The sequence below is a fragment of the Flavobacterium sp. genome (assembly GCF_004295795.1).
Taxonomy (GTDB): Bacteria; Bacteroidota; Bacteroidia; order Flavobacteriales; family Flavobacteriaceae; genus Flavobacterium.
Genome location: NZ_SEBR01000018.1, coordinates 1 through 57671 on the forward strand (window position 1 = coordinate 1; position 57671 = coordinate 57671).

At 46.7% G+C, this 57671-nt stretch carries 48 protein-coding genes and 1 tRNA gene (1 of these 49 running past the window's edge); 25 read left to right on the forward strand and 24 right to left on the reverse strand.

Annotation, left to right across the window (positions count from 1 at the left end; genetic code table 11):
• The coding region (locus tag EOO49_RS14205) for a hypothetical protein (protein WP_290846822.1) at positions 1–212 on the forward strand (212 nt) is incomplete at its 5' end.
• A gap of 235 nt (positions 213–447) precedes the next feature.
• On the forward strand, positions 448–1797 hold the full coding sequence (locus EOO49_RS14210) for a sigma-54 dependent transcriptional regulator (RefSeq protein ID WP_290846824.1): 1350 nt from the start codon (positions 448–450) through the stop codon (positions 1795–1797).
• On the opposite strand, the gene EOO49_RS14215 is transcribed toward EOO49_RS14210, so the two are convergent.
• The 3 genes from EOO49_RS14215 to EOO49_RS14225 all read right to left on the reverse strand — a co-directional run bounded on the left by EOO49_RS14215 (position 1798) and on the right by EOO49_RS14225 (position 6379).
• Positions 1798–4212 carry an ATP-binding protein gene (locus tag EOO49_RS14215; RefSeq protein ID WP_290846826.1) on the reverse strand — a complete coding sequence of 805 codons (2415 nt, stop codon included), beginning with the start codon at positions 4210–4212 and terminating at the stop codon, positions 1798–1800.
• 104 nt (positions 4213–4316) lie between these two features.
• On the reverse strand, positions 4317–5000 hold the full coding sequence (locus EOO49_RS14220) for a DUF4397 domain-containing protein (protein ID WP_290846828.1): 684 nt from the start codon (positions 4998–5000) through the stop codon (positions 4317–4319).
• Positions 5001–5236: 236 nt separating this feature from the next.
• Positions 5237–6379: an acyl-CoA dehydrogenase gene (locus EOO49_RS14225; protein ID WP_290846830.1), complete on the reverse strand. Its 1143-nt coding sequence runs from the start codon at positions 6377–6379 to the stop codon at positions 5237–5239.
• Positions 6380–6475: 96 nt separating this feature from the next.
• On the opposite strand from EOO49_RS14225, the gene EOO49_RS14230 reads away from it, so the two are divergent.
• The 7 genes from EOO49_RS14230 to EOO49_RS14260 all read left to right on the forward strand — a co-directional run bounded on the left by EOO49_RS14230 (position 6476) and on the right by EOO49_RS14260 (position 14122).
• A complete protein-coding gene (locus EOO49_RS14230; protein ID WP_290846832.1) occupies positions 6476–7543 on the forward strand; it encodes an anhydro-N-acetylmuramic acid kinase in 1068 nt (355 codons plus the stop codon).
• A 102-nt stretch (positions 7544–7645) separates the two neighbouring features.
• Positions 7646–8872: a Glu/Leu/Phe/Val dehydrogenase dimerization domain-containing protein gene (locus tag EOO49_RS14235; RefSeq protein WP_290846834.1), complete on the forward strand. Its 1227-nt coding sequence runs from the start codon at positions 7646–7648 to the stop codon at positions 8870–8872.
• A gap of 49 nt (positions 8873–8921) precedes the next feature.
• On the forward strand, positions 8922–9851 hold the full coding sequence (locus EOO49_RS14240) for an energy transducer TonB (RefSeq protein ID WP_290846836.1): 930 nt from the start codon (positions 8922–8924) through the stop codon (positions 9849–9851).
• A gap of 19 nt (positions 9852–9870) precedes the next feature.
• Positions 9871–11091 carry a folylpolyglutamate synthase/dihydrofolate synthase family protein gene (locus tag EOO49_RS14245; RefSeq protein ID WP_290846838.1) on the forward strand — a complete coding sequence of 407 codons (1221 nt, stop codon included), beginning with the start codon at positions 9871–9873 and terminating at the stop codon, positions 11089–11091.
• An 83-nt stretch (positions 11092–11174) separates the two neighbouring features.
• Positions 11175–11249: transfer RNA gene (locus tag EOO49_RS14250), tRNA-Val, on the forward strand.
• 798 nt (positions 11250–12047) lie between these two features.
• The gene (locus tag EOO49_RS14255) at positions 12048–13697 is read left to right on the forward strand and encodes a mechanosensitive ion channel family protein (RefSeq protein ID WP_290846840.1); all 1650 of its coding nucleotides are present in this window, start codon (positions 12048–12050) and stop codon (positions 13695–13697) included.
• Between the two features lie 197 nt (positions 13698–13894).
• Positions 13895–14122 (forward strand): hypothetical protein, encoded by a 228-nt coding sequence (locus EOO49_RS14260; protein WP_290846842.1) that lies wholly within the window; start codon positions 13895–13897, stop codon positions 14120–14122.
• 45 nt (positions 14123–14167) lie between these two features.
• On the opposite strand, the gene EOO49_RS14265 is transcribed toward EOO49_RS14260, so the two are convergent.
• Both EOO49_RS14265 and EOO49_RS14270 read right to left on the reverse strand, forming a co-directional pair.
• Positions 14168–14623 (reverse strand): response regulator, encoded by a 456-nt coding sequence (locus EOO49_RS14265; RefSeq protein WP_290846844.1) that lies wholly within the window; start codon positions 14621–14623, stop codon positions 14168–14170.
• Positions 14624–14687: 64 nt separating this feature from the next.
• Positions 14688–14825: a hypothetical protein gene (locus EOO49_RS14270; RefSeq protein ID WP_290846846.1), complete on the reverse strand. Its 138-nt coding sequence runs from the start codon at positions 14823–14825 to the stop codon at positions 14688–14690.
• 160 nt (positions 14826–14985) lie between these two features.
• Here EOO49_RS14270 and EOO49_RS14275 point away from each other — a divergent pair, with 160 nt between their 5' ends.
• Positions 14986–15498, forward strand: coding sequence for a hypothetical protein (locus EOO49_RS14275; protein WP_290846848.1), 513 nt, complete (start codon positions 14986–14988; stop codon positions 15496–15498).
• Positions 15499–15619: 121 nt separating this feature from the next.
• Here the strand turns inward: EOO49_RS14275 and EOO49_RS14280 are convergent, their stop codons facing one another.
• The 10 genes from EOO49_RS14280 to EOO49_RS14325 all read right to left on the reverse strand — a co-directional run bounded on the left by EOO49_RS14280 (position 15620) and on the right by EOO49_RS14325 (position 26879).
• Entirely contained in the window at positions 15620–15829 is a 210-nt protein-coding gene (locus EOO49_RS14280; protein ID WP_290846850.1) for a hypothetical protein, read from the reverse strand.
• 182 nt (positions 15830–16011) lie between these two features.
• Positions 16012–16620 carry a hypothetical protein gene (locus tag EOO49_RS14285; RefSeq protein WP_290846852.1) on the reverse strand — a complete coding sequence of 203 codons (609 nt, stop codon included), beginning with the start codon at positions 16618–16620 and terminating at the stop codon, positions 16012–16014.
• Positions 16620–17906 (reverse strand): MotA/TolQ/ExbB proton channel family protein, encoded by a 1287-nt coding sequence (locus EOO49_RS14290; protein WP_290846853.1) that lies wholly within the window; start codon positions 17904–17906, stop codon positions 16620–16622. The genes EOO49_RS14285 and EOO49_RS14290 overlap by 1 nt, the downstream gene beginning before the upstream one ends.
• Before the next feature lie 4 nt (positions 17907–17910).
• Entirely contained in the window at positions 17911–18333 is a 423-nt protein-coding gene (locus EOO49_RS14295) for a hypothetical protein (RefSeq protein WP_290846855.1), read from the reverse strand.
• A gap of 1 nt (position 18334) precedes the next feature.
• Complete coding sequence (locus tag EOO49_RS14300; RefSeq protein WP_290846857.1) at positions 18335–19483, reverse strand: hypothetical protein; 1149 nt, start codon at positions 19481–19483, stop codon at positions 18335–18337.
• The gene (locus EOO49_RS14305; protein ID WP_290846859.1) at positions 19480–22911 is read right to left on the reverse strand and encodes a hypothetical protein; all 3432 of its coding nucleotides are present in this window, start codon (positions 22909–22911) and stop codon (positions 19480–19482) included. Before EOO49_RS14305 ends, EOO49_RS14300 begins: the two co-directional genes overlap by 4 nt.
• Positions 22912–22917: 6 nt before the next feature.
• Positions 22918–24351, reverse strand: a complete 1434-nt coding sequence (locus EOO49_RS14310; RefSeq protein WP_290846861.1) for a hypothetical protein — start codon at positions 24349–24351, stop codon at positions 22918–22920.
• 11 nt (positions 24352–24362) lie between these two features.
• Positions 24363–24764 carry a hypothetical protein gene (locus tag EOO49_RS14315; protein WP_290846863.1) on the reverse strand — a complete coding sequence of 134 codons (402 nt, stop codon included), beginning with the start codon at positions 24762–24764 and terminating at the stop codon, positions 24363–24365.
• Between the two features lie 8 nt (positions 24765–24772).
• Complete coding sequence (locus EOO49_RS14320; RefSeq protein ID WP_290846865.1) at positions 24773–26230, reverse strand: hypothetical protein; 1458 nt, start codon at positions 26228–26230, stop codon at positions 24773–24775.
• 1 nt (position 26231) lies between these two features.
• Positions 26232–26879: a DUF805 domain-containing protein gene (locus tag EOO49_RS14325; RefSeq protein ID WP_290846866.1), complete on the reverse strand. Its 648-nt coding sequence runs from the start codon at positions 26877–26879 to the stop codon at positions 26232–26234.
• A 457-nt stretch (positions 26880–27336) separates the two neighbouring features.
• On the opposite strand from EOO49_RS14325, the gene EOO49_RS14330 reads away from it, so the two are divergent.
• From EOO49_RS14330 to EOO49_RS14380, 11 genes are all read left to right on the forward strand, one after another.
• The gene (locus EOO49_RS14330; RefSeq protein WP_290846868.1) at positions 27337–28929 is read left to right on the forward strand and encodes a hypothetical protein; all 1593 of its coding nucleotides are present in this window, start codon (positions 27337–27339) and stop codon (positions 28927–28929) included.
• Positions 28926–29567 (forward strand): hypothetical protein, encoded by a 642-nt coding sequence (locus tag EOO49_RS14335; protein ID WP_290846869.1) that lies wholly within the window; start codon positions 28926–28928, stop codon positions 29565–29567. Before EOO49_RS14330 ends, EOO49_RS14335 begins: the two co-directional genes overlap by 4 nt.
• A 23-nt stretch (positions 29568–29590) precedes the next feature.
• On the forward strand, positions 29591–30589 hold the full coding sequence (locus EOO49_RS14340) for a hypothetical protein (RefSeq protein WP_290846871.1): 999 nt from the start codon (positions 29591–29593) through the stop codon (positions 30587–30589).
• 24 nt (positions 30590–30613) lie between these two features.
• Positions 30614–33043 carry an ankyrin repeat domain-containing protein gene (locus EOO49_RS14345; RefSeq protein WP_290846873.1) on the forward strand — a complete coding sequence of 810 codons (2430 nt, stop codon included), beginning with the start codon at positions 30614–30616 and terminating at the stop codon, positions 33041–33043.
• A gap of 14 nt (positions 33044–33057) precedes the next feature.
• The gene (locus EOO49_RS14350) at positions 33058–34626 is read left to right on the forward strand and encodes a hypothetical protein (RefSeq protein ID WP_290846875.1); all 1569 of its coding nucleotides are present in this window, start codon (positions 33058–33060) and stop codon (positions 34624–34626) included.
• A 28-nt stretch (positions 34627–34654) separates the two neighbouring features.
• A complete protein-coding gene (locus tag EOO49_RS14355; RefSeq protein ID WP_290846877.1) occupies positions 34655–35089 on the forward strand; it encodes a hypothetical protein in 435 nt (144 codons plus the stop codon).
• Positions 35090–35110: 21 nt separating this feature from the next.
• Positions 35111–35521: a 5-fold beta-flower protein gene (locus EOO49_RS14360; protein WP_290846878.1), complete on the forward strand. Its 411-nt coding sequence runs from the start codon at positions 35111–35113 to the stop codon at positions 35519–35521.
• 23 nt (positions 35522–35544) lie between these two features.
• Positions 35545–36402, forward strand: a complete 858-nt coding sequence (locus tag EOO49_RS14365; protein ID WP_290846881.1) for a hypothetical protein — start codon at positions 35545–35547, stop codon at positions 36400–36402.
• A 20-nt stretch (positions 36403–36422) separates the two neighbouring features.
• Positions 36423–36755 (forward strand): hypothetical protein, encoded by a 333-nt coding sequence (locus tag EOO49_RS14370; protein ID WP_290846883.1) that lies wholly within the window; start codon positions 36423–36425, stop codon positions 36753–36755.
• A 42-nt stretch (positions 36756–36797) separates the two neighbouring features.
• Positions 36798–38300, forward strand: coding sequence for a histidine kinase (locus tag EOO49_RS14375; protein ID WP_290846885.1), 1503 nt, complete (start codon positions 36798–36800; stop codon positions 38298–38300).
• Between the two features lie 805 nt (positions 38301–39105).
• Positions 39106–39930 (forward strand): endonuclease/exonuclease/phosphatase family protein, encoded by an 825-nt coding sequence (locus EOO49_RS14380; protein ID WP_290846887.1) that lies wholly within the window; start codon positions 39106–39108, stop codon positions 39928–39930.
• Here the strand turns inward: EOO49_RS14380 and EOO49_RS14385 are convergent, their stop codons facing one another.
• Positions 39931–40908 (reverse strand): SIMPL domain-containing protein, encoded by a 978-nt coding sequence (locus EOO49_RS14385; protein WP_290846889.1) that lies wholly within the window; start codon positions 40906–40908, stop codon positions 39931–39933. It lies immediately after the preceding gene.
• Positions 40909–41061: 153 nt separating this feature from the next.
• Between EOO49_RS14385 and EOO49_RS14390 the strand changes: the two genes are divergently transcribed.
• From EOO49_RS14390 to EOO49_RS14400, 3 genes are all read left to right on the forward strand, one after another.
• On the forward strand, positions 41062–41946 hold the full coding sequence (locus EOO49_RS14390) for a hypothetical protein (RefSeq protein ID WP_290846891.1): 885 nt from the start codon (positions 41062–41064) through the stop codon (positions 41944–41946).
• Complete coding sequence (locus tag EOO49_RS14395; protein ID WP_290846893.1) at positions 41903–42466, forward strand: hypothetical protein; 564 nt, start codon at positions 41903–41905, stop codon at positions 42464–42466. Before EOO49_RS14390 ends, EOO49_RS14395 begins: the two co-directional genes overlap by 44 nt.
• Before the next feature lie 185 nt (positions 42467–42651).
• Positions 42652–43296, forward strand: a complete 645-nt coding sequence (locus EOO49_RS14400) for a TetR/AcrR family transcriptional regulator (protein ID WP_290846895.1) — start codon at positions 42652–42654, stop codon at positions 43294–43296.
• Between the two features lie 9 nt (positions 43297–43305).
• Here EOO49_RS14400 and EOO49_RS14405 read toward each other — a convergent pair whose 3' ends face one another.
• The 8 genes from EOO49_RS14405 to EOO49_RS14440 all read right to left on the reverse strand — a co-directional run bounded on the left by EOO49_RS14405 (position 43306) and on the right by EOO49_RS14440 (position 55984).
• The gene (locus EOO49_RS14405; protein WP_290846897.1) at positions 43306–44166 is read right to left on the reverse strand and encodes a DUF808 domain-containing protein; all 861 of its coding nucleotides are present in this window, start codon (positions 44164–44166) and stop codon (positions 43306–43308) included.
• 57 nt (positions 44167–44223) lie between these two features.
• Positions 44224–44685, reverse strand: coding sequence for a response regulator (locus tag EOO49_RS14410; protein ID WP_290846899.1), 462 nt, complete (start codon positions 44683–44685; stop codon positions 44224–44226).
• 209 nt (positions 44686–44894) lie between these two features.
• Positions 44895–45584 (reverse strand): hypothetical protein, encoded by a 690-nt coding sequence (locus EOO49_RS14415; RefSeq protein WP_290846901.1) that lies wholly within the window; start codon positions 45582–45584, stop codon positions 44895–44897.
• The gene (locus tag EOO49_RS14420) at positions 45581–48850 is read right to left on the reverse strand and encodes a carbohydrate-binding protein (protein ID WP_290846902.1); all 3270 of its coding nucleotides are present in this window, start codon (positions 48848–48850) and stop codon (positions 45581–45583) included. The genes EOO49_RS14415 and EOO49_RS14420 overlap by 4 nt, the downstream gene beginning before the upstream one ends.
• 32 nt (positions 48851–48882) lie before the next feature.
• Positions 48883–50304 carry a glycoside hydrolase family 30 protein gene (locus EOO49_RS14425; protein WP_290846904.1) on the reverse strand — a complete coding sequence of 474 codons (1422 nt, stop codon included), beginning with the start codon at positions 50302–50304 and terminating at the stop codon, positions 48883–48885.
• 131 nt (positions 50305–50435) lie between these two features.
• Positions 50436–51311, reverse strand: a complete 876-nt coding sequence (locus EOO49_RS14430; RefSeq protein WP_290846906.1) for a hypothetical protein — start codon at positions 51309–51311, stop codon at positions 50436–50438.
• Between the two features lie 17 nt (positions 51312–51328).
• Positions 51329–52870 (reverse strand): RagB/SusD family nutrient uptake outer membrane protein, encoded by a 1542-nt coding sequence (locus EOO49_RS14435; protein ID WP_290846908.1) that lies wholly within the window; start codon positions 52868–52870, stop codon positions 51329–51331.
• Positions 52871–52882: 12 nt separating this feature from the next.
• Complete coding sequence (locus tag EOO49_RS14440; RefSeq protein WP_290846910.1) at positions 52883–55984, reverse strand: TonB-dependent receptor; 3102 nt, start codon at positions 55982–55984, stop codon at positions 52883–52885.
• A 371-nt stretch (positions 55985–56355) separates the two neighbouring features.
• On the opposite strand from EOO49_RS14440, the gene EOO49_RS14445 reads away from it, so the two are divergent.
• On the forward strand, positions 56356–57671 hold the start of the coding sequence (locus tag EOO49_RS14445) for a triple tyrosine motif-containing protein (protein ID WP_290846912.1). 1471 nt of this gene lie beyond the right edge of the window; 1316 of the gene's 2787 nt are visible here — the first part of the coding sequence; it begins with the start codon at positions 56356–56358; its stop codon lies off the right edge, out of view.

The following is a 57671-nucleotide window of genomic DNA, read 5'->3' on the forward strand; positions in this document are numbered from 1 at the left end:
GTCGCCAAAATCGGTCGTGCCGCGAGCCTTTTTGTTACTTTTGCGGCGAGGCAAAAGTAAGCCCCGCTGGCAGGCGACGAATCAAAATCAAAGCAGGCGGCAGCGCAGCTGCCGAAAAACACCAAAAAAAGCGCAGCTTTTTTATTTACGCTTCTAGAGAGAGAAAAGGTTCCGGTTCCACAGGAATTATGGAGAAAAGGAAAATTGTTTAAGGGCGATTCTAGCCCGGATGACGGCAACTAGCCTTTTGCAGAAAAAACCGAATTTTTCTAAGCTTGAAACAGCGACCAACGGAAGCTCGTTTCAAGCCATAGAAAAACCGGTTTTTGCAAAAAAGCTAGTGCCAGTTAGCCGGAAAAAGCTCCAAAAAACTAATTATAACATTCGTTAACATTTCGGATAGCCTTTAAAGGTTAAATTTGCCAAAGCCGCTTCCACACTGTTACGATGACCCCAAAAATCCTTGTAATCGACGACGACACTTCCTTTTGCATCATGCTCAAGACTTTTTTACAGAAGAAAAGTTTTGAAGTCACGAATGCCTTCACTGCTATGGAAGCGAGCGATTTGATCCGCTCGTCTACTTTCGATGTGGTCTTGACCGACATCAGATTGCCCGACAGCGATGGCATCGCGATCCTGGAACTCGTCAAGCAGGTTTCCCCGAAAACACAGATCATTTTGATGACAGGTTACACTGAAATCAAAGCTGCGGTAAACGCCATGAAACTTGGCGCTTTCGACTATGTGGGGAAACCGATAAATCCTGACGAGATTCTGCACACGATCCAGCAATCACTTAGGAAATCGGCAGAAAAAGATGCCAAAGTCACAACTGATAAGCCTTCCCAGAAAGCGGTTTCTGCAAATCAGGTCGTGAGTTTCGTAAAAGGCATCAGCAACCATTCCAACAAACTTCATGAGTATATTTCGCTGGTCGCACCTACGAATATGTCTGTGTTGATTATGGGCGATTCGGGAACCGGAAAGGAATACATCGCGCATTCCATCCACGCCCAAAGCAAGCGCGCGAACAAGCCTTTTGTCGCAGTCGACTGTGGCGCGATCCCGAAAGATCTGGCCTCTAGCGAATTCTTCGGACACATAAAAGGTTCCTTTACGGGCGCGGTGAACGACAAAACCGGGCATTTCGAAGCCGCAAACGGCGGAACGATATTTTTGGATGAAGTAGGCAATTTGTCTTACGAAGTGCAGGTTCAGCTTTTGCGCGCGCTTCAGGAACGCAAGGTAAAACCCGTCGGGAGCAATACCGAAACCAAGGTTGACATCCGCGTGATTGCCGCGACGAATGAAGATTTGGCCGAAGCCGTGAGAAATGGCGATTTCCGCGAAGATCTTTTTCACCGACTCAACGAATTCTCGATCCAGGCGCCGCGTTTGTCTGAACGCAAGAACGACATCATGATTTTCGCCCACCATTTTCTGGCCGAAGCCAACCACGATCTCGAACGCGAAGTCGTCGGTTTCGATCAGGACGTAACCGAATTGTTCCTCAACTACGATTGGCCCGGAAATTTGCGAGAGATGAAAAACACGATCAAACGCTCGGTTTTGCTCACGCGTGCCGGTTTGATCGAGACATCGGTTTTGCCTCACGAAATGCTGAATCCTGCCGCAAGCGAAGAATCGGCGGCACTTTATAAGGAAGATGAGGAAACGGCGATCCGAAAAGCTTTGGACCAAACCAACTTCAACAAGAGCAAGGCCGCGCGTCTACTCGACATCGACCGCAAGACTTTGTACAACAAACTCAAGTTGTACAACATCGATCTTTAATTAGATTTTTTGCACCTGAAGCCTTAATTCGACGAACAATTCCTGCATTTTCCGGCAGATTTCATAAGTGTAATCGACGAGTTCGGAAGCCGACAATTCAATTTTTCTATCTTCGATAGGTTCGAGCATTTTCACGATGGAAAATACGTCCATTTGCCGCAACATCGGGATCATCTTATGCGCCATCGCCGACATTTTGTTCCAATCCTCATTCGCGGCCGCCTCGGTCAACGCCTGACAATTTTCTTTGGAACTATCGATGAATGTATTGATTATCAGACGAAAAGAATCAGGATCGTCTTGCGTGAACTGGTTCAATGTTTCAAGGTCGAAAAATTTTTGGCTGACCGCATTTTCAGTTTCCAGACTTTCTGCCGGAAGCTCGGAGTTTTCGAAAATCGCGCGCATCAAACCCAATAAAGTTTTCAGTTGCAAAGGTTTCGGATGCGAAGCCGTAAAGCCTTTCGAGGTAAAATCGTCGGCGGACAAATCGCGTTTTCCCGACAAGGCGACCACAGGAATATCCGAAATGATCTCGTTTTCACGGATGCGCCTCACGAGCTCGAATCCGTCGATATTCGGCATCTGGATATCGCTCAAGACCAAATCGAAATTCGAGTTTTCGAGCAACTCCTCGACTTTTCCCGAATCGGATTCGACTGCGACCTCAACCGGATAATTCGCGAAAATCTCCTTCATCAACGTGAGTTGCATGGCGTCGTCGTCCACGATCAGGATTTTTTTTCCGATGAGGAAATTCGTCTCGTAATCGCGCTGTTCTTTGGCGAACGATGGCGATTTCACTTCCGATTTTTCCTTCGGAACGCGAATCGTGAAAATCGAGCCTTGTCCTTCGCGGCTTTCGAGCGAGATATCGCCTCCTAATAATTGCAGCATCCGCTTGGCGATCGTAAGTCCCAAACCTGTTCCTCCGAACTTTTTCTCGATGCCGGCGTGCGCTTGCGTAAACTCGTCAAACACTTGCTGTTGTTGGTCTTCGGCGATTCCGATTCCCGTATCGATAACCGAAACGACGATGAAAGTAGCATCGATTGCGGCCGTGACCTGAACCGAACCTTGCTGCGTGAACTTGATCGCGTTCGAGATCAGATTCGTCAAAACCTGTCGGATTCGGTAAGGATCGGAAATGTAGTTGTCGTCGAGTTCTTCGGAAATGTCCCAGTTGAGCTCGATGTGTTTGTTGGTCGCATTCGGTTCAAGCGGACGACACGTATTCTCGATAAGGTCGCGAAAGTTGAACGAAACATGCTCGATCGAAATCTTGTTGTTTTCCAATTTTGAGAAATCGACGAGATCGTTGACCAATTTCACGATGTATTGGGACGAATGCTTTATGTTCTCGATGTATTGTTTTTGACGCAAACTCGGATCTGTCGACTGCAGCAAGTCGGTGAAACCAATTACGCTCCCGAGCGGCGTCTGTATGTCGTGAGTGACCGTCGCCATTAGCATCGTCTTGCTCCGCAACAGGTTTTCGTTTTCGGAATTCAGGATTTCCAACCGATTCCGATACCGTTGGTTGAGTTGCAGGTCACGGATGATTATCCAGGCGAAAATCACCAAAAGCAGGAATGTCGCCGCGCCAATCCATGCCATCGTGCCAACCGTATTGTCGATCGCGATTCTCGAGCGGTTGATCTTGGCATACGATTTTTCGAGGATTTCCTTTTCGAGAGACGACAGGATCACGCGCAAACGGTCTGAAACGACGCGGTTTTCGTCCTGAAGTTTTTGTTCTTTCCGAAACAAGTCGTATTTCATTTTGTTGTTCCGAACGATCACTTTGGTCAGCATTCGCTCGATGCTTGCGGTCAACTCGTCGTTCGAGACCGGAAGTTTGCTCAGCGAATCCATTTCCTTTTTGGGAAGCACGTTCCGCATGAACTGGTAAATCTGGTTGTTGTTGCGAAATTCGACCGGCTTGACACTTTCGTTCAACGAATCCTTCACTCTGGAAATCCTTGCCACGGCTTTGTCGAACGTGCTTTCGGCATTGTATTTCTTGCGGAAGCGGATGATTTCGGCAACACTGACTTTCTTGCGTTTGAGCAGGCTTTGTATCGTGTCGAATTTTCCCAACTGATTCGAATCGCTCGCCGTTTTGAGATCTTCGAGGCGCACGTTTACGCTGTCAAGCATCGTGTTGTAAGTGCGTAAATTTCTTTCGGAACCCGTCAGGATCGCGTTCCTTCCGACAGCTTCAGCCGAATATAAAGCCGCGATCGCCTCGCTGATCTTGATGATCTTCTGGTTGTCGCCGTTGTTGTCGGCCGCCGGATTCGCGATCTTGAGTATTTCGGTATAAATAAACCAAACCGACACGACGGCAATCGAAAACAGCATCAAATATCCAATCAGGACTTTACCGGTAAGTGCTTTGTGTTTTTGGCTCATACTTAAAGATAGAAATTTTACCCAAAGTCGCCGATGCGGAAAACCGCAATTTTTCCCACAAAAAAAGCCCCGCGAATGGCGAGGCTTCTTTCGAAAATAACCTTTTAATAATTGTAGATCGCTTCGGCTGTAAACGTGTCGTTGCTTCCGGTTTGAGGCGTCACGAAACCTTTTGTGTAGACCGTGTAGATTCTTCCCGATTGCAATTGGATGTTTTGTGTGTACAAAGCCGTGTCGTCAGCAGACAATCTGTAGTCGAAATTGTACGTTCCGGCGGGAAGTTCCAAAAACGGAGTCGCTTGCTTGAAAGTCAACCCTGTCGTGACATCTGTCGTATTGTCGACAACATCGATCGCGGTTGCATCTGGCGAAAGGTTGATGAAACGCACTCTGGCATTTCCTCCGGCCGGTTTGGCCAAGACGTCCTGATAAACCGCGAGTTCTACGCTATCGGCAGTGTTTACGGCGAAAGCAGTAAAAAAGTCGCCCACATTCAACGTGATTTCTTCGGTGTCGAGAACCGTTCCGCCTGCATTTCTAAGCGTGAGGCTTCGGTTGCCCGGAAAAAAGTTGTAGTAACCCGCGGCGGCTCCAAAGTTGAGTCCGTTCGCGTTTACCTGATTGTTGTCGGCGAAAAAGTAAAGGTCGCCTGAATTCGGACTGGCATTCCCGATCGTACCGTGAGCGGCCGTGTCGTTGTAATAATAACCTTCGTCGTCAACGCTACAAGATGCGGCAAATATAACCGCAAGTCCGAAGAACAAAGTTTTAATCAATCTGGATTTCATAACAATAAATTGGGTTAAAGTTCTTTTTTGCTCAGCATAATTCCCTGACTTTGGATAACTCGTCTGCAAAATTACGGCATCGCGTGAAATCGGAGCACATTTTCATCTGTATTTCCATCACCGATTTCAAGGCTTAGACGCAAAACTTGTCGTTTGGTTGCGCGGTTTTCCCTTAGAAAAATGTTAAAAAAAAGGCCGTCTTTTCAGACAGCCCGATTTGTTCGAATCCCAAGGGATTATTTGGTAAGTATGCTTCTCGAAATCACGATTTTCTGGATTTCAGACGTGCCTTCGTAAATTTGCGTGATTTTGGCGTCGCGCATCAGTCTTTCTACGTGATAGTCTTTTACGAAACCATTTCCACCGTGAATCTGTACGGCTTCGACCGTCGTATCCATCGCGACTTGTGAAGCGTAAAGTTTTGCCATCGCGCCACTCAAATCGTAGTTTTTGTGCTGGTCTTTGTCCCAAGCCGATTTCAGGACAAGGAAACGCGCAGCCTCGATTTCAGTCGCCATATCGGCCAATTTGAAAGCGATTGCCTGATGTTGCGAGATTTCTTTTCCGAAAGCTTTTCTTTCCTTGGAATATTTAAGTGCCAATTCGTAAGCGCCGGATGCGATTCCCAAAGCCTGAGAGGCAATTCCGATGCGTCCGCCGGCAAGCGTTTTCATCGCGAAAGTGAATCCGAAACCATCTTCGCCTATCCTGTTCTCTTTTGGAATTTTCACGTCGTTGAACATCAGGGAATGCGTGTCGCTTCCGCGGATGCCGAGCTTGTTCTCTTTTGGTCCGATCTCGAATCCAGGCATTCCTTTCTCGACGATCAAAGCGTTGATTCCCTTGTGTTTTTTATCGATGTCGGTTTGGGCGATCACGAGGTAAACCGATGCCGTGCTTCCGTTGGTAATCCAGTTTTTGGTGCCGTTCAAAAGGTAATGGTCGCCCATGTCTTTTGCCGTCGTACTTTGTGAAGTCGCGTCAGATCCGGCTTCTGGTTCTGACAGACAGAAAGCGCCAATCATTTCGCCAGTGGCAAGTTTGGTCAGGTATTTTTGTTTTTGTTCTTCTGTTCCGAAAGTCTGCAAACCCCAACAAACAAGCGAATTGTTCACCGACATCACGACCGAAGCCGAAGCGTCGACCTTTGAAATTTCTTCCATCGCCAAAGCGTAAGAGATCGTATCGAGTCCGGAACCGCCGTATTTCGGGTCGACCATCATGCCGAGAAATCCAAGTTCGCCCATTTTCTTGATCTGCTCGGTCGGAAATTCCTGTTTTTCGTCTCTTTCGATCACGCCAGGCAAAAGCTCGTTCTGGGCAAAGTCGCGAGCCGCTTGCTGAATCATCAAATGTTCTTCGGTTAGATTAAAATCCATAACAACTTCGATTGAAAATTAAGGTTTGTGTAAAAATTTGCCCAAAGATAAATTTTTTGTTGGCAAATTCTCAATTGCAATTCCTAATTTTGAGCCGTGCCAAAAAAATCCTACAACGTTATCGGAGTCATGTCGGGAACGTCTCTCGACGGTATCGATCTGGCTCGCGTCGTTTTTACTGTTTCCGATGGAAACTGGTCGTTCGAAATCTTCGAATGCGAAACCGTCGCCTACGATGAACACTGGCTTTCCCAACTCAAGATTGCCGTCGGATTCTCAAAATCGGAACTCGAAAAACTCAATTCCGACTATACTTTACTACTAGGGGAAATCACTCGCGATTTCATCGATCGGAACAAAATTGAAAATCTAGACGCGGTTTGCTCGCACGGACACACGATCTTGCATCAGCCACATAAAAAATTCACGCTTCAAATTGGCAATTTGCCCGAAATTTCGAAAATCGCAGGTCAAAAAGTCGTTTGTGATTTCCGCGTACAAGATGTCGAGCTCGGCGGACAAGGCGCTCCACTCGTGCCAATCGGCGACAGGATTTTGTTTCCCGAGTTCGATTATTGCCTGAATCTTGGCGGATTTTCGAATGTTTCGTTCGAAGACAACGAACTGCGTCTGGCATTCGACATTTCGCCCGTAAACACCGTCCTGAATTTTTATGCCGACAAACTCGGACACGCTTATGACGACAAAGGCCAAATCGCGAGATCGGGACAGATCGATTATGAACTTTTGGCCCAATTGAACGCGCTCGATTTTTACGAAAAACCGTATCCGAAGTCGCTTGGATTTGAATTCGTGCGCGAGACGATCCTTCCGTTGATCGAAGCTTTCGATATCCCGACGAAGGACAAATTGCGCACTTTCATCGAACATGTCGCGGTCCAGATCGCAACGGCACTTCCGAAGAAAAGCGGGAAACTGCTCGCGACCGGCGGCGGCGCCTACAACGATTTCCTGATGCACAAGATCCAGGAGCAGCTTCCGCAGCTCAAAATCGCGATTCCTGAAAAGAAGATTCTCGAGTTCAAGGAAGCGCTCATTTTTGCCTTGCTCGGCGTGCTCAAAATGCGGGACGAAATCAACGTCCTGGCCAGCGTCACAGGCTCGAAACACGACCACAGTTCAGGGAAAACCTACGAAAATTGACAACCGAAACACCTATATTTGCCCAACTTTTTCAACTACAACTAAAATGGTACGAACGCAGCGACTGCAGGAAACCATTCAAAAAACAAACATCGCTTACGAATGAAAGATTTACTTAAAAAATACGAGAACAAAACGCCTGAAATCGTCTTCAACTGGAAAGATCCCGAAACGGATGCCGAAGGTTGGACAGTCATAAACTCGCTTCGCGGAGGCGCGGCCGGCGGTGGAACGCGCATGAGAAAAGGCCTTGACCAGAACGAGGTTTTGTCGCTCGCGAAGACTATGGAAGTGAAATTCACGGTTTCCGGTCCGGCGATCGGCGGTGCGAAGTCGGGAATCAATTTCGATCCGAACGATCCCAGAAAAGACGAAGTTCTGCGCCGTTGGTACAAAGCCGTTTCCCCGCTTTTGAAAAGTTACTACGGAACCGGAGGCGATCTGAACGTAGACGAAATCCACGAAGTGATCCCGATGACCGAAGAATGTGGCGTCTGGCATCCGCAGGAAGGCGTTTTCAACGGCCACTTCAAACCGAGTGAAGCCGACAAGATCAACCGCATCGGACAATTGCGCCAAGGCGTCATCAAAGTGATCGAAAACCCGAGATTTTCTCCTGACGTAACCCGAAAATACACGGTGGCCGACATGATCACAGGTTACGGGGTTGCCGAAGGCGTGCGTCATTTCTACGATATTTACGGAGGCGAGATCAAAGGCAAGAAAGCCATCGTGCAAGGTTTTGGAAACGTAGGCTCGGCCGCTGCTTTTTACTTGGCCGAAATGGGAGTGAAAGTAGTCGGAATCATCGATCGCGACGGCGGACTTTTGAATGCGGAAGGATTTTCGTACGAAGAAATCAGAAACCTTTTCCTCAATAAAGACGGAAACAAATTGGTAGCCGAAAACATGATCCCGTTTGCCGAACTCGATTCGAAAGTTTGGGAAACCGGAGCCGAAATCTTCGCACCTTGCGCGGCTTCGCGCCTGGTCACCAAAGAACAGGTCGACAAAATGGTCGCGAACGGACTCGAAGTGATTTCGTGTGGCGCAAATGTACCGTTTGCCGATAAGGAAATCTTTTTTGGCCCGATTATGGAAGAAGTCGACTCGAAGGTAAGTCTTGTCCCGGATTTTATCTCGAACTGCGGAATGGCCCGCGTTTTCGCCTATTTCATGGAAAAACGCGTGCAAATGACAGACGAATCAATTTTCGCGGATATTTCACAGACCATCAAAAAAGCGCTTCAGAAAACGCACGAACTCAGCGATTCCAAAACGGGAATCAGCGCACGCGCGTTCGAGATCGCGCTTAAGCAACTTGTGTAAAAGGCAATTTATTTTCGCTATTTTCGTTATATCCAAAACGCTCAAAACCATGAACGTCCACAAAAATCCAAGCAAATCCGACCAGATCGCGAGCGACAACAAAAAAATTTCGCTGGGAATCACGACGGCTTTGTTCGTCCTGATTTTCCTGACGCTTTTCTTTATCCGATTTACCGATTCGATGATCCTGAATCCTGAATTGATGGAAGAAGGCGGCGGTGGCGGTGGCGACGTGGCGGTGAATTTCGGCGACAGCGACGTTGGAATGGGCGACAATTTCAAGAATATCGAACCCGTAAAAACGACGGCAAAAGCCACACCGCAACCAAAAGCATCGGCTAGCGAGATATTGGCCAGCGACAATGACGATGCGCCGGTCGTGGCCGAAACCCGAAAATCATCCGAAAAACCGAAGAAAACCGAAGAACCTTTGAAGCCAGTCGAAAAACCGGCTCCGAAACCTTCAAAATCGACCACGGACGCACTTTCCGACCTTTTGGGCGGATCGAATAAAGGCGGCGATGGTGACGACGGTAAAGCCGGCAACAAAGGCAGTCGCGACGGCGATCCTTATGCACGCGGCTACAACGGAGGCGGCGGATCTGGCGGTGGAAAAGGCGGCGGCAACGGAACGGGCGAAGGCATCGGTTCTGGTTCAGGCTATGGCGGTGGAAGCGGTGGCGGCCGTGGCACCGGCGTCGGAAACGGGAATTATTCCCTCGGAAACAGAAAACCGCTCAGCAAGCCAAAACCAAATTATACTTGTAACGAGGAAGGCCAGGTCGCAGTAAAGATTTGGGTGGACAGAAACGGAAAAGTGACTCGCGCCCAAGCTGGTGACCGAGGTACGACAAATGGTGCAAAATGTCTCGCAGACCAAGCCGAAAGAGCCGCACTTGACACCAAATGGGAAACAGACAGCGACGCTCCCGAAACCCAAGTAGGAAAAATCATTTACAGTTTCAGATTGACGGAGTAACATCCGTCTTTTTTTATTTATGACATACCAGGAAACGGTGAATTGGATGTTCAACCAATTGCCGATGTACCAGACACAGGGCGCGTCCGCGTTCCGAAAAGACCTAGACAACACTTATCTTTTGGCCGATTATCTCGAAAATCCCGAGAAGAAGCTCGTGTGCATCCACGTGGCCGGAACCAATGGAAAGGGCTCGACTTCTCACCTGCTCGCGTCTGTTTTTCAGCAAGCGGGCTACAAAACGGGCTTGTTCACCTCGCCTCACCTCAAGGATTACCGCGAGCGCATCAAGATTGACGGAGACGCGATTTCGGAGGATTACATCATCGGATTCATCCAAAAGCACAAATCGTTTTTCGAAGCCAACAACCTGAGTTTTTTCGAGATGTCCGTCGGATTGGCTTTTCAATACTTCGTCGAGGAAAACGTTGACATCGCCATTATAGAAACCGGATTGGGCGGACGTCTCGATTCGACGAACATCGTGACACCGCTGGTTTCGGTAGTCACGAATATCGGTTTCGACCACATGACGTTTCTCGGGACGACTTTGGATTCGATCGCATCTGAAAAAGCCGGAATCATCAAGCCGAATGTTCCGGTTGTGATTGGCGAAACGACTGCCGAAACCAAGAAAGTATTTCAGGCTAAGGCCGATGAGACGCGATCGCCGATTGTTTTCGCATCTGAAACCGTTTCTGAAAACTGGCCTTCCGACTTGCTCGGCGATTACCAGGTCGCCAATAAAAAAACGGCTTTGGCTGCTTTGCGTCAGATTCAGAAACAGCAAAAATTCGATATTTCGGATGAAAACATCAAATCAGGATTTCTCAACGTCGTCAAAAACACCGGATTGCTTGGCCGCTGGCAGCAAATCCAAGCCAATCCGACGGTAATTTGCGACACGGCACACAACCGCCACGGACTCGAAATCGTGATGCGACAGGTTCTGAAACAGGATTTCCACAAACTGCACATCGTTCTGGGCGTCGTGAACGACAAAGATTTGCTCGACATCCTTCCTGTTTTTCCAAAAAGCGCCACTTATTATTTCTGCAAACCAAATATCCCGCGAGGACTTGATCAGGACATTTTGAAAACCGAAGCCGAAGCTTTCGACCTTTACGGACAAGCATTCCGTTCTGTTTCAGAAGCTTATCGCACAGCACTCGAAAACGCCGACAGCCGCGACTTCATCTACGTTGGCGGCAGCACTTTTGTAGTTGCAGAAATTTTGTAATTTTTTTTCGATTTTGCTTGCAGTTCTAAAAAACTGGCCTATATTTGCACTCGCAATCAGGAACAATACTGAAAGCGAAAATAGGGCGATTAGCTCAGCTGGTTCAGAGCACCTCGTTTACACCGAGGGGGTCGGGGGTTCGAACCCCTCATCGCCCACAAGAAAAGCTTCACTTTTGTGAAGCTTTTTTTATTTGTAAAAATGGGAATCAAAAGCTTTTCGCTTTTGTAATTCCCATTTTTGCAAATAAAAAGAAAGCCGCCCTTTCAGGCGGCTTTTCTTGTGTAGGCTCCCCCCCGGGCATCACCGGAGCGAAGCGGAGGTAACCCCTCATCGCATTCAGAAACTTCCAACTCTTCTTCTGGCTTATCTTATGGAGGTTTCCACCTCTGCATCACCGGAGCGAAGCGGAGGTAACCCCTCATCGCATTCAGAAAGCTACTAACTCTTTTTTTGGCCTATTTCGAGGCTTCCACCTCTGCATCGCCGGACAACACCTCATGGCACAAAAAAATCCAACTCTTCATTCCAAGTTTCTCGTAAAAGCCTTCACCTGTGACAAACCCCCGTCACCAAACAAAGCAAGCAACTACTCAAAATCATACCACTTCCAAACGAAATCCGAAGAAACAAGTCCGAAAACAGTTCGTTGAAAAACCAACGAAGTCTCCGTAAACAAAAAATCGGAACAAAAGAACCATCCAACTGTTAGCCATCTTTTTTAAGAAGTTAAAATCAAAAAAAGTCTCCATCCACCAATGCATCAGAATAAAGATTAGCCAAAAAATAGATCTCAAAACCTCCGCTCCTTCCGATCCCAATTCTCCAACTGCAAAGCCCAATCGGCAAAAAATGCAAAACTTCCCAATCCAAACAAAAAACAAATTCCGATCATCTTCGTATCTTTCAAAAGCCTGATGCGCGCGATTTCGCCACCAATCCAAAAGCCACGAAGAATGCACAGAGTTTTGTCCTCCTCAAAAAATCAACTCCACATTGCCGTTTTCTTTTTTCTGCTGTTTTTGTCGACAATAGCAAATGCACAATCGCTTCTGCCAGGTGAAAGCGAGGAACAAAAGGTCGCGCCCACAGTCGCCGAAGATTCACTCGGAAGACAGACGCCACGCGGAGCAGTAAGCGGATTCTTCAAAGCGGTAGCTGACCAGAAGTACAGCCGGGCCAGCCAATACATGGAACTTTCCCGCGGACAAAGAAGCGAAAGGCAACGCACCAAACTCGTGAAATCGCTCCAAAGTCTGCTGGATCACGGAGGCGACATCATGCCCTATTCGTGGATAAGCAACACCGCGACCGGCCGCCTGGACGACGAACTCGATCCTGATGCAGACTTGGTTGGAAGCGTGACTTACAATGGAAAACTGATCAACCTGTTCGTGACAAACACAGGAAAGGACGACGCGCCGGTGTGGCGATTTTCGGCCGGGACGATCAACGAGATCGCCGGCATAAGAACTGCCGATCCTTTGCTGGTCGACCGCATCCTTCCCGAAGCACTGCGCGAAAGATTGGTTGGAGGCGTGCCTTTAGGACATTGGCTCGCGGTAATTATCCTGATCATCGTCGCCTATCTTTTCTCTTGGGCTTTGGTCGCTCTAATTTGTTTCCTGCTGCATGCCCTTTGGTCGCGAGCCAGAGTGGAACACGTCGACGCTGCCATAAAAGCGCTCAATCTTCCTGTTCGACTCTATCTGTCGGTTTGGGTTTTCGCTTTCCTTTCGCAACAGGCCGGCATTTCGATAATCATCCGGCAACGCTTGAGCACGCTCACGGTAATCATCGGCATTTTGGCAATCCTGATCCTGTTTTGGAGAGGAACCGATTATTTCGGCGATCTGGGAAAACAACGGTTTACGCGTCTCAATCGCGCATCGGCCGTATCGATCACGTTATTCCTGAGACGCACGATCAAAGGCGCCATTATCGTTTTTGGCGTCATCGCGATTCTGGGAACGTTCGGAGTCGACGTAAGAACGGGAATCGCGGCGCTTGGAATTGGCGGTTTGGCACTTGCCTTGGGCGCTCAAAAAACGATAGAGAATTTCGTGGGAAGCGTGACGCTGATTGCCGACCAACCGCTTCGCGTGGGCGATTTGTGCAAAGTTGGAGAACATTCGGGTACGGTCGAACAGATCGGGATGCGTTCCACCAAATTGCGCACTGGCGAGCGAACGGTCGTCACGATCCCGAATGGCGATCTCGCAGCCACCCGAATCGAAAACCTGCAACACCGCGACCGCTTTCACTTCCACCACATTTTCCAGTTGCGAACCGAAACGACGCCAGCGCAGTTGCGAACTGTATTGCGCGAACTCCGGGCGACGCTCGACACAAACAAAATGGTGTTTTCCGAGGGCAAAAAAGTGCGTTTTACGGGAATCGGGCAAGGCGGATACAAGGTCGAGGTCACGGCCTACGTTTCGGCACCGAATTTCGACACTTTCCAGGAAGTGCAGGAAGGCTTGTTGCTTTCGATGATGGACGTAATTGTCAAGAGCGGCACTTTTTTGGTGCTGTCGTCCCAAACCGTTTATCTGCAAAACGTCAGGAATTCCGCAGCTGACGAAAGTCCAAAATCCGAAAGTTGAACCGTTTACCCTAATTTCATCGGCACTCGTTGCAAGAAATCTGTTGCAATTTTTTTTGCCACATTTTTTTTGCAACAATTTTGAACTGTTCCCAAAAAGTCGGTACACGAGCAATACCGTAACATCGGGCAAAAATCCTTATCAATTCCTTAAACCGCGGCAGCGCCCGAATTTGTTCATTTGCGAACAAAAAATTCATGGTTTACCCCTACGCTTCCATACTCGAATTCCTTAAGGCCGAATTTGTCCTCGACGGACAGACGATCGAAAATCCGGAAGCTTTCTTTCGCGAAAATGCCGACCTTTTTCTCGAGTCCTTTCCGTCAGAAACTCAATACGGATTCGCCCAGCAACACTTTAGCGACTACGCCCGCACGCACAAACTGCTCATCCAAAACAAGGAAATTTCGCTGGAACTGATTTAGTTTATACCGATTTCCAACCGATAAAATTCTCGAAAATCCACAAATTCAAGGCGTAAGCAAATACTGTTTCTTGCCTATCGGGAATCGCGGTTCGGTTTTGGAAATGGCCACCAACTTGAGCATCAATTCCCTGATTTGTTCGGGATCGGACGGTTTTATCGCGTAATAATGCGCGCCCATCGCGTAGCAGTAATCGATCATTTCCTTGTTGGAATTCGTCGAAAGGATCACCAACCGCGAGAAATCTTTCACGTGCGGAATGATCTTCACGTGCTTCAGGCAGCCAAGACCGTCGACTACCGGCATGTTGAGATCGATCAGGATCAGTTTTGGAACGTCGCTCGCGTTGAGTTTCCGTATGAGTGCCAGACTCGAACCGAATTGTTCCAATTTGACTTCCGGTGCGACCTCAGAAATGATATCGGAATAAACCGCCAGATCGTCCTGGTCGTCGTCAACGTGAAACCAGTGATTGGCAGCGTAAATGTTGGGGAAATTCATAATATGATCTGATTTGGCTTGGGCGTTGACGGATGCCATTTTGCAGTGGCAACCTAACTCAAAGCTAGCACACGATGGCGATTTGCGGCTTATAGGTTTTCACCGATTCGGTTGTATGATTTGTGATTCCGACGCCTTTTTTGTTCCAAATCTGGGTGGCATCCGCTTGACGGATATTGATGAAATCCCGACGAATATTCATCAGCAAAAAAATTTCTGATGGATTTCAGTAAGTTTGGATCGCGTTATGGCAAACAAAAAAATCCGACGCAAGCCAAAAATCGAATTGCCATATCCAAAATTCGATGCTATGTTTGCCGCGGCACAATCTATTGTCCTTTCAACCCAATAAACACCAAAAAATGGAACAAGACGAAATCATCATTACACTGGAACCGGGCGATTCCACAACGGCATTGCTGAAATTATCGAACGATCTGAAAAACAAGCTCGCTGCGCGTTTCGGAAACCAATACGAAGTCAGCTCGGGCGACTTCACCAAACCCGAAAAAGATTGGTCGCATGAGATCAAGATCAGGAAAGGCAGTAAAGTTGGAGCTTCGGTCGATCTCAAATGGGAAAAATCGAAACGCGAAATCGTGAAAGTCGACGTGGACGAATCTACGAAACTCGGTACGATGATCACGCTTGGCGTATTGGTTCCGCTACTTTTGATAGGCGCTTACATGGGCTATAACAACATCGCGCCGCTGGACTTTTTGCCGGGCAGAAAAATTGCCGGCGGATTGGGCGGATTAATCGCGTTGATTCCCGGATTGATCATCGTGTTTGTACTGAAATCGGCGTTGCTCAAGGGCGAGAAAGCCGAAAATGCCCAGTTGGTCGCGAGCGTGAAAGAGGCCGTTAAAGCTTGATGTGAAAGACATCGGCAAAAAATCCACTTAGAATATCGCATTTTTCAGGAAGTCGGTTTGCGCAATTTTGCCATGCCGACTTTTTTGTTGCGAACGCTCAGACGACGGGATTCGCATCGGCTCAAAAATCATCGTTGAGCGCGTCTTTGCCATCGTTTGGATCTCCGAAAAACTTCAGCGAGCACGCGACAGAAACACCGTTCCCAACCAACATATGCGACACGGACGAAATTTCCCAATCGAGATTTTGCCGCAAATAAGCGTCGATCAGGTTCGAAACTTCCTCTGGATTTTCTCCCGAAAAAAAGCGCACGGCGGTCGTTGGGTTCATGATTTTGATTTTTGTTATTGGCTAAGGTGGTGAAATTATTGCGGCTGACACGCGTTGAAGTCGGCTAAGATCGATTGTTGTAAAGATGAAAAACTGCTTGATACTAATTTTCGATTTTCGAAAACAGGATTTGGCACTCGATAATCCGATAGCGAAATCGAAGCGCTACCAAATTGCGCTTCTCATTCTATGTTCCCAATTTTGGGAATGACTTGCAAGATGATGCGTTGGTTTTTCCTGTCCTGTTTTTTAGGGTAACGCCCAACGCCCGCTGTTCCCGATCCAGAAACCTGTATTTCGCAAACTGCGGGATTTAGGTGGATTCCACGTTTGTCCCATAACTTTTTGACCGCAAGCGCCCGGAGATAACTGAGTTGGTCATTTTGTTTGTAAGCGTCGTTGGATGCCATTCCTTCTATCAGGACGAGGTAGCGGATATCTTGTCCGTTGTACTTTTTGCCCAGATTGTCGATCAGTTTTTTGATGGCTTTTCCTACTTCGGTCAAATAGACCTCATCTTCGGCTTTCTTGAAATTGTCGGTATTAATGAAGAACTCGACGTCACTTTTGAGCGAGAAGCGCTTGTAAATCGAGTCGTATGCAAAATATTTTTCGGGCAACTCTTTTACGGCTGTCTGTATTTCCCTGATTTTGGTCAGTTGTGCTTCTGTGGCTTGTTGCTGCCTTTTCATCATGGCGATGACCAATACGAACAGCACCAACATGATAAAGAAAAGGCTAGTCATGAGATCTGCGTAACTTGCCCAGAAGTAGTTGTTTTTCTTTGACATCAAAAAATGATTTTATAGAGCATCCAAAAGCAAAACCCTACACCGGCAATCGCTCCGGAACCTACAAATGCGTAGGCCGCATATTTGACAGGCAACGGAATCTGGAGATCAGGCTTACCATTGCTTTTTACGGCTTCCGCAAGGTTTTCCACAAGGATGTTGAGTTGATCCAAACGTTCGCTTTGCGCCTTTGCTCCTGTTTCAACACTGCTTTTGAGTTCCCCGATTTTTTTGAGTTCGTTCAGGTTGCCCCGATCTTCCTTGAGTAATTTTTCAAGCAGGTCTTCTTCCTTGATCGTGATGTCTTTTATAGCTTTGATTTGCGCTTCGATATGCCTCTTGAGCTCTTCGAAACTCTTGGTCAGCGCATTGTCTACGTCTATTACGGCTTCGGTCACGATTTGCTTTCGGCTGCTGACTTCCCTGAGTTCCGACTTCAAAACGGCAATGAGTTCAGTATTGACCGAGATGTTAGATCCTATGCTGCTCGCGATTTGTTCGATGGCATAAGTTCGATCCAACTGCCCGTTGATATTGTGGTTGAGTTTTTGGGCATTGTCGACAAAAGAGTTCAGCTGCGTGAGGAATATGTTGAATTTTTCGAATTCCTTTGTGCTGGTGCGCAACTCCTGAAGCACGTTGATGTTCAGTTTGGCCAGTTGGGCGACGTCGACTTCCTTGAGCTCATTCATCAGGTTTACCTGACTGTCAAACGAGTTCAGGATTCTGGTCATCAGTCCGTTGAAACTCGAAATATTGGTCGAAAACGTATCGTTGAAGTGCAAAAGATTGGCTTGGAGCGAATAAATGCTTGACGATATATTTTGGGACAGCACCGGCAATAGCTGTGTTTGTATCCACGTAAAGTAATCGTTTTTCCGACTTTCGGCCTCCAATTTTGCTCCCTTGTACGTCCAACCCGAAAGAATCACCGTAAAGAGAAGTCCTACAAAGCTGGCAATCATAGCGACCTTTACGCCTCCTATCAACATGTCGATGGCGTTTTCGAAATTGGCATCGCTGATACTTGGCATGGAGAACAATCCAATGACGATTCCAATCATCGTGCCCATCAATCCCAGATAAAGCGGAATCGGGATCAAGGCGTTGATTTCCTCGTCCACGGCATCCGTATTGCGTTCCACGACGTCTTTGATAAGGTTGAAATCGCTCACCGCGCCCTTGTTTCGCAAAAGATAGGTATTGACCGACGAAAGTATCTTGTCAAGCACTTCATTGGAATGACCGGATTTTACCAGCGTGACCTCTATATATTTTCTTTCCATAGTTTCAGATTTTCGTCCATCCCAAAGTTTCATATTCGGTAAGTTCTTCTCGCGTAATTTTTCGTTCCTCGTTTTTTTTCGCAATCCATATAAACGGAAGATCTTCGCTGTCATCGTCAAAGAATGCAGTGTCTTGCGCCTCGTGATAATCGTCGACGAAATCTTCGTCATTGTCAGATTCCTGTTCGATCGCTATAACTTCCTGGAATGAAACAGGATTTCCGAACTTGTTCAGATTGTTGAGGATGAAATCTACACTGACGTCCTTTATCTGGTCTTCGGGAATGTAAACTTTCACGGTTTCGAACGCATCGCCAAACGGAAATATTTCCTTGAAAAGCGCAATTTTTTTGACGGCCGTGTAAAGCACCGAGAGCTGGACGGCAACTATTACCAATATCACAAAAGCGATTAAAAATGTGTGCATGTTATTCGTATTTGATTTGGGCTTTGGTAATGACTATCCATTTGTCGTTCCTTTTTTCGGCCGATCCTGCAAGAACCGTCGTGATTCGTTTGGCATTTTGGTTCAGTGCGTTTTGAGGCTCGCAAACGGGATCGATGTAAATGTGTGGCGAATTGACGCTATCCCTGATTCCGGTATCGTCTGACTGAAACACGAAACTGGCTTTTTCCTCGCCTGTGAGCGTGAATTTGTATAGCGATTGTGTGGCCCGGAATTGATCTGATTTGGCACTTACGTCGAAACTTTTTTCACCGCTGGGCGTGGCCATAAAAAAAACGGTTTCTGCGGGTTTCGGCGGCAATTTGAAATCTACCTCAACAGGTCTTTCTTCCTGTTTTACCGGTTGTGCAACCGAAACGGACGGTTTTAGATCGCGTAACTGGTTTTTGAGAGCGCTGATTTCCTGTTCGAGTCTGTCGAATTTCGAGTTGTCGGCTCTTGGATTGTCGCCGGAACTTGACGGCTGGACGACGAGCGCTTTTTGATCCGACTGTTTTTTTTGCTTGCCGTGGACTTTCGTTACTTTGCTGTTCAAAAAATAAAGCAATACGAAAATTACAAGTAGTAAGAACGACAGTATCAGTTCAAAAAAATGGGCACCAAAAAAATCGGGCTGCGTATCGGGAAGTTCCATATTGGTTGTTTTTTTCGGTTCTTGGATTTCTTTTTGCGATTCGACAGATGAATCTTTTGGATGCACTTGCTCTTTCGCTTCCGGAGGCGATTCGTAAAAGTGAGCTTCAATTTTTTCTCTTATCACATCCAGTCTTCCGTCCTTTCTCCGTTTTTCTGCAAAATCATAGATCTTCGCATATTTGGCCTTGATTGAAAATATGGTTCCCGATAAAAAGTCGATTGCATCTTTTCCACGCTTCGGATTTTCCTTTTTCAATTTTTGGAATTCGTCGAACAATGCCAGCGTTTGAGAAAATTCACTTAAATCTTTCCGATCGAATGTGCCGGAATCGCAGTCCTTTTGTTTTTCTTTCGGCAAAGCGTCGTTTACACAAAGGCAGGCCACATAATCGACATCGTCACTGAATGCGCCGCTTTGCGAATAAACCATCGGAAAAACCAAAAGAAGAGCACCTAAAAAAAGCCAGGCCTTCATATTTCCTGTGTGTTTAGTTCCGACTGGATTTTGTAGGCCAAATGGTTCAGCCCGCCAACCAGTGGATAGAAGAACAGCGTTTCTTCAAGATTTACGTCGAGATCGTTGTCGAGATCTTTTTGCTTGTCCTCGATTCCGGCCTTGAGGTCGTCCAGCGCATTTTCTGTCAAATAAGCTTTATACGTCTGCAAGTGAACAGGATTGATCCCGAAATTGTCTTTGAAACTGTACGATTTGTTCAATGAGAAAAACCAGTCGAGAAATGCCGTGTACTCCGTTTGTACGCTCGTTTCCATTTCCCTGTCGATATCGCGATAAGTGACCGCTTTTTCGGGAATGACGATTTCCTGAGTTGTCCCCAAAAGCACTGCTTTTATCGCATCGACATTTATCGATTGTCCTTGTGGGATATTCAAGGCGCCCTTACAGCTGATTTCCTTCGGATTCTCATCTTGGATCAGTTCGATTCTGGACATCTCGTCAGTATTGAAAATCTGCCTGAAAACGATTTGCGTGAGTTCTGTGAGTGCGCTCAGACGATCGCTTCCGTCGGCGACATTTATGATTTTCGAACCTGTTCCGCTAAACGTGATATACCTTGGCATGCTTACCGATCGCGCCTTGATCATCTTCGCCACGTGGTAAATGATCGCAGTGTAGAAAAGCAGGAAAACGATCTTGAAATCACTGTTGAGCATCAACTTTTTACTGAACGAAATCGGGATATTGTTGTCCTTTATTTTCTTGTTTTTTTCTATCGAAAAGAAAAAGGCCACGATGTCTTCTGACTTGCCGTTTTCTTTTATCTCGTCCAAAATTTTTATCAGATCGTGTTGTTTGTTCGTTTCCAGTAAAAACCGGATTCGGTCGACATACTTTTGGATAAAGCCATTGATTACACTCGATCGCCCGAATGCGTCACCAAAAATGGCGTTGGCCGCGAATCGGAAAGACGTCAATATTTCAGGACGATTGTTCGTGTATACGACGACGTCTGTGGTTCCTCCGCCAATGTCAATCGAAACCACCGAACTCGAAAGCGCATTTACGCCAAGTTGGGAATTGAAATAGTAGAACGGCGCAATCGACTCCGAAAGTTTGTCCGGCGCTTGGGTTGTGTTTATGAACTTCGCGAAAAGCCGGTTCCAAGTACTTTCGAGCATGTTGATCCTGTGTTTTGTCATACTTGAGGGATACAGCCATATCAACCTTACTTTTGTCAGGTCGCCTCCGTTCAATATCACCTTGTTGCGTATCAGGAACAGCAGATTTTCGAAATAGGCTTCAATTATCTTGATTTCATTGGGCTTGTTGGTGTAATCGGCCCATTTTAGATTGGTACGCGTCTTGGAGTTTGTCGGGATTGGATATTTTTCATACACAAAAGGAATGTTCAGATCGGCCAAAGCGTAAGTCTGGTGATTCATATCCAGTTTCTCATTTGACAATATCGCGGTTCGCAACGGAAACTGAAATTCGCTTTTGGCATTGACCATTTCCGGGATCAATTCCTGCGGAATCAGCTCAAGCAATCTATTGGCGCGAACGATACCGATCGATTTCAGCGTTTCAGGGTTCTTGATATCGTGTAAAGTCGCAATCTGGATGTCGTCTTCAGATATCTCGAAAGGTTTTGCCGTGCCTTTGTCTTTTCTGTACTCGATGTGCGTATTGGTCGTGCCGAAATCTACTGCGAAGGTAAATTGTGCAGTTCCGCTTGGCTGCATTTGAAATTTCGGAACTACAATTCCTTGTCCCCAATTGTTTTTTACCGTCACGTAGTCGAAACTGTCCTCAAGCACGTAATAATCTGACGAGATATAGTCGTTCTCTTTGTTGTTTCGCGATTTCACGGCTTTTTCAGTGACGGGGCTGTTCGCTTGGTTTTTGTAGAATCCGAGCGTAAAACGACTGTGCTTGGTGTGCTCCTGAATGTCGCGATCCACGAATGCGACGCGGTATTGGTTTTGTTGGTCTTCGGCCAATTTCAGAAACGGATAAACCGTGAGCCCAAACTGGTTTTCGATAATCGCACCGCGGTTTCTGGAAATTTCAGGTTCGGCAATCTGGTATTCGTTTGTCGACGGATAGTACATGCGCTCATAAGTGATGTAACCGCCGCTTTGGATCGGAATGCGAAGCGTCGCGCTGATTCCGCCAGATGTCATCTGTCTTAGTTCGAATACTTTTTTTCCATCCGAAGTCACGCCCTGAAGATCCTTAACGTCGAAATAATCGAAATACGCCGTCTTGATCGGCAACAGAAATCCTTTGGTGATTTCTCCCGATCCAACCGTCAGGTTCCCATCGAAGAATTTGCTGCTTTGTATCGGATAAACCGTCCGGATGATGTATGGCTCGAGGAAATCGCTTATCGTGAGATACGGATACTTGGTGCCGTCGAAAGGAAGCGTGCGTTCCTTGATCGGGCGATTGTCGGCATAGTCCGCTTTGTTGTTGCGGTTCCAGAAATCCGAAGTGTATTTTGTCTTTTCGGAAAAGTCATCCACCGGAAGCACCAAAGGCAAGTCTTTCCCGTCATATTTGCCCGAAGCGATCGCGAAACCGCTTTCCACCGATCCGCCTTCGGTCTTCTTTCGAAGCGGAAATCCCAAAACCTCGACGATGCTGCCGTCTCCGCCAGCCGAAAGCCGTTCGAATTCGAGGTCGAAATCATTTTTGGTGTAGTTTTTCAGGATTTCTTTTTCCTCATTCCGCAACTGCACGAAATTCAGGTCGATATAAGCATCGACAGCTTTGAAAACAGAGCTGAATCTTGGAAAAAATTTCTTGAGTCCGTAAATGAATTTGATATAATTGAACTCGCGCTTGTGCAACGGTTGATAACTTTTGTCGAAAACGCGGTCGTTGCCGAAAAGGATGTCGACATAGCTTAAATCGTTGGCCGAAGTAAAAAAAAGGCTCGCCGGCGAAGTGCCTCCCAAAATATTCATAGGATTCGGTCCGCCTTTGTAATTGAGCAGGAAAAGCCTTTCCGTGCCGTCAAAATTGTAGGCCGAAGCGTCCTGGCGCAAGTAAAGTTTGAGCGTTTCTCCCAAAAGCCTGTGTTTTGGATTTGCCGATTCGAGCAATGCATCGAGATCTTTGGTTTTGTCCCAGATCAGAATGTCGACCTTGTCGCGATGTTTGTCGATGTTGAACAAGATCTGCCCAACGTCCAAACAGTCGGAAACCATTTTATGAAATATCGTCGAGCCTTCAATCTGGCCGCTGTTGACCAAATTTTCGAAAGCGCTCTTGACCAGATCTATTCTTGCGAACGGACTTGGAATCGAGGTGATCTCGCGCCTGGCCGTCGCTCCTGCCGGATCCTGGATCGCTTCGATCGCCCTGGTTCCATAAGCCGTGGAAGTCTGCCAATCTTCGATACTGTCATTTCCCTGATGAAATCGGAATACTTTTGCCATGATGGATCAGAAATTATATTTGTCGGTTACCAGTTTTTGTGTCGTGTCGTGAAATAAATCCATAAATCGTTGTGCTATTGACGCGGTGTTCGGGTTGCCTTGCTGTGCTTTCGAAAGCAGATAATCGTATCGATTGTAGTTTTTCTGCTCCAAAAAGCCCGATTTGGGTTTCACGCCTTTTACCATCTCGAACAGGTTCGAATCGTCGGCAAGCAAGTTGAACGGGCTGAAACTTCTTGTGTTGTGTGCCATTTCGTGTAACCATTCGGTGAAGAATTGGTTGAAATTCCTGAGATGACTGCTGTAAAAAGGTTGGCTCATGAATGTTGACATACCCAATTCCTTCGTCCAGTTTTGATCGGCATTGGAGGCTATCCTATTGTTGAGATAAAGCGTGAACAATTGGTATTGCGTGAGATTTTTCCGGAGCGTGGTCTGAGTCGAGAAGCCGAGATTCGCAAAAATCAACGATTGGCTGTTTTCCTTGATGCCGAATTCCTTGTAAACGGGATTATCGGCTTTTCCTTCAACGTTGACAAGCTCTTTGGAAGGCATTTTCGCGAAATCAACAATAGACAATGCCGCAACGATCTCGAGAAAATGGGCATCGTTCTTTTGGGAAACCGATCCTTCGTGGTTGGGATAATCTTTTGTGATGTTGTCGCCCAAATAATAAAGGGCATTGAGCGATTTGTTTCCGCTTACGCTTTGCTCGTAATAGGACAACGCTGCCTTTGTCTTGGAGATGAAAGAAGATTTGTCGATTTTGCTTTCCTCGCTTGGAGAAACTCCAAAGTACGGAAGCATCGTAATCGCGCCCACCGGAGCATCCTGTAAATAACGCCAGGTGGAAATCCCGTGGTCGGCATCCCGTATGTTTTTGAGCAACAATGGGAATCCGGCCGCGCCCGTTCCTCCAAAAATGGAACTGATGATAAAGATTCTGTCGTCCTGGCAAAACGAGGACGCGAAATCCTTGAAATCCTGAGATTGCTTGAATTGGTTCAGCACGACGCTGCCAATGTTCGGATTGCCCTTGAATCCCACTTCCATATCGGCATTCAAATTATCTTCTGAAAACAACAGACTGATCAAGGCTTTATTGGCGTCATCCAGACTGCTGTATTCAATGTAATCCTTGAAGCGATCATTTTTCACGTCGCTTAGGTGTAACCTGAAGTTTTGCGTGACATTTGATATCCGCGTGCCGAAAAACTTGTTGCTGTTCGTATCGTCAAAACTCAAGGCATTCCTGATATGTTGATAGTTTTTGAGGATGTCTATCGTTCGGGTCACGTCTCCGTTCGCCTCGTCGGGATCGATGATGATCGGGACGATTTCGAACCCGTTGGCCTCGACGCCTGTTGCCAGAAGCATCGCCAGCGATTTGATTACCCTTGAACCGGTTCCGCCGATCCCGAATACGTATAATTTTGCCATAAGTGCTTATTTTAGAATGGTGTCCGCGACGCTTTGACGCTTTTGAATTTGAGTGCGATCGAGAACAGGAAACAAAAAATCATGGTCCAAAAAACGTTCACCATCGAAAACGTAAAACAATCCAACAAGGTCACATTTGGTTCAAGAGCCGAAAAACTGAAAAAGTAGGCCACGAAAAAGTTTATTACGGCAATGATGAGAATCCAAAAGAACCAAGGTTTCTTCCTGTAAAAATTTCCGTAGTTCGAGAGAAAATAATAGTAGGCAAGTTCCGCTACCAACGAGGTGATGATCATTATGATTCCTATTGGTACATAAGCCTCCGCAGCATACATTTCCTCTGAGAAACCCTGAATGTAAAACAGGTTCATAGGCGAAAAACCTTCGTATAACATTGCAAAAAAATCGTTCATGATTGCTTCTATTTATTGATTTTGATATTGATTTTGAAGTATTGGTTTGGAGCGTCGTCAGCGAGATAGGCTTCACTGATGCCTTCGATCAGATTCCCGAAACCGAATGTCTGGCCTTGGGACGATTTGACATCGAGATCGTCTTCCGTGTGCGTCTTGGCGACCCATTTTGGAGTTTGCCTTTTCAGGTTGAACTGCAAATCGGAATAAGTGCGTGAAGTCGCGAGAAACCTGATGCAGTGCGTGAATTTGCCTGCCGACTTCGATAGTTTTGATGCCGATGTCGGAGTCAGATTTGCCGCTCCGATTCTGGATATAGTCCCAATCGAGAAATTGCCCGCCTCAATTTCATAATTCTTCGGATTGGTGAGATAGCTTTCATCCAAAGGCAAAGCGGTCAAATCCATCGCTACGGAAAAACTGAACTTGTCCCCATTTCTGGAATCGGCAGTTATATCATTTATGCCCTTGACTGCGTTCTTACTCGAGAATTCCCTGGCGGGCTTGAACCTTCCGAAATCTTTTCTCGTGTTGACTACAGAGAAGTCGATTTCTGAAGAATAGTCGATTGCCGACAGCAACAGTTTGTTCTCAAAACCGTCCAATGTTTGAAGGTGCATTTTGGCGTTGAAGTCGTCGATTTTCGAAGCATCGCCCAGTACCGAATAGTAGTAAGGTCTCGAGACATTGGCGAGTTTGATTTTCGTGTTCTTTTTCGAGTAATAAGTTCCGGTGAAACTCGAATTCAGTTTCGCGATCAAAGCCGACTGATTTTTATTTCTACCGATGCTTGCCTGAAAGACCTGCCGTATCAAACTTTGCTGTATGGCCAACTTTTTCGCCGTGTCGTCGCCGGAAACCGAAAAAATACAGTCCGAAATCAGTATGGAAATCGTGTCGCGCCCTGCCGTTTCCAATACGTTCTCATAAATATCATTCAGGTCGCTGTGGCTAATATCTCCCACTGTTGTGTTTTTATCATCCATGTTTTTCGGATAGTCGGACAGATCTCTGGTTGCAACTTTGATCGGATAAACTTTCGAATTGATGAAATACAAACTGATTTTGTTGGGTTCATAATATCCGACCGCCCTTACAAGCAACTCGGTCATGGCATTCTTGAAATTGGAATCTTCACTTACGTAACCCGTCATACTTCCTGTGTTTTCCAGATAGATTTTTAGGAAAACGCGCTTTGGATCAATCACGGCCTTTGTGTAAAACTTATAGCCTTTTGTTCGCAGGTAAGACTTTAACGAAGATTCGTCCGTGACCTTATTCGCGATGAATTCCCTGTCGTTTCCGCTCGCAAGCACAAATTCCGTCAGTTCCTTCAGTTCGTCTTTATCGATTATTTCATCGCTTTGGGAATCGGTTTCTGCCCTTTCTTCGAACTCCGCGAAACGCGAGCAAGAGGCGCAAACGAATAAGGTCAAAAAGCACAAAATTGTAAACTTTCGCGTCATATCATTTAATTTTAATTTTCAACAATCCGTTGCTGACGCCAACCACCTCTATGCCATCTGAAATGGTGTAAAGATGCTCAAGCAAAGCCTGGCTCGTATTCTTGTGTCGGATAGCAATTTTCGCGGTTGTACCCAAAAACTCATACGACAGACTATGCGTCAATTCGAGCGCTCGCAGTTTTTTGAGCAAATCCTGTATTAAACTGAAATTCACGTTCTCGACTTCGAGCGTCGTATGCTGATCTTCGGGAATTTTAGCGACTTTGGATGGTGATTCAGAAATGGCCGACGCGGCAGCCTTTGCCGTCGAAAATCCCGATGGCGTCACAAAATCCGTCTGCAGAACAATACCTTTCGGACTCGCTCCGTACGAATTCGATCCATACGTGCCATCTTCAAAAATCAGCCATAGAACGTAAAAAGGAATCAACTGCATCCAGCCGCTGTTATTTACGTCGTGACATCGTTTCGCACCTTGCGCCAACACGAACCAGAACAGCGCCAAAAATGCCAGTCCTGCAAGTGCCCCAAGCGTGTCGTCTTGCGCAAAGGCTGCGATCACACAATACGAAATCACATAAATTACCAGGCTAAGACCGTATTCCGTTCTTGTGATACGTCCTGAAAAAGAAAAAGGTGCGTTGAACATTTCGCTTGTTTTTAGCTTCCTATTGGAATCGGTTAGTTGTCAATGGCGTAAAAGTATTGGGACGCATTGACGTGTTTTTACGGAAAACCGTAACTGGCATTTTTTTTCGAAAGAACACGATCCAGAAAATGAAGTAGCACCTGAAAACCAACGACTAAGCCGATTTTATATCCGCTAACTAATCGCCATTTTTATCGAAATACAATTTGTTGAATACCGTCGTTTCCGATTGGTGAGCGTCATTCGGCTCAAAAAACCTGATCGCATAATGTTGCAAATTCGCACCCATTCCTGACGCTTATCCCCAAAAACCGCTCAACTATCCGCCAAATCGCAACGCTCATACATCGGCTCAAAAAAGTAACGCGCATCACGTTATATTTGAAATGGGATGCGCCGGCCGGTTTTTTCTTACGGCAACTCCCTATATTGTGAACCGATTTAACCAAACAAACAAATGGCCACACAAATTTTTGACGTGCAGTGGAACGACGCGCCCGCGGGAAAACCAATTCTTTCAAAAGCTGAAATCGTCGCGTATTGCAGGCATTTCGGGCAAGACACCCAAGAACTTCACGACTTTTTGACGCGTTTCGATTTCGACGAATGGATCTGTATGGAACTTTTTGTCGATTATGTTTACGGCAAAGTCGATAAATCCGGAGAAGTTGGCAGCGACGCCGTGCAATACCTGAACATCGTTTCGGGCACATTTTTCAGCGACGAAGCCGAACTCGCACTCAAAAACTACCTCGGGTTCGACAAAAAGAAATTCGATTATCTGTACGAGGATTCTCCGCCTTTCGTGACTTTTCCAGACTGTCCGCTTTGGATCGTACAAGTCACCGGCAAACAAAAACAGCAATCGAGCGGCATCTTTTTCATGCCCGCGACTTTTTGGAAAGACGCCCGAATGACAAGCGAATCGTACGCCGACGAATATTTCGGAGTCAAGGAACGCTACAACAAATGGTACGGGGAACCTTTCGGCAAAAATCACGATCAAAGCCAGTACTGGCGCAATCGGATCGGGCATTTTTCACCCAATTTCATCCGTCGCGATAACGGGCTCGAAATCGCGTTCGACTACCACAACATCCACGTCGACAACTTCGCCAATCGGCTTTTCGTGCACGATTCCGAAAAGGACGAAATGGCTTTTTACGATTTAGCCGATGCGAGCAAAAAACTGGCCGCGCCCAATTTTCTCAAGGACAGCCGCAATGGTTTCATGCAGCTTTCATCCGACGGATACCGATTTTATTCCGACACAAAACTCGTCACGACCGACAAAGATTTCAACGTGATCTCTGAATCGGCCTCAAAAATCGTCAATTCATTCGAGGACGATTTCTGGAAAGTGATTATCGACAAGAAAGGCGTTTTGATGACCAAAAAGCAATCTGGAGAGGAAAAACGGCTCAAGTTCAGCGAACTCAAACTCACTTCTTTCTCGAAAGATCCTGACAGCGTCAAGATTTTCGCCAATGGAAACAACTCGGTCATCTTCTTCGAATACAAGGCTGCGATCGTCGACAGTTCGTTCAATGTGACGAATCTGGCTTTCGACTCGATTTTCAAGAAGGAAATCCAGCCCTATTTTTGCGGCTATTACCAAAAACGCGAGACACTTTCGGTTTCGCCAGACAGGCATTTGTTCTTTGGCAACGAAGGTGTTTTTGAGATCGGAAAGGATGAGAAACCAAAGATGTTCACCGAGAAACTTAGAGCCATCACGGGCGAAGGTTTGTTCTACAACGCTATAAAAGACGAGGCTTTACAAGGCATTTGGTTTCTTGCAGGTAACGACAGACTCGTCTTCACGGACGAAAATTTCGAAAAAGGCTACGTGTTCAATTTCACGCAGCAAGACCTTTCGCACGAGCATTACAATTCGTACCGATACAGCAATATCTTCTTCGACAAAGACCAAAATCTGTGGTACTCGCTTCTTGGCTCGACGCTCCACAAGATCACGAGAAGCGAACTCGAGTCGAAGCTGAAAACAGCGATTTCCTTTTCGGATCAAGCCAAATCCTTAGTGAAATGACAGCGAACAAAGACGAATGGTTTCTCAACGACCGCTGGGACGAAGCCGAAAAGGCCGTGTTTTACCTGAAACTGAAAAGAGCCCGATACAAAAAAGCGTTCATCATTCGGGCCAAAGCCAGCAATTTGTTGTTCTCGGGCGATTCCGGGAAAGTTCGGGACGCTTTGGAATTGTTCAAAATGGGAATCGAAGAATGCCCGGACTCTGATTTGCTTTCGAGCTTTTACCTGCAATCGGCTCTAGCGCACATTTTGCTTTCGAACAGGCCCGAAGCTTTGGAAATGTTCCGAAAAACGATCGAGGTCGAGAGCGACGCTACCAAATTTGTCCGGATCACGAACGCTTGGAGTCAATTTGCGCTTTACGTCGTCCGCGAAAATGCACAGGATCACTTTAACGAGATTTTGTCGGTAATCGACAATTCGAAAACTTTTCTCGTGAAAGAACTTTTTCTCAAGCACGCACTCAAGGCAATCATTTTCAAAAATCAGGAGAAGGAAGAAAATGCCACCTCCGAGAAAACTTTGGCACTCGAGTACTTGTCGCACGAAGATTCAGGCTTGGAAAATCGGCCCAGACTGGGTTTGGTAGACAAACAGGAATTGGCCGACATCATTGAAAAGCTCAACGCCGTTTAGGTGCGCGCACTAAATACAATTTTATGTTTTCATTTATAGAATCGTTCCTTTCGTTCTTCCGAAATAAATCGGACGAGCAAAATCCAGCCGCCGATCAAGTCGTCATTCCCCAAAAAATCTCCGCGCCCAAATGGGAAGCGGGTTTTGATCCTTCAGCACTCGAGGTTTTTCGTTCCGAACTCGAAAAGTACTTCGCCAAGAAAAAAGTGACTTTCTCGTTTTCGGGAAACAAGATATTTTTTGACGACGACCAAGAGCGTTACGAAGATCACAATATTGTCGATCTGACGCAGAAATGCCGGGAAACTTCTACCGAACATTATGGAAAATGCATCCGCAAATTCTACGACACGATGGCAAAAACCAATGCCGAAGTTTTGGCCTATCTCGAAAAAGCCGATGATTTCTTCGAAGCTCAGATAAAACTTGGAACCGGATTGTTCACAAACGAATTCGACGATTTTTTTGGAGAAAAAGGCGATCTCGTGACCAAGGAATTCGCACCCGGAATTTACGTCGTGCTGGTTTTCTATTTCAAGACCAAGGTTGTGGCCGTGCCGAGGGAAAAATTCGAGAAATGGAATGTTCCTATCGAAGAACTTTTCGAAACGGGAATCGAGAATACTTGGGGATCGTTTCCGACGCTCACGCAGCCTTTTCTGACAGATGGCGTCGAATACAAAATCATCCACGCCGATTTTTTTGCCCCGAACGAATTCCTGAGACGCGGCGGCTACCATTCCATTTTTGGAGAGAAAGGCGCGCTCGTGAGTTTGTTGAGCCAAAACAAAATCCTGTATTGTCCAATCGAAAATCCAGACATGACGGCCGAAATGCGAGTGATCGTTCCGGTGGTTTCCAAACTTTTCGACGAAGCCGCATCGCCCTTGAGCGACAAAATTTTCTGGACAAAAACGGGTGAAAAGTTGATCGAAGTTCCTTACTCGGTTGCCTTTGGGAAGCTCGATTTTACCTTGACGGAAGAAATCGTCCACTTTTTTTCGCAAGCCGAAAGCCAATAACTTAAACATCCAAAAACGATTATCATGGCGAAAATGACGCTTGACAAAGCGCGATCCGTACTGAAAAAACACAAAGTCGAGGCCAACGGCAAACACTTGTTCGACGCTTTCGGGAACCCCGAACTTTTCGAGGCGCTTTTGGTCGCTGGCGCAGATTCGAACCATTTCGACACTGAATTCAATGTCCCGATTTTGTCATTGGCTTACAGCCGACAGGAATATCCCGAGTTCGCGCTGTTGCTCCAGCATGGCGCGAATCCCGATGTGCCGTCGAGCACTGATGTCGCGCGCACGCCAATCCTTTTTGAGATCGTAAGTTCAGACCCGGACGGTTATTTGTCGCTCATGATCCAGGCTAATGCCGACCTGAACCAATTCCATCCGGAAACGGGAAATACCTTGATCATGCACGCGGCGACGCACTATTACGTTTCGCTGGAAATGCTGGAAGTCCTGATTAAAAATGGAGCCGATAGCAATTTGCCAAATCGAGACGGATTTACGATTTACGACCTAATCGACCAAGGAAAAGTCAGTTTTCACAAACCGAATCTGCTTTTTCTCAAGAAACATCAAACCGGATATTCAGAACGCATCGTCACAAAAGAAATCGTTCCGCCGGCTCAAACACCAGATTTGAGGACTCAGTTTTCCCATTCGATCGGATCGTTTCGCGGCATCAAGGTAATCGGCAAAACCGACGACACGCTTACCGTCAGAATGTATCGAACCAAGCGTTACGACAGCGATTTTCCGCGCACGCACACCGACGGTCTCAATATTATCTTCTCACTTTTGGAACATTCCGAAACGCTTTCGGATTGGAAAGACGTGGCTTCGACTTTCGATTTTCAAAAAAACCACGTTTCCGTGGCGCGTAAATTCATCGCTTCGACTATCGTATCTGATTTTGATCTGACGTTTCACGAAGCGCTTTGGCTCGAAAAAGGCTATTGCGATTTTGACGAGATTTCGGACGAAACCCGCGAAATGCTGCAGCAAGCCACGATGGCGATTACAGTGACCGATCCGACAATGCTCGAAACTATTTCTGTCGGCACATCCATAAAGATTTCGCAGTATAATGTCGCTCCAATTTGGTATCTCGAAAACAAGGCGAGCTCGTCCTATTTCGTCCTGTTTACGAGCGACGGCGGAAAATGCATGTCCAAACAAGGTGAAATTGGCCAGGACGCGAAGGCGAAACCCGTCGCCGGAATCAGCAAAGGCTATTACAAAGAGGAAAATCTTCGGGCCGAAGCTCATGCTTTTTCCAAATTCGGTGAAGGTTTCGAACTCGTCTACAAAAATTTCGACACGGCTTACAATCTCGAAGAAGGCATTGAAGAAGCGGCGAGACAGGCCAAAATCAACGAGAGCAAAGCCGATTATAGCGAAGATGCGCTCGAGGCCATCCAAAGTACGAACGTGGCGAAACTCAAATCGATTCTCGAAACCGGCGTGCATCCGGACACGCTCAAGGACAAATACGGAAATCTCGCGCTCGGTCAGGTTGCCGGTGCGTATTTTCCAGAATCGGCCCATCTTGAAATGCTCAAGTCTTTGCTCGAAAAAGGCGCGAATCCAAACCACGAAGCTTACCAGGACGAACCTTTGTTGCAAAAAGTCAGCCGACGTGCCAAAAACGAACTCGCCGATGAAATGGTTCGGACATTGCTTGACGCTGGAGCGGATATTTCGTCCAACGCATCTGAACTTTATCAAAAAACCTCAACCTTGCAGTCGGCCTGTCGCGGCGGAATGCTTTGGTTCGCAGACTATCTGATCGAAAAAGGAGCGAATTTGCACTACAAGGACGAAAACGGACTCGCGGCTTTGAATTATGCCGTCCAAGCCGAAAAAAACGGTGTCGAAATCATTGATTTGCTGCTGAAAAACGGAGCCGACAAAAACGATCTCAACACGTTTTCCTACAAAAGCAATGTGTTCCAATACGCCGGATCGATTGCCGTCATTGAGAAACTTGTCGCGCTTGGATTCGATATCGATAAGGTTGGCGATCAATATGTTTCGGCGATTTACACGGCGGCAGAACGCGGCTCGATTGAAACTTTCGAAGCTTATTTACGTCTCGGCGCCCAATTCGAACGCTACAGGATTTTGGGCAAAATAACCGACAATTTCCACAGAAACGACAAAGATTTCATCGCGCGTCAAATCGAGAAACTGAGAATCATCCACAAATTGGGACATTCGATCGTCCCGAGTTCAGATTCGACTGCGCTCGAAAAACTGCACGACCAATTCAGGAAACGCAAAAAGATCGCCAAATGGGAAGAAAATGCGTTGCTCGACCTTTGGGAAATGGACTGTAAACCGCAGCGTTTGCGAGATCTGGCCGAGTTCAACGACTATGTCACGAAAGTCAACAGCCAACCTTTGATGCAGAAATGCGCCCAAAGACTTTCCGAAATCCAAGCAGCTTTAAACTAAAAAACAAGCGAGAAATGACCCACTATTTTGCCAAAGCCATCGACCTTTCCGGAGCCGAAATCGATCTTCCCGTAAGCGAGGACGGAACCGTTCAAATATCGAGCGTGCTGAAAATAAAAGCGCTCAAAACCAACGCGCTCAAAGTCTTTTGCCGCAACAACGAACTTGAGATGCTCGAAGCTCCGGATGCTATTTCTGTCGGATGCAACAAAAACAAACTTACGTCTTTGCAACTCCAAAATGCCGAAAACGTGCATTGTGGCGAGAACAAATTGACTGAATTGATCGCCCCGAAAGTGACTGTCGTAAAATGTTTCCTCAACAAATTGACGCAGCTCAAACTCGAAAACGCGGTCGACATCGAATGTTACGGCAACAACGATCTGGTCTCGATAATCGCTCCGAAGTTGCGCAAGATCGAACCTGCTTTCGAGCCATTCGTCAAGAACGAGGATTTTGTGTTGCGAAAGGAAATCGAAATCGAGCTCAAAAACCAGTTCAACCGAAAAAATCCGGCGGGTTACAAAACCGAATCGCTCGATCTCAAAATCGCTTTGGATCTCGACAAACACAGGACTTTCGATGACATTTCGTTCGTGGTTTCGCTTTATGATCCGGCGGTGATGTTCGAGGTTTATCTGATGCAACTCAACGACAAGTTCTGCCAGCACGAAACTATCGTCAAGCAACTGGACAAGCTGCCGTTTTTGGCCGACAAACCAATGAGTTTCGAGGTTTCAATTCCGATTTTTTCCACGGAAACCGAAACCCGAAACCTACTCGATATCATCCGCGAAGCGCCAGAACGGGAACGGCTTTATTGTCCGACTTTCGACCTCGATGTTACGTTTTACCTGATGTCTGAAAACCAACAGGACAAGATTTTCATCAAGACGTTCTCGATCGACAATCCTTTCTACGGACGCTATCAGTGGGAAACCGGGCAGTTTACCGAACCCGGCGAAATCACGAGCGACGACAAAAATTTACCGAACGCACTGATCGATGTTTCGGACAAACTCGAAGTTGCGCTGCTCGAACTTTTCGAGGTCCACAAAACGGAAATCTCCGAAATTGCAGATGCGGTCGACGGAATTTCGTATGACATTTTGCCACACGAACGCTACGCCGCGGTTTCGTTCCGAACCAAATCAGATTACGACGAGCAGGAAATTCCTACTTATGGGAATCTCACAAAATACAGTCCGGCCGATTGGGAAAACTATAGTTTGCTTGAATATCGCGACTGCGAATCCGCGAAATTCAAGGCATTTTCGACCTGGCTTTTTCAGTTGTTTTTCGAGATTTATTCGAGTTCGGACGATTTCGAGGACAAAGAAGCGCGCATCAACGATTTGTTGTTTTTGGCTATTGCCGATGCGGTTTTGCGTCCGTCGATCGCGGCGAAATTACGCGGTTGCGGATTGACCGAAGCCCCGACTATCAGTGAAGAATTCTCTACTGAAATCGAGTACATCGTTTCTGCATCCGAATACGGAAAACACTTCAACTATTGCGAATTTTTGGTCGCGGAACGAAAAGTGAAACGGGCTGCGGCAAGTCTTCGCCTGGACAAATTTTAATAATCCACGAATAAAATCTCAACTCAAGATGGGAATCGAACTGCAAATTTTTAGCATTTACCGGTTTTCTGACGCAAGCCACGCCGTTTTGCGCACGCTTCGTCCGGAATTCAACAATGCTTCCCAAGTCGAGGAAAACGCGAGCCACGACCGAGAGTCGGCGCAACGCACACAGCTTTTGAAAGTTTCGGGCAAAGTCGAGAACGATTCCGATGCCGAACTTTTGGGCGAATTGCAAGGCTGCCCGATTGGCGAGATGCTGTATTCCGAATCTGGCAAGTCCAAAATCACGGTTTTTTATATGGAAACCGAATTCGGGAAACCTTGGGTCGTCATGGGAAGTGCAGCATCTGAGGCCGAATTTTTATCCGAATTGGAACAGGACGAAGACTTATCGGCACTGCATCCGATAGGAAAACCGATAAAAATCGAGGCATTGTTCCTCACCGAAAACGACATTTAATCCAAAATCATAACTATTTCCATGAAAAAAATCTTCACCCTTATCGTCGCTCTCGGCGCGTTCAGTTTCGCAAAAGCACAAACAATCGAATCGGGAAGCCGCAGCACGACCGGCTATATCAAGTCTGACGGAACGATCGAAAACAGCAGTCACGGCACAGTCGGATACATCAAAAGCGACGGGACGATCGAGAACAAAAGTCACTCGACAATCGGTTACATCAAAAGTGATGGCACGATCGAAAACAGCAGCCGCTCGACGGTCGGTTACGTAAAAAGCGACGGAACGGTCGAAAACAGCAGCCGCTCGACACTTGGTTACGTACGAAACGACGGAACGGTCGAAAGCAGCAGCCGCGCCACGATCGGTTACGCGAGAGGCGTTAAAAAAGAATGGGCCGCAGTCGCTTTTTTCTTCTTCAAATTCAACTAAAAATCAAAATCCCAAAATAAAATATGGCTTCATTGTACCAAGTCAAGGTCAAGGCGATCGACATCGAGAACAAATCTGTGTTGCTGACCATCGATTCGATTCATCCCGATGCGATGTATTTCACCGACAATCTCGCCTTCGCGCTGCGACTCCTACACGATTCGGCTACGGGCGATTCGCCTATTGCCAAAAGTTTCGATGCCCATTGTCTTTTCGACGACAATTGGCTTACACAAAACACGAAAGGCTACATTTCGAAAAGCGAACTGCGAGAGGTGAAAACGCCTGAAATCGAAACGATCAAAACCGATGGAAAAGAATCGTTTTGGTTTGGAGAAACCGACGAGGCAAGCGCCACGCTATTCGTGCAGTTCACAAGCAATTTGTGGCTGCGACATTTGAGCGCCGGTTCGAGCTGGAAAAGTACGGCGTATCCTTCTGAGGTTGACTTTCTTGATCGCGCGCCCATCGATCCTTCGACCGATACAAGTGCTTTTTCGGACGATTATGGCAACAGCGGCGGTTGGATTTCCGTAAAGTCACATACGCTAAAACCTTCTGAAAGCTCTTGGCCGGACGAGGTTTTCATTCCGATTTATACCGAAAAATCGTATAGACGAATAAGCAAGATTTCGGGTGCTGAACTCACCAAGGCCAAATTCGACGAACTGTTGTTCAAAACCGTTTTTGCACTGGATCGCAATGGCTTCAAATCTTTTGGGATTTTGGTTCCGAAAGACGGACGTTACGGCATTTTAGGGTTCTCGAAAGGCGGCTATTCCGGATCTTATTTCGATCCGGCCGACGTGCTTACCTTTGGAGCTGCCGAATTCAACGCGAACGACACTTCCAAAGCCGTGAAATTCGCGGTCGAAGCCTAATTTTTCATCCGATTTCTGTTATGTCCGATCGCATTTCCATCGCAAACCTCATCGCCGATTTCGAGCAGTTGAAGCAAGACGATACTTACCAAAAACACGTCCAGATCGTGAGTTTGTGTGATGTGTTAAGTGACGCTTCCGAGGATGCGCTTCGATCGGAACCGCTTTACAGCTTCACTTTGGACGTCATCGACGAACTCATGTCGTTGCGCGTGGAAATGGGATCGAATAAACTTTTCGACAATTGGGAACTGGACAATGCACTGCTTATCCGTCAGATAAACCTTATCAAAAAAGTAGTTCCTTCCGACGCAAAAATGCAAAATGTCGTCAATAGGATTTTCAAAGGATAACCAGATTTGTGTAAAATTGGAAGCAAACCGAAATTCGAAAACATGGCCGATTCCGCGAAAATAATGCTGTCGCTTTTGTTGCTGCTGCCGTTTTTTGGCGCGTTGGCCCAGCATCCGGAAACGGATATTTCGCGCTTGCAGTCGCTGAACGAATCGGCTGCGAAAAAGTGCACGAAACAACCTGACGAAGCGCTTGTTTTGCTCGAAGCATCCGAAGTGCTCGCGAATCGCATCGGCAACGACCGTGATAAAGCCGAAATTTATACAATACGCGGTTGTTCCTATCTTTTTAAAAATGATTTTCCGAAAGGCAAACGCTCGTATGAAAAGGCTTTGTCGCTTTACGAAAAACTCGAAGACGACGACCAGATCGCCAATACGCTCGACAATCTTGGGCTGATAGAAATCCATCTCAGGCAATTTCAGGCCGCGACGGATCATTTCGAAAAGGCGATCTGGAAACACATCGTGCTTGGCCGAAAATCAGATCTCGCTTACGATTATTTGCGAAAGGCCAACGCTTATCTGGGTTTGGGCGATTTTCGCGAAGCCTGGACGACGATCCGTTTGGCCGATGCGGTAATCGAAGACATTGTTCCGAACCGAAATCTCGAACACTACCGCAACGAGACAAAATCGGCAGCGACCGCCAAAACCGACAGCGTGTTTGCGGTTTACCAAACGATGTTGCCCGAGCGAAAACCGTCTGACAGCGCTTATGAGGAAGAGGCGCTTTCTATCGTGAACCGAATCAAAAGCCGCGTGCAGGACAAGACGAAACTCGCCGAATCTGAAAAACGCGAAAGTATGCTGCAATCGCAAAAGGACGTTTTTATCGTGATTTTCCTGCTGTTGGCGATTCTTTTGGTCGTACTGATTTTCACTTTCAGGCTGAGACGCGTCAAGATGCAGAATCGACAATTGCTCACCGAACAGAAACTGCTGCGCTCGCAGATGAATCCGCATTTTATCTTCAATTCGGTCTCGAACGTCCAAGGCCTGATTCGCGACGGACAATCTGATGAAGCGATCGACTACCTCACGCGTTTTTCGAAATTGACGCGACAGATTCTCGAAAGTTCGAACGAAAGCCACATCGCATTGGAAGAAGAAATCGAAATGCTGGAGAATTATTGTTCGGTGCAACGACTGCTTTACAACGGGAATTTTGAGTACGAAGTTTCGGCATCCGAAGACCTTGACACCGAATCGATTTTCATAGCGCCAATGTTGACGCAACCGTTCGTGGAAAACGCCATAAAGCACGGAATCGCCAACAGATCGCAAACCGGTTCGGTAAAAATCAGCTTCTTCCTAAAAAACGCGAAACTGTTTGTCGAAATAACAGACAACGGCAAAGGTTTCAACCAAAAAAACCTGCAATCCAAGCACAAATCCCTGTCAATTGCAATAACAAAAAACCGCCTGATCCACTTGGGAAAAGGCCGCCAATTAGCCTTCGAAGCCAAAAACCTAACCGACGAGACAGGCGCAATCAAAGGAGCAAAAGTCACCTTCGAAATCCCACACATAGTCGAAACCTAACCCAAAAATTCCCTACGAAGCAAAACAAAAAGTTCTCGCAACCCTAAAGCTTCCCACGAAGCAAACCCAAAAGTTCCCGCAACCCAAAGCTTCCCACGAAGCAAACCAAAAAGTTCCCGCAACCAAAAAACTTCCTACGAAGACACATTTTCCAAAGCGAAGCGGAGGAAAATGTCAATATATACTTCCGAATTGGTCGCGGCCTAAGCAAAAAACGCGGGCACCTGACGTCTTGAAATTCAGGAAAAAAAGAGGCGTCAACGGCACAGCGCATTGTTCGCCTCTTTTCTGAATTTCAAGGCTGTCAGGTCGCGTTTTTGGTTCGAGCCGCAAGGCATTTTTGCTTCTTTTGTTGCCAGACAAAAGAAGGCCCGCGGCAGGCGACGAAAGAAATTCAGAGCAAACGACGGCGCAGCCGGCGAAACCTCACGGCGAAGCCGGCGAAACCTCCCGGCGAAGCCGGCGAAACCTCCCGGCAAAGCCGACAAAACCTTTTGGCGAAGCCAGCAAAACCCCACGACAGCGCAGCTGTCAAAGAAAAAAAGCTAACTTTTCCGTACCTTTCCAAAACCAATAAAAAAAAATGCAAACCACCCTAATCTCGCTCTCAGCGCTAATCCTACTTTTCACAACCTTACCAATAATAAAAAACGAATACTGGGTTTTCAGAGTCTTCGATTACCCAAGACTACAAAAATTCACCGCGACACTTCTCTGCATAGGCCTGCTAACAATATTTTACGAAGCCAAAAACTGGATTTATCCAACGTTATTAGCTGCAATGATCCTAAACGCGCTATACCTATTGCGCCAAATCTTCCCGTTTACGCGCTTCGCCAAAGTACAAGTCAACGGCGTGTCGAAATCGTTTCCAGACCAAAGCATCAGCCTTATGGTAGCCAATGTCTATCAGGAAAACCGAAATTACAAAGGTTGTCTCAGCGAGATAGAACGCGCCAATCCAGACGTGGTCTTGCTTTTGGAAACCGACAATCTTTGGGACAAAAACACCTCTGAACTTTCAAAAAAATTCGCCTACGAAGTAAAAGTTCCGTTGGAAAACACTTACGGTATGTTGCTGTATTCGAAGTTGGAACTCAAAAACGCCTCGGTTAACTATCTAGTGGAAAACGACATTCCGTCGATTCAGGCCGAGGTGATTCTCAAAAACGGACAAGCCATAAAACTGTTCGCGGTGCATCCGACGCCACCTGTTCCTCAGGAAAATCCAAGATCGACCGAACGCGACAAGGAGTTGCTGTTGGTTGCCGACATGGCCAAAGCGACAAAACTTCCCGTAATCGTAATTGGCGATCTCAACGACGTGGCCTGGAGTTATACCACCGAATTGTTTCTCAAAATGAGCGGCTTGCTCGACCCGAGACGCGGTCGCGGCTTCTTCAACTCGTTTCATGCGCACTATCCGTTTTTGCGTTTTCCGCTTGATCACGCTTTCACTTCGACCGACATGAAACTCAAGAACATGCGCCGACTCCAAAACTTCGATTCGGACCACTTCCCTATTTTCATCAGTCTGCAACACGAACCCGCGGCAAAACTCGAGCACGAGGAAATGCAGCCGGACGCCGAAGACATCAAGATCGCCGAAGAGAAAAAAGAAGCGGTGTAATCAGTCCAGTTTCACCTTGCGAACCTCGCCGTTTGGCGTGATGATCTGATATTCGTTTTTGATTTCGGGAACTTTTCTCGCATAAACGATCTCGAATTGCATCACATATTGCAAACCGACGACCGGCGTATCGGCATTCAGCGTCTTGTCGAAAAAATCAGGTTTTTGTCCGTCGAAATAGAACGTGCTGCTTTTGCGCTGTTCTTTCCGCAACAGGCTTTTGTCCTGTCGGTAATATTCAGCTTCATATTGCACATCGGTACTTTCAAAAGCCTTGTACGTTTGGTATTGATCGCCGGGTTGCACAGCGTAAAATCGCACCGAAACCTGCGGATTTTTCTGCGTTTCGGGATCGCTGAGTTTCTCGTCCAACTTCTTTCTTTGCTCGAGCAATTTCTTGGCTTCGGCGAACATTTCGTCGTAAATCTTTTGGGTATCCGATTTGGTGTAGTCGATTTTCACCACATTGTGGATCTCGAATTCCGAAGCCGCGCTCACCAAAGCGTCGAACAGCGACAGATCGGCAAACTTCAATATCACGTTTTTCTTCATCTCGAATCCGACGGCTTTCTGCGTCGCCGAAACGACAGAACCTGAAACCTTCGAGTCGTAATCGTAAATTTTCGTCTGCGAAATAAAATCGACGAAAATCTCGGTTTCCCTGACACCCAATTTCGCGAGCGCCTTTTTGAACTCAAGAATTCTCACGTTGATTTTTGCGTTGCATTCCTTTGGCGTCAAACCTTCCTGATTCAGTCCGAAAGTCACGCGATAGGAATCGGCCACGACATTGTTCAGGATGTTGATTTTGTAAACCGATTGACTGATGTTGGCCGACGACTTGCTCTGGGCAATGTCATTTTGTGAAAAATAATTGTCCGATTTGTTGCGGTTGGTTCGGTAAACTTCATTTCCGGAATGTTGCGCCAAGCAAAAAACCGACGTAAAAAGTAGGGCGAAAGCGATCTTGTTTTTCATTTTCATCTAATTTGTGATTTGTTCGGCAAGATTAGTTGATGTACCAGAAAAGCCCGTGGCAAAAGGACTTTCGATTCACTGCAATCTTTTTCGCGCGGTTTACAGTACATTTACAGCGAGGCATTTTACACAAAATCTACCTTTGGAAAACCAATGAGCGAACTCGAACATTTTCAGCGGCTAAAACAGCTCGTGCTTTTGGAATACGGCAGGCATTTCCCGTATTTTCAGGGAAGCTGGAAGACGTTTGGCGCTCAGGACATCCAAAATCTGATTGTGCTTCTGGAGGAAAATGTACGCGAAAACGTAAGCGAAAAGTGGATTTATACGCATCTGAAACCCGAAGTCAACGAGAAGCTTCCGCGAAAGGACATGCTCGACATCATAGCGAAATTCGCCGGATTTTCGGGTTGGGATGAATTCGTTTTTACCGAAGTGGCGCATCCGAAGAAAGTAAAATCGAAAGCGAAATGGCTTGTTCCGATTGGGATTTTGCTCGTATTGGTTGGGATTTTTTGTGTTTTCCGATCCAGAACCGATGCGCCCGCGACAATCGAGATAAAGGACGAATTCACGCGAAAGCCGATCAAGTCGGAAGAAATCAAGGTCTACGAGGCTAGCGACAGTTCCAAAACACCAATCGAGATCAAGGACAACAAGATATCGGTAGCGAAAACAGACACCAAAATCGTCGTCGAAAGCCCGTTTTACAAACGCCGACAACTCACGGTCAAAGCCAAATCGGAGAAAGCGGAAATATTGTTGCAACCCAACGACAAAGCGCTCATGATCAAAGCCTTTTTGTTGGCCGACATAAAAGATTGGCAAACGAGAAAACGCCAGCTCGACGCGATTCTGTCAGACGATCTCGAGGTTTTGGTCGCGCTCGAAAACGACCTCGGAATTGAATCGCTCAACAAACAGGAATTCTCACAAAAGCTTGTCATACCGACGCCTTCGCTCAAAAAAATGAAAATAACCGAAATCAGGAACGATGAAAACGACAAGATCAGTTTTATCCGGATTAGCCAGAATTAGCTTTTTGGCCGTGGCGTTTTTGGCTTTCGGAAACGCTTTTTGCCAAAGTTCCGAAGCGAGAAATACATCGCTAAAAGGCAATTTTTCGATGGCTGCACTATCGGCCTGGCAAAATCATTCCATGGAAAAAGTGGCCGATTTTTACGCCTACCTGAATTTGCTTTCGGACGAAAATACGGGCAGCGAACTCAAAGTCGAGATCATAAAAAATATCGAGGACTTGTTCCAGTCGAAAAATGTGTCTGTGATCGACTTTTCGGGAATCTCGAAAAACAATAATCTTGAACAATTGCTCAAAATCGTATCGGCACAAAAAATCGGCTTCAAAATAAGCGACCAAATCAACTTTACCGAGGTTTCGGAAAATTCCTGGTCGGTCAACTATTTGGTTGAAGTCACGCAAAACGGTAAAAAATCGGTCGTGCATGTGAACCAAACGATTTGGCTTTCGCAATCTCAGAAAGCGTTTGGCGCAAAATCGAAAACGGTTTGGCGACAAGTTTTGGGAGAGATGAAATGATCGTTCGCCAACGAAATCCGGAATTCCCAAAAACGAGAAAACGGCTTAGATAAACCGTTTTCCGTCCAAAAATGCATTTCCAACCAATCTCGTTTTTTGATTGATGATTGCAAATATATCGAAAGTCACCGAATAGTGACACAAATCGCCGTATTTTTGTAGACGGCTGAAAACTTTAACATGCGATGGAAAATCAACTGCCGAAAAACACAGCGAAAAGCAAAGAGCTAAGCAAACAGAAATTTCTCGATGCGGTTGACAAACTCTTCAAGGAAAAGGGATTTTCAGCGTTGAAGGTCAACGACATCGCCCAAGAAGCCGGGCTAGACAAGAAATTGATTTACCGTTATTTTGGCGGAAAAGACGAACTCGTGGACGAGTACATCAAGTCGCTGGACTTTTGGAGCAACGTCAAAAAAGAAGCGCACACACCCGATTTCACTGACGGCGGACGCGAATTTTCCAAGCGAATGCTGTCGCTGCAATTCGATTATCTGAACGAGAACGAAAGTTTCAAGAAATTGCTGCTTTGGGGATTGTCCGAAGTACGCGAACCGTTGACCAAAATTGCCGATGAGCGCGAAATCAACGGAGAAATGCTGCTTTCGAACATTACCGATCCTTTCTTTGGAAAAGACGCCCAAACTTATCGCGCCACGATCGCGCTGCTTATTTCTGGCGGATACTACTTGAGCCTGTACGCGGGCGTAAACGGAAATACGTTCTGCGGAATCGACATCACGACTGACGAAGGGAAATCGCAAATCAAGGACGCAATGTCGAAAGTTGTCGACTTTTTGTACGACTCAAATCGCAGCGAAAACAAATAAACTCCGAACCTATTTTCTCTTCCTGAACACCAGTTTCACCAAACTCACGACTCCGACAACGACAACGCCAACCACCAAACCGATTCCGAATTCTTTGAGAATCGATGGCACATTCGGCAAAAAGTGGTGCAGGAAATCGAGGTTGTGTACGAATATTCCTCCCGAAACCATCAACAGTGCGATTGTTCCGACCACGGCCAAAAATTTGATGATTATCGGAAGTGATTTTACCAATACATTTCCGAGTCCGAACAAAAATCCTTTGCCGGAAGCGCGTTTGATCAGGTTGAAACCCGCGTCGTCCATTCTCACGATCAGCGCCACGATTCCGTAAACGCCAACTGTGGCAAGGATTGCGACGATGGAAACCGTCATGATCTGGATTGTCAGGCTTTTGTCGAGCACACTTCCCAAAGCGATTATCACGATTTCTACCGAAAGGATAAAATCTGTCGTGACCGCCGATTTGACCTTGGTTTTCTCGGCATCGCGATCGTCCTGGGATTCGGCGACGACTTCGTGACCCGCTTTTTTTCTGTGGAAAAGGAACTCGACGATTTTCTCGGCGCCTTCGTATGCGAGAAACAATCCGCCAAGGACGAGAATCACCTTGATGGCAACCGGGAAAAAGACGTTCAGCAAAAGCGCTATGGGAACGATTATCAGTTTGTTGAGGAACGAACCTTTTGTGATCGCCCAAAGTACTGGAAGTTCGCGGGAGGAAAGAAATCCTGTGGCTTTTTCGGCATTGACCGCCAAATCGTCTCCCAAAATTCCCGCTGTCTTGCGCGTCGCCACTTTTGCGGTTATGGCCACATCGTCCATCAATGCGGCTATATCATCTAAAATTGCGAAAAAACCTGATGCCATATTTTTGTTGTTGAGCGTGCAAAACTACGGTTTATGCAGGATTTATCGGTGTAAAATTTACGACTGTTTGTCGCTTTGGAAATCGGGCGGCAAATCGAACATCGACGAATTCTGGTAGACGAACGTTTTTTCCTCCGGAAGAAAATCTTTCCACTCGTGGCCTATCACATATTGGATGGACTTTTTCAATCCTTCGTAATCGGGATTTTTGGGCAAGTAATAGGTCGCGCCCAGGAAAAGGCTGCGTTTGATGACTTCCTCGCCCACCGAAGTGGTGAACATGATGACCGGAACTTTTTCCCAGTCGCCGTTTGCCCGAATCATTTCGAGAATCTGCAACCCGTTGTAACCCGGCATGTTGATGTCGAGAAAAATGAGACTTGGTTGAGGAGGCGGATTTTTCAGTCTTTCGATCAGCGAAATTCCGTCGGTGAATGTAGCGAGTTCCACTTCAAGTTCTTCGGAAAGCTCGCGGAAAATCTCCAAGTCGTCCTGGTCGTCGTCAGCGTAAAATATCATTGTTGCGAATTTTCCCGACAATTTACGATGCTCTTCAAAATTTTCAAAATCCGAAACCAAAATAGTGCAATCGTATAAAACGGATTCAGTGCACGATTGGGGTCGGTCAGCTAGCAATTTGCTGCAAAGTAGAGCGGACGTCGACGCAGACCACAAAAAAACTCCCGACCATAAAATCGGGAGTCCTTGATAAAACTAACTGAAACGAATTATTGTGCCTTGAACTGGAAGGTTTGGGAAGTCGAACTGTTTCCCTGCGCGTCTGTCGTGACGATTTTCCAGTAGTAAGTTGTTCCCGAAGTTACCGTGGCGTTTGCTTGCGTTTGGGTAACTGTCGTGAGCAAAGTTGTGGGATTTGCGGTTGTCCCGAAGTAGATTTTGTAGTCGACGATGTCGTTTTCTACGTCAGATCCTGTCCATTGCAAAACCACAGGCGAACCAAAGGTGGTGGAACTCATCGCCGGAGCGACCAATTCTGCAGGAAATGGAGCATAATTCGAGACCGCGTCTCCGGCATTGTAGAATTTCCAGGTTTGGCTCGGTGTCGAGTTTTGCCCATCGCCTCTTGCGCTGACATACCAGGAATACGGTGTTGCTTTGAGCAAGGTGACGTTGTAGGTCAAAGCTTCGCCGGCGTTGTATTGGGACGACGTGCCGGTAAGCAGGTTCTTTACGTAAAGGAAATATCCGGTTGCATTTTGTGCCGGATTCCACTCGAAAGTGACCGCGGTCTGAGCCGACGAAACCGGTGTTCCGGTAGTACATTCCGAATTGTTGATTGGCGCGATCAGCACTGATGCAGCCGCGTTTCCGCCACCGCCATTTCCGTCGCCACCGCTATCGCCACATGAAACGGCAATCGCGGCAAGAAGTCCGAATAAAATTTTTGGCCCTTTCATAGTTTGATGAATTTAGTGTTGTAAGTTCCTGTTTCAGAGATGACTTTTAGCGAATAGGTGCCCGAAGCCAGTCGCGTCGCGTCGAAAGCGACCGTTCTTTCTTCTGTGCTGAATTCCTGAGAAATCACTTTTTTTCCCAAAAGCGAAAATACTTCCAAAGAAACTTTTCCGCCTTTTACCATCGGCAATGCCACGTAAACCAATTCTTGTCTTACCGGATTCGGATAGATCACGATGTTGTCATCCATCACGATAGTTTCGCGATACGTGCCTTGGCATTCGGCTTCGGTTTTCACGACGAGGTCATTTTTTCCGGCGACAAGATCGAGTGTGATCGAGTTTTGGTCTGTCAGATATTGGACGCCGTTGAGCTGGATGCGGTAAGTCGCGCTTCCGTCAAGATCGATTTTTACCTTGTAATCGTCGTTTGAAACTCTCGAGAGCACGCTCAGATCCTGAGGCTCTGAAATCACGAGATTGTAGCACTGCTGAAAGTTTGGAGCAGTCGGGATCGTCACGCAAAGCTGATAGCTTCCGGCTGAAAGATTGGCAAAATTCGAGGTCGTCGTGAAGTTGTTTGTCTGGTTTACGCCAGTTCCTGTCAAGGTCGCGACGTAGTTCAGATTGGCTTGCGCCGTAATCGACACGCTTCCGTTGTTGGAACTTCTGCAGGTTTCGGAACTCGTCATCACCGAGAAATTGTTTGCGGCAAGGCTGAAAATCGTACATCCGTTAAAATCAACTACGTCGCCTGCCGGCGTGTTTGCGCATTGATCGATGTCGTTTGGGATGCCGTCGTTGTCATCGTCCGGTGCCTGGAACGTGAACTTTATCCAGTTCAGGTTGAAACCGCCGTTGATTACCGTAACGCGCATCAGGTAACGTCCCGCCGGAAGCGTGGCATTCGAGATCGTCGTTTGCCAGGTTTGCCAACCGCCCGTAGGCGCGAGGTTTACCGTTTGGATGTCTTGTGTCGTTTCCGAGATGAGTTGCAGTTTCACCGTTGCGGTCTGGCTCTCGCCTGCCGACCGATAGTCGATTCTGTAATTTCCGGTTTGCCCGACGTTCACCAGATAGTCGAGTGTGTCGTTTGGGTCGAGATAGCCAACGTTTTGTCCGCCGCCGACATCCGAAGTGTTCTCCGTTTGGGTTCCGACGGTCGCGATGTATTGTTCGGCTTGGACCGTTCCCGAAATACCGAGGATATTTCCGACGCGGTTTGTAACCGGTTTGTCCGTAAATGCCGGCAAAGCAGTCGCATCGAATGCAAGGACGTTCGTTCCAGCATAGGTCAAGGTCACGATTTGCCCCGGATTGATCGCCGTCGCCGGTGTAAAAACCAACTGGCTGTTATCTGTCGTAGAATAGGCAACGGTCGTGGCGACTGTCGCTCCGGCAACTTTAAGCGTGAAATTACTGGCCGAAAAGTTGATTCCGGTTTGCAGTTGTTTGTTGAAAACGACGTTCACTTTGTTGCCCAAAATAGAAGTTGATGCATCGACGACTTTGAAAGCCGCAGCTGTCGTGGCGTGAGGATTCTTGAGTTCGAACCAGTTGAAGTTGAAACCGCCAGTCTCGATGAAAATCTTGACTTTGTTGACGCCGGCGTTCAGGATCACATCGGTTACCGATACGGTCTGGAAGGTGTTGAAATTCGCCGTTGCCGGAAGATTGATGCTTTCTGAAATATGTCCGTCAGCGTCCTCGAAGTGGATTTTCCCGCTTCCGCTGTAGCGGATGTCGATATCGTAAGCCATCACCGAAGGCGCGGTCAGGGAATAAACCATGAACTCGCTGTCTTCTGTCCATCCGATCTGGAAGCCGTTGTTTACCGCATCGGAACAACCTTGGATGTCGACTCCGTCATTTCGCATCGCCCAACCGTTGTTCCAGTTCTCGAACGTTCCGGTATCGGTTCGGTAATTTGCGACCACTTTGTCGTAATAGGCTACGCCGTTGTGTCCCATGTCGAATTCCGTCGCAAAGACTTTTCCGGGAAGCGGATGGTTTTTGTATTTTTTCGTCTCGGCGCTCTGAACCTGTCGGAACATCGCATCGATGACGTCATACTGGATTTTTACATTCTCCAATTTGTAGTTTTCGGCCATCTGCATCAATGCGTTGAACGCGAAAGTCTGGCTTGGAGCCGTTCCGCCGTTTTGCCAGTAATTGAGCAGGGTTTGGTAATCTGCGGTTTTGGTTACCGATGCCGGACCTGCAATCGCGTCGATTTTTTTCATCGGCCACCACGCCCATCCGATTCCATTGGCTTCCACCAAAGAAATCGCGTCCTTGAACCAAACATTCGAATTTTCACCCGATTCCCCGAGCCAAACCGGCAAGTTGTAAGTCGAGCGAAGATTCAAAATGCCCTGGATCGAGCCTTGCGTGTTATAATTCCAGTATTTGTGGAAACTCAATGCCATGTTCGTATCCCAAGGCTGGTTTGTCGCCGAGAGCATGCCGTTGTAGTTGTTGCCCCAACAGTTGCCTTCGATGATGATCATGTGGTTGGTATCGACCTCGCGGATCGCGGTGGTGATTTGCATGTAAAGCTGACGCAAGGGCGCATTCGAGTTCTCGTCGCAACCGTTTTGGTTCGTGCCCGTAAAGGCCCAGTTTGGTTCGTTTATCAAATCGTAACCGCCAATCCACGGACTGTTTTTGTAGCGGTCGGCGAGTTTTCTCCAAAGTGCGATGAGCTTGGTCTTGTTGGCTTCACTTTCCCAAAGCGACGGTTTTGTGGCGTCGTAATCGGAAATATTGGCGTCCTTACCTTGTCCGCCCGGCGTGGCGTGCATGTCCAGAATCAGGTACATCTGGTTTTGGGCGCACCAGTCGAGAAGTGCATCGGTTCTTTCGAAACCTTCGTCCAGCCAAGTGTTTGCGCCGCCAACTTCCTGTTCGATCGGAAGCGTATACAGATTGTAGTGCATCGGAAGTCGGATCGAATTGAATCCCCAAGCTTTTAGCGAATCTATGTCGCGTTTGGTGATTCCGTTGTCGCGATACGCCTGGTAGAACGTTTCGGTGTTTGCAGGCCCGACGAGCTGGTTGATTTTCTCGCGGATCTTGTGTTGCGGACCGGCAAATGCATCGGTTTGGAGCATGTAGCCTTCCTGAACCATCCATCCGCCAAGGCCAAGGCCACGGAAAATGATGGGCTGACCGTTGTGGTCGATGACTTGCTGGCCGTTTCTGTGGACGAATTGCCCAAAGGACGCGACCGAAAGCAGCAGCAAAGCCAAATTGAAGATTTTTTTCATTGTCGTTGTTTTATTGATTTTTCAGATGGGATTCAATACACCAAAGTCTGGATGCCGTGCGCCGGAATCTCAACTACGGTTTTTGAGTTGCCGATGATGAGATTGTAGGTCACGTTAACATCGGTTTGGTTCATTACTATGGTTGCCATTTTTCCGTCGGTATTCACGAAAGTAGTTGACAAAAGCGCGCTTCGGCTAACTGCTGTGGAAACTCGTTTGGCGTTTGGACGCACGAATTTCGAAAAGTGTCCGATGTAATAGTACGACGGCGTGTAAATGATTTCGCCTTTTTTGGTGTCGACGTGGATTGGCGCGAAGCAGAAGTTTCCTACGTGGTTTGGTCCGCCTTTTTCGTCCAACAAAATATTCCAGTCTGTCCACCCGACCGTTCCTGCGTTGAAATCGTGGATCATTTGTGCGCCGTAACGCTCGCCGTTTGGCCAGAATTGGTATTTTGACGCGTCGAATTTCTCTACGCAGCCTTCGGTGAAAATGAGGTTTTTGTCCGGATAGGCTTCGGCCACTTTTTGGACGTTGTCGTACATTGGAGCAAAACCTGTCCAGGTTTCATACCAGTGAAAACCCATTCCCCATGCATACTTTGATGCTTCCGGATCGCCGAAAATCGTGTTGGCTCTTTGCACCATCAAGTCGCGGTTGTGATCCCAGACGATGATTTTTTTGTCGGCGAAAGCCTTCTTGACCGTCGGACCCAGGAAATTTTTGAGGAAATCGCGTTCTTCTTCGGCAGTGAAAACACAGGATTCCCAAGTTTGGGTCGCCATCGGCTCGTTCTGGACAGATAATCCCCAAACCGGAATGCCTTCTTTTTCCAAGGCCTGGATGTATTTCACGTAGTAATTCGCCCAAGGTTGCATGTATTCCGGAAGCAATTTGCCGCCTTTCAACATGTTCTTGCTGTCTTTCATAAACGCCGGCGGACTCCACGGACTCACGTATAAAGGCACGTTTCCGGCAGTTGCCAACGCTTTCTTGATGAGCGGCAAACGGAATTTCTTGTCGTGGTCGATCGAGAACGTCTTGAGTTCCTTGTCGCCTTCTTTGATGTAAGTGTAGCTTCCGCTGGAGAAATCGCAACTGTGAATATTGGTTCTGATGAGCGAATATCCGATTCCCTTGTCGATACTGTAATAGGCATCGACGAATTCTTTTTGTTTCGCCGGGGAAAGTGTGGCGAAAATCTCGGCACTTGCGTCAGTGATCGCGCCTCCTATTCCCAAAAGTGACTGGAAGGTTTTGGACGGATTCACGAAAACGCTGATTTCGGTCTCCAAAGGTTGTTTGGAAACGACAAAAGTGACCTCGCCCGATTTTGCCAGGCGCATACTTGTTTTTTCTGCCGTCGTGTATACCGTGGCCTTCTTTCCGTCGAGTTGGGAAAAGGCAATGAAAGGCAGTGCCGACAGCATCAGCATAAAAATTGGTTTCTTCATTTGTGGTAAATTTGATTGCCCAGCGCAGAAACGCCAGGGAAATATCCGATGAAAGCTCGGATGATGGATTTAAAAAATAGCCTGTAATCGCAATGAATACAGGCTATCTTAAAACTAACCCAAACAAAATCTTAATCGATGCGACGCATTTCTACGTTGTCGATCGTAATGGAGAATGGCGTGTTTGACGCCTGTCCGCTCGCTGAACGCAAAACGACATATACTGTTCCGCTTGTAGGGAATACTTTTTTCCCAAGTGAGGTATCGCCTCCGCAACCAACTTCCGAAAGCAGTCCTTCGAAAGGTCCTATGGCGCATCCTGCCCAAGTGTTGAGTGCGAGGATTTGTCCGCCTTCGTTGTAGTCGTTACCCGTTGGTGGATTGTAACCCGCGTACCATTCCATATAGGTTTCCATGGTATTTCCAAGACCTTTTACTTTCATATCGAATTTGTAGGTCTTTCCTGCCTCAACCTGTACCGCTTGATACAAGTGTTGGTGGTTCCAGTTGATGCTTCCTGTCATGGTCGCTTCACCGTTGGCGAATGTCCAGGCAGAACCTGCTATGGTTTGCGGAAACAACTGCCACTCGGCAATATCTTCGGGCGTTTCGAATTTTCCGCCTCTGATAAGGTTTCCTGCTACCGGATCTGAAGTAAGTACAACAAGTTCTTGAGAGGTTGTAAACTGCGCTCCACCGATACCTACTTTCGTGTGCGAGATGGTGTATGTTCCTGCATCCGGAAGGAAAATCTCTTTGGAAGTTTTCAATCCCGTACCTCCATTTCCTGAACCCGTGTTCCAGTAGTGCCCAATCGTATTGGCGTTGTCGCCAGTAGCCTGAAGCAAAAAGCGGTTCGGGTTTCCGTTGATCGGTGCGATGGTAAACGAAGCATCCAGCTCCGGAGAAACGACGCCGTTACCACCGGCATCATCATTTGGCGTACAAGCCGAAAAGCTCACCGCAAGCGCGGATAGAGCGGCATATGCTAAAACTTTTATTTTCATGTCTAGATTTTTTTTGATTAGTAACCGTCGTTCTGCTCGATCAAAGTGTTTTGACGTTCGCGAAGCGGGATTGGCAAGACTTCGTTCTTGTTTGCTTGGAATCCGCGGTCAGAAAGCACAGTAGCTGCTCTTCCTGTACGAACAAGGTCAAACCAACGCCATCCTTCTCCGGCAAGTTCCAAACGACGCTCGTTGAAGATGTTTTGTTCTGTAGCTGCAATCGAAGGCAAACCTACGCGGCCGCGAACTGCATCCAACAACGCTTGTGCACGTGATGCGTCTCCGCCTCCGTTAACCAACGCTTCGGCTTCCATAAGGTACGTATCGGCCAAACGAACGATGTAAGTGTCTTGCTGGAAGTTGAGTTCTGCTGTTCCTCCACCGTCTGTTCTCTGAGAGTTGAGTGGCATGAACTTGCGCAGGAAATAACCTGTATCCATGTAAGCCGGAGCATAAGTAGCCTGAGCTCCAAGAGCCGGCATGCTTAGGATTGTAGAAGCAGCACGCGGATCTGTGCCCATGGCAGCTACCAATGAAGGTGTTACCGGGTTAAATGCCCAACCTGACCAGAAATCCGGAGCGGTTGAACCTGCCGGGCGTCCGTAGCCACGTGGCCCCACCATTTGGTTAAGACTGTTTCCTTCATCTGAAGAACTTCCCCAGTTATCCCAACTTGAATTACTCTTATTGGTGTGGTAAACCTCGACAATCGACTCTGTATTGAATTTATTGGTAACAGACCACAAAGATGCATAATTGTCGACTAGTTTGTAGCCGTACATACTTGTACCGCCCGGCGTTCCGTTAACGTCTGCGAACTGTCCGGCTGCTTGTGTCCATTTTTTCTGATACAAATACACTCTTCCCAAAAGTGCTTTCACCGCACCTTGCGTCAAACGCCCGGCTTCCGGAGAAATAACCTCAGGCGAAGCTGGAGCAGGAAGCGTGACAGGAAGATCAGCAAGAGCTGCCAACATTTCGGTTTCGATGAACGCGTAAACTTCCTCTGGAGAGTTTTGAGGTACGTCGAAAAGATCGGCAGTCTCCAAACGAGTCGTGATCAATGGAATGTTCTTGAAAAGCGTAACCAACTGGAAAAAGTAGTAAGCACGCAACGCTCTGGCTTCTGCCGTGAAACGCGTTCTTGTTGCTTCGTTGTTACCGAAATCGGCTTCCGGCATTTTAAGCAAAAGGATGTTGGCGCGTGTTACACCTGAATAATAGTCGTTCCAGAAACTTCCGGGAATGGTTGCTTCGTCGATCGTGTAGTTTGAGAAAGACTGCATTCCTGTTCCGTCAGTTGCTCCTCCGCCACCAGCGTAGAAATCATCTGAACCGGCGTTCATCATGGCAATCATATTCTCAAAACCGTTGGATTGCTTGCGCAATACATCGTAAACAGAAACGAGAGAACGGTAACATTGCTCTTCGTTCTTGTAGTAATTGTCTTCGAAGAAAGTTCCCTTAGGAGACACTTCGACAAAATCCTCGCTACAACTAGTGGACAAGAACAGCGCAGCCGTCATCGCCATAGTCAACTTGATAATTTTTGTTTTCATAGTCGTAATTTTTTAGAATTGTAGATTAACTCCCATCATGAAGCTACGGGCCTGTGGATAGTATCCTCTGTCGATACCCAACACGTTTCCTCCAATCTCCGGATCGAATCCTGTGTACTTCGTGAACGTGAACAAATTCTCACTCATTACATAGATTCTTGCTCTATCGAGGCCTGCTTTTGAAATAATGTCTTTAGAAATCGAGTAACCGACCTGAACAGTCTTGATTCTGAAATAATCGCCATCTTCAAGATAGAATGTAGACGGGTTACTGAAGTTTCTGTTGTTATCTGTAGTCGAAACTCTTGGATATGAGTTTGACGTTCCCTCACCTACCCAACGGTTCATGGCATTCGACTGCCAGTTGGCGTTTGTAAGGTCAAGACGACGCAAACCATTGTAGATTTGGTTTCCTGCCACACCTTGTCCGAAGATACTCAAATCGAAGTTTTTGTATTCCAGGTTCAAAGTAACACCATAAGTGTAGTCTGGAAGCGGTTTTCCGATAACCTTGCGGTCGTCACCGTTGATCTGTCCGTCGTTGTTCAAATCTCTCCATCTGAAATCTCCCGGAACCGCACCTGGCTGGATTGCTGTTCCACCCGGACCTACGTAAGAATCGATTTCGGCTTGATTTTGGAAAATACCGTCGGTAACGAATCCGTAGAATGCTCCGAATGACTCGCCCACTTGGTTACGTGAAATTTGGTAAGTTGACGATTGTACGTTCGCAACATCGTAGAAGTCTACGTCTGGAGCGATCGAGTTGATCCTGTTTTTGATCCAGGAAATGTTTCCGTTGAAACCGACTTTGAAATCACCGAAACTCTTGCGGTAACCCACTTCCAATTCAACTCCTTTGTTTTCTACTTCACCAAGGTTTGCCAAAGGACTGCTCAATCCTACATAACCAGGAATTGGCAATTCTCTCAAGATACCCGTAGTTTTCTTGTTGAAAACGTCAACTGTCAAGTTAATGTTGCCCAAGACTGTGATATCGGCAGCAATGTTTCTGTTTGTGGTTTCTTCCCATTTCAAGTTAGGGTTTGCCGGACGCACGACAGTGTTTCCGATGGTAACCGCTCCACCTGGGCCGAATTGGTAGTTATAACCTCCGTTGACCAAAGAAGCGTAACCGAAATCACCTGTTCTGTCGTTACCCGCAACACCATAACTTCCACGGATTTTCAATTGCGTCACCCATTTGTTTTCTGGCCAAAAACTTTCTTTGGTTGGAACCCATCCAATAGAGATCGAAGGGAAATTACCGAATTTGTTGTTTTCTCCGAATTTACTTGAACCATCGCGACGTATCAAAGCGCTAAGCAAGTATTTCTCTTTGAAATCATAAGTCAAACGAGCGAACAATGAAGTCAATTTTACATCAGGACTTGTGTAAGCGAATGTCGTTTGATCTTCGATTGGCACCGGAAAGTTGAATGATGCATCTTGCCAGCTGTCGATCGGCAAATTGAAAAAAGTCGTTCCTTGACCTTGTTCACCTTCCCAAACATAAGATCCCTGACCCAATAGGACCGCGAAGTTATGATCCTTGATGCTCTTTGTATAGCTTAAAGTATTCTCGACGCTCCAATAGAAGTTTGATCGCTTGTCACGTGAAAAATTGTTCTCAGTCGCACTCAAGATTGATGTGAGGTAGTACTCAGGAGTAAACGATTGGCTACCATAATAGGCTTGTTTTCCTGAAGCAGTCGTACGGAATTTCAAACCTGTGATAGGCTCGATTTCGATGTAGGCGTTACCTGTGAAGTTGTCAGCCCACCCGAAGTTACCCAAACGCGTTCTTTCGTAAGCCAGTGGGTTGGAAATCTCGTTTGCTACATATGGAGAGATTCCGTAAAGAACTCCTTGATCGTTGCGAACTGCACGTGGATTCGAATAAAACGGATTCGATGGATCTGGATTTGGTTCCAGAACCGGAGTGATTGGATCCAAGTTGATCGCAGATGCCAACGGACCACCGAATTCACTGTTCGTGTTTCCGATACCGACGTTTTTCTCGTGTGTGTACGAAGCGGTTTGTCCGAAACGGATGTATTTCGTGACTTTGTGTTCAGAGTTCAAACGGAACGTTTTTCTCTGGTAACGAGAAATTCCCGGCAAAACGATACCTTCCTGATCGATCAAACTGAAAGAGGCATAGAATGTAGATTTGTCAGTTCCGCCGCTGATGCTCAAATCGTGAGATTCTCTCATGGCGTTCTGGAAAATCTGATCTTGCCAGTCTGTTCCTCTACCGTAAGATTGCGGATTCGCGAACGGAATTCCGGATGGTGTACCGCCTCCGTTGAGATAAGCTTCATTTCTTAGAGTTGCATACTGCGTAGCATTCAAAACACCGACGCGACGCGACTCTTCCTGAAAACCTGCAAAACCATTATAGTTCACAGACAATTTTCCAGACTTACCTTTTTTAGTTGTAATTACGATAACTCCACCTGCTGCACGAGTACCGTAAACCGAGGCAGATGCATCTTTCAGCACTTCCATCGACTCGATATCGTATTGGTTGATGTACTGCACTGAACTTGCATCGACAAGAATTCCATCGACAACGTACAATGGGTTATTGTCATTAAGTGTAGTGATACCACGTACACGAACTGTAGCCGCAGAACCTGGCTGACCAGCATTCGCAGCGACAACCACACCTGATGTACGACCTTGAAGCGATTGCTCCACGCGCGTAACCGGTTGGTTTTCCAAATCTTGGGCCCTCACCTTGGAAATTGCGCCAGTAACGACACTCTTCTTTTGCGTACCGTAACCTACGACGACCACTTCGTCAAGGTTTTCGGAAGCCGACTTGATGTTGGCATTCACTATCGCCTGACCGTTTATGGCAAGCTCCAATGTTGTGTATCCGATAAAAGAATACACCAATGTTCCGTTCGAAGGAGCGGAAATTTGATAATTACCATCGATGTCTGTCATCGTGGCCGTTTGCGTTCCTTTTACAGTAACGGTTGTGCCCGGAACCGGCAAACCCGTCTCGTCAGTAACTTTACCTTTCACGTCGATGTTTTGAGCGTGTCCGATAAAGGAAAACAGAAGAGCCGAAATACAAAAAAATAGTACTTTTTTAAATTTCATTTTTCTGATTTTTTGGTTAGTTAATTATTGATTTGATACAATATTACAGAATAATTTTATAATTTAACAACAAGAATCCCTACAAAAACACATCAAAAAAGATTTTCTACCACTACAAAACCTTATCATTTTTTTTACAAGTTATTGTTTTTCAGAATATTATTTTTATTTTTACCGTGTTACAGAAATGTTAACTTTAACAAAATACCCTTACAAATCAAACCTCGATGAGATACAACGTTGTAGTTATTAATCCGTTAAAAATCACCAAAATACTGTTAAGGTCACGAAAAGGTTTTCGTAAAAATCTATACAACGTTTTCGCAATTTTATTCGCAATTATCGCCTCGGCCCAAATAAAAAATACCGGATTGCCTGACATAACAAACTTCAAAAGGACCGATTATAAAGCGGGAACGCAAAATTGGAGTGTAGCCCAAGACAAAAACGGAACGATGTACTTCGCAAACAATGAAGGTTTGCTGCAATTTGACGGATCGTCCTGGAACATCTTCAGACTTCCGAATAATACCGCAATCCGAAGTCTTGAAATTGCCGATGAGAAAATATTCGTAGGCGGCTACAATGAATTCGGATATTTTAAGGCCGACGACAAAGGCCGACTGAAATATACGTCACTGGCCTTGCTTGTGAACGCCAATCACCGCGCACAGATTGATTTGATCTGGAAAATCCACGCGCTGGATGGAAAAATCATATTCCAGTCTTTCGAGAAAAATTACATTTTTGACGGAAAAGTCCTTAGGCAGGCCGAGGCTCCCAATCGCTTCCAATTTTCGTTCGAAGTGAATGGCAAACTCATTTATCAGGACGTGGCTTCGGGACTTTTGGAATATGACAATGGCAACTTCGTACCGATTCCAAATACAGCTTCACTCAACTCCACCGAAGTTTGGGGAATAATTCCATTGACGCACGACCGCTGGCTGATCGCCACGATAGATGAAGGTCTATATTTATACGAAAAAGGGCAACTGTCGCCGTGGATTACCGAAGCCGACGCTTTCATGAAACGCAACAGTTGCCTCGGAGGCGAACTTATCTACAAGAACTTCATCATCCTGAATTCGGTTTTGGATGGCATTATAATCTGCGACCTAAACGGCAAGATCGTCCAACACATCAATCGCAAAAAAGGTCTTCAGAACAACACGATACTTTCGTCTTTCGTAGATCGCAAGAACAATTTATGGCTGGGCATGGACAACGGAATAACGTTTGTTAACGAGAGCTCGCCATTCACTTATTTTTCTTCGAGTTTCGATTTGAGCACGGTCTATGCTTCTGCAATTTTTGATGGGAATCTATACGTAGCGACCAACCAGGGATTGTTTTATCACAGCTGGACCAAACCTTTCAAGGAAGATTCTTTCAAACTCGTGCCCGGAACGACCGGTCAGGCGTGGAATATCCAAGTCATAGAAGGACAACTTTTTTGTGGGCACAACCGTGGCATGTTGCAGATCGAGAACAATCAGGTGGCGAAAAACTTAAATCCAAATGGATATTGGGGAATGAAGCCGATCCCGAATTCGGACGATCACTATATCGGATCCAACTACCAAGGTTTTTCGATTTTCAAGAAAACCGGCAACAACTGGACATTCGTGAATTATGTGGACGGACTCAACAAATCTGCAAACACTTTTGAGGTCGACGGAAACAC

Bases quoted from the DNA above. Each gene is read 5' to 3' on its own strand.
- EOO49_RS14355 (WP_290846877.1), top strand. From the start codon at position 34,655: ATGGGAATCGAACTGCAAATTTTTAGCATTTACCGGTTTTCTGACGCA.
- EOO49_RS14325 (WP_290846866.1), bottom strand. From the start codon at position 26,879: ATGTTCAACGCACCTTTTTCTTTTTCAGGACGTATCACAAGAACGGAA.
- EOO49_RS14430 (WP_290846906.1), bottom strand. From the start codon at position 51,311: ATGAAAATAAAAGTTTTAGCATATGCCGCTCTATCCGCGCTTGCGGTG.
- EOO49_RS14315 (WP_290846863.1), bottom strand. From the start codon at position 24,764: ATGAACGATTTTTTTGCAATGTTATACGAAGGTTTTTCGCCTATGAAC.
- EOO49_RS14335 (WP_290846869.1), top strand. From the start codon at position 28,926: ATGACAGCGAACAAAGACGAATGGTTTCTCAACGACCGCTGGGACGAA.
- EOO49_RS14285 (WP_290846852.1), bottom strand. From the start codon at position 16,620: ATGTCAAAGAAAAACAACTACTTCTGGGCAAGTTACGCAGATCTCATG.
- EOO49_RS14395 (WP_290846893.1), top strand. From the start codon at position 41,903: ATGAAAACGACAAGATCAGTTTTATCCGGATTAGCCAGAATTAGCTTT.
- EOO49_RS14270 (WP_290846846.1), bottom strand. From the start codon at position 14,825: ATGAATATTCGTCGGGATTTCATCAATATCCGTCAAGCGGATGCCACC.
- EOO49_RS14365 (WP_290846881.1), top strand. From the start codon at position 35,545: ATGGCTTCATTGTACCAAGTCAAGGTCAAGGCGATCGACATCGAGAAC.
- EOO49_RS14435 (WP_290846908.1), bottom strand. From the start codon at position 52,870: ATGAAAACAAAAATTATCAAGTTGACTATGGCGATGACGGCTGCGCTG.
- EOO49_RS14410 (WP_290846899.1), bottom strand. From the start codon at position 44,685: ATGATATTTTACGCTGACGACGACCAGGACGACTTGGAGATTTTCCGC.
- EOO49_RS14370 (WP_290846883.1), top strand. From the start codon at position 36,423: ATGTCCGATCGCATTTCCATCGCAAACCTCATCGCCGATTTCGAGCAG.
- EOO49_RS14440 (WP_290846910.1), bottom strand. From the start codon at position 55,984: ATGAAATTTAAAAAAGTACTATTTTTTTGTATTTCGGCTCTTCTGTTT.
- EOO49_RS14240 (WP_290846836.1), top strand. From the start codon at position 8,922: ATGAACGTCCACAAAAATCCAAGCAAATCCGACCAGATCGCGAGCGAC.
- EOO49_RS14340 (WP_290846871.1), top strand. From the start codon at position 29,591: ATGTTTTCATTTATAGAATCGTTCCTTTCGTTCTTCCGAAATAAATCG.
- EOO49_RS14310 (WP_290846861.1), bottom strand. From the start codon at position 24,351: ATGGCAAAATTATACGTATTCGGGATCGGCGGAACCGGTTCAAGGGTA.
- EOO49_RS14295 (WP_290846855.1), bottom strand. From the start codon at position 18,333: ATGCACACATTTTTAATCGCTTTTGTGATATTGGTAATAGTTGCCGTC.
- EOO49_RS14390 (WP_290846891.1), top strand. From the start codon at position 41,062: ATGAGCGAACTCGAACATTTTCAGCGGCTAAAACAGCTCGTGCTTTTG.
- EOO49_RS14375 (WP_290846885.1), top strand. From the start codon at position 36,798: ATGGCCGATTCCGCGAAAATAATGCTGTCGCTTTTGTTGCTGCTGCCG.
- EOO49_RS14290 (WP_290846853.1), bottom strand. From the start codon at position 17,906: ATGGAAAGAAAATATATAGAGGTCACGCTGGTAAAATCCGGTCATTCC.
- EOO49_RS14320 (WP_290846865.1), bottom strand. From the start codon at position 26,230: ATGACGCGAAAGTTTACAATTTTGTGCTTTTTGACCTTATTCGTTTGC.
- EOO49_RS14215 (WP_290846826.1), bottom strand. From the start codon at position 4,212: ATGAGCCAAAAACACAAAGCACTTACCGGTAAAGTCCTGATTGGATAT.
- EOO49_RS14275 (WP_290846848.1), top strand. From the start codon at position 14,986: ATGGAACAAGACGAAATCATCATTACACTGGAACCGGGCGATTCCACA.
- EOO49_RS14255 (WP_290846840.1), top strand. From the start codon at position 12,048: ATGCACAGAGTTTTGTCCTCCTCAAAAAATCAACTCCACATTGCCGTT.
- EOO49_RS14280 (WP_290846850.1), bottom strand. From the start codon at position 15,829: ATGAACCCAACGACCGCCGTGCGCTTTTTTTCGGGAGAAAATCCAGAG.
- EOO49_RS14220 (WP_290846828.1), bottom strand. From the start codon at position 5,000: ATGAAATCCAGATTGATTAAAACTTTGTTCTTCGGACTTGCGGTTATA.
- EOO49_RS14235 (WP_290846834.1), top strand. From the start codon at position 7,646: ATGAAAGATTTACTTAAAAAATACGAGAACAAAACGCCTGAAATCGTC.
- EOO49_RS14300 (WP_290846857.1), bottom strand. From the start codon at position 19,483: ATGAAGGCCTGGCTTTTTTTAGGTGCTCTTCTTTTGGTTTTTCCGATG.
- EOO49_RS14360 (WP_290846878.1), top strand. From the start codon at position 35,111: ATGAAAAAAATCTTCACCCTTATCGTCGCTCTCGGCGCGTTCAGTTTC.
- EOO49_RS14210 (WP_290846824.1), top strand. From the start codon at position 448: ATGACCCCAAAAATCCTTGTAATCGACGACGACACTTCCTTTTGCATC.
- EOO49_RS14345 (WP_290846873.1), top strand. From the start codon at position 30,614: ATGGCGAAAATGACGCTTGACAAAGCGCGATCCGTACTGAAAAAACAC.
- EOO49_RS14400 (WP_290846895.1), top strand. From the start codon at position 42,652: ATGGAAAATCAACTGCCGAAAAACACAGCGAAAAGCAAAGAGCTAAGC.
- EOO49_RS14245 (WP_290846838.1), top strand. From the start codon at position 9,871: ATGACATACCAGGAAACGGTGAATTGGATGTTCAACCAATTGCCGATG.
- EOO49_RS14225 (WP_290846830.1), bottom strand. From the start codon at position 6,379: ATGGATTTTAATCTAACCGAAGAACATTTGATGATTCAGCAAGCGGCT.
- EOO49_RS14350 (WP_290846875.1), top strand. From the start codon at position 33,058: ATGACCCACTATTTTGCCAAAGCCATCGACCTTTCCGGAGCCGAAATC.
- EOO49_RS14260 (WP_290846842.1), top strand. From the start codon at position 13,895: ATGGTTTACCCCTACGCTTCCATACTCGAATTCCTTAAGGCCGAATTT.
- EOO49_RS14420 (WP_290846902.1), bottom strand. From the start codon at position 48,850: ATGAAAAAAATCTTCAATTTGGCTTTGCTGCTGCTTTCGGTCGCGTCC.
- EOO49_RS14305 (WP_290846859.1), bottom strand. From the start codon at position 22,911: ATGGCAAAAGTATTCCGATTTCATCAGGGAAATGACAGTATCGAAGAT.
- EOO49_RS14405 (WP_290846897.1), bottom strand. From the start codon at position 44,166: ATGGCATCAGGTTTTTTCGCAATTTTAGATGATATAGCCGCATTGATG.
- EOO49_RS14385 (WP_290846889.1), bottom strand. From the start codon at position 40,908: ATGAAAAACAAGATCGCTTTCGCCCTACTTTTTACGTCGGTTTTTTGC.
- EOO49_RS14265 (WP_290846844.1), bottom strand. From the start codon at position 14,623: ATGAATTTCCCCAACATTTACGCTGCCAATCACTGGTTTCACGTTGAC.
- EOO49_RS14330 (WP_290846868.1), top strand. From the start codon at position 27,337: ATGGCCACACAAATTTTTGACGTGCAGTGGAACGACGCGCCCGCGGGA.
- EOO49_RS14415 (WP_290846901.1), bottom strand. From the start codon at position 45,584: ATGAAAGGGCCAAAAATTTTATTCGGACTTCTTGCCGCGATTGCCGTT.
- EOO49_RS14425 (WP_290846904.1), bottom strand. From the start codon at position 50,304: ATGAAGAAACCAATTTTTATGCTGATGCTGTCGGCACTGCCTTTCATT.